At 69.2% G+C, this 57,671-nt stretch carries 52 protein-coding genes and 2 tRNA genes (2 of these 54 only partly in view); 29 read left to right on the top strand and 25 right to left on the bottom strand.

From position 1 onward, the window contains the following. The 4 genes from ACZ6CL_RS06085 to dnaB form a co-directional block, all read right to left on the bottom strand. Positions 1-216 carry the 5' end (the start) of a helix-turn-helix domain-containing protein gene (locus ACZ6CL_RS06085; protein ID WP_468933279.1) on the bottom strand. It extends 594 nt beyond the left edge of the window, so only the first 216 of its 810 coding nucleotides appear in the window; it begins with the start codon at positions 214-216; its stop codon lies off the left edge, out of view. Between the two features lie 535 nt (positions 217-751). Beyond that, the gene (locus ACZ6CL_RS06080) at positions 752-1,165 is read right to left on the bottom strand and encodes a hypothetical protein (RefSeq protein ID WP_468931733.1); all 414 of its coding nucleotides are present in this window, start codon (positions 1,163-1,165) and stop codon (positions 752-754) included. A gap of 38 nt (positions 1,166-1,203) precedes the next feature. Beyond that, the gene (locus ACZ6CL_RS06075) at positions 1,204-1,506 is read right to left on the bottom strand and encodes a hypothetical protein (protein WP_468933276.1); all 303 of its coding nucleotides are present in this window, start codon (positions 1,504-1,506) and stop codon (positions 1,204-1,206) included. Positions 1,507-1,712: 206 nt separating this feature from the next. After that, positions 1,713-3,206 (bottom strand): replicative DNA helicase, encoded by a 1,494-nt coding sequence (gene dnaB / locus ACZ6CL_RS06070; protein ID WP_468931730.1) that lies wholly within the window; start codon positions 3,204-3,206, stop codon positions 1,713-1,715. 460 nt (positions 3,207-3,666) lie between these two features. On the opposite strand from dnaB, the gene ACZ6CL_RS06065 reads away from it, so the two are divergent. Beyond that, positions 3,667-5,007 (top strand): MATE family efflux transporter, encoded by a 1,341-nt coding sequence (locus ACZ6CL_RS06065; protein WP_468931727.1) that lies wholly within the window; start codon positions 3,667-3,669, stop codon positions 5,005-5,007. A 136-nt stretch (positions 5,008-5,143) separates the two neighbouring features. Here the strand turns inward: ACZ6CL_RS06065 and rplI are convergent, their stop codons facing one another. The 4 genes from rplI to rpsF form a co-directional block, all read right to left on the bottom strand. Further along, complete coding sequence (rplI, locus tag ACZ6CL_RS06060; RefSeq protein ID WP_385443333.1) at positions 5,144-5,590, bottom strand: 50S ribosomal protein L9; 447 nt, start codon at positions 5,588-5,590, stop codon at positions 5,144-5,146. An 18-nt stretch (positions 5,591-5,608) separates the two neighbouring features. Then, complete coding sequence (rpsR, locus tag ACZ6CL_RS06055) at positions 5,609-5,845, bottom strand: 30S ribosomal protein S18 (RefSeq protein ID WP_003978893.1); 237 nt, start codon at positions 5,843-5,845, stop codon at positions 5,609-5,611. Positions 5,846-5,941: 96 nt separating this feature from the next. Next, the gene (locus ACZ6CL_RS06050; protein ID WP_468931724.1) at positions 5,942-6,529 is read right to left on the bottom strand and encodes a single-stranded DNA-binding protein; all 588 of its coding nucleotides are present in this window, start codon (positions 6,527-6,529) and stop codon (positions 5,942-5,944) included. A gap of 81 nt (positions 6,530-6,610) precedes the next feature. Continuing rightward, complete coding sequence (rpsF, locus tag ACZ6CL_RS06045; protein WP_009716508.1) at positions 6,611-6,901, bottom strand: 30S ribosomal protein S6; 291 nt, start codon at positions 6,899-6,901, stop codon at positions 6,611-6,613. Positions 6,902-7,130: 229 nt separating this feature from the next. Between rpsF and ACZ6CL_RS06040 the strand changes: the two genes are divergently transcribed. The 3 genes from ACZ6CL_RS06040 (at position 7,131) to ACZ6CL_RS06030 (ending at position 9,794) form a co-directional block, all read left to right on the top strand. Then, positions 7,131-7,448 carry a hypothetical protein gene (locus ACZ6CL_RS06040; protein ID WP_468931720.1) on the top strand — a complete coding sequence of 106 codons (318 nt, stop codon included), beginning with the start codon at positions 7,131-7,133 and terminating at the stop codon, positions 7,446-7,448. A gap of 117 nt (positions 7,449-7,565) precedes the next feature. Further along, positions 7,566-8,684, top strand: a complete 1,119-nt coding sequence (locus ACZ6CL_RS06035; RefSeq protein WP_468931718.1) for a lipid II:glycine glycyltransferase FemX — start codon at positions 7,566-7,568, stop codon at positions 8,682-8,684. Positions 8,685-8,762: 78 nt separating this feature from the next. Beyond that, positions 8,763-9,794 (top strand): alanine racemase, encoded by a 1,032-nt coding sequence (locus ACZ6CL_RS06030; protein WP_468931716.1) that lies wholly within the window; start codon positions 8,763-8,765, stop codon positions 9,792-9,794. Between the two features lie 34 nt (positions 9,795-9,828). Here the strand turns inward: ACZ6CL_RS06030 and ACZ6CL_RS06025 are convergent, their stop codons facing one another. Then, a complete protein-coding gene (locus ACZ6CL_RS06025) occupies positions 9,829-11,313 on the bottom strand; it encodes a glycosyltransferase family 87 protein (protein WP_468931715.1) in 1,485 nt (494 codons plus the stop codon). A gap of 206 nt (positions 11,314-11,519) precedes the next feature. Beyond that, positions 11,520-14,207, bottom strand: coding sequence for a transglycosylase domain-containing protein (locus tag ACZ6CL_RS06020; protein ID WP_468931713.1), 2,688 nt, complete (start codon positions 14,205-14,207; stop codon positions 11,520-11,522). Between the two features lie 357 nt (positions 14,208-14,564). On the opposite strand from ACZ6CL_RS06020, the gene ACZ6CL_RS06015 reads away from it, so the two are divergent. The 3 genes from ACZ6CL_RS06015 (at position 14,565) to ACZ6CL_RS06005 (ending at position 17,742) form a co-directional block, all read left to right on the top strand. Next, positions 14,565-15,161, top strand: a complete 597-nt coding sequence (locus ACZ6CL_RS06015) for a PadR family transcriptional regulator (RefSeq protein ID WP_468931711.1) — start codon at positions 14,565-14,567, stop codon at positions 15,159-15,161. Positions 15,162-15,211: 50 nt separating this feature from the next. Beyond that, on the top strand, positions 15,212-16,294 hold the full coding sequence (locus tag ACZ6CL_RS06010) for an inositol-3-phosphate synthase (RefSeq protein ID WP_468931708.1): 1,083 nt from the start codon (positions 15,212-15,214) through the stop codon (positions 16,292-16,294). 110 nt (positions 16,295-16,404) lie between these two features. Then, positions 16,405-17,742 carry an MFS transporter gene (locus ACZ6CL_RS06005; RefSeq protein ID WP_468931705.1) on the top strand — a complete coding sequence of 446 codons (1,338 nt, stop codon included), beginning with the start codon at positions 16,405-16,407 and terminating at the stop codon, positions 17,740-17,742. A 24-nt stretch (positions 17,743-17,766) separates the two neighbouring features. On the opposite strand, the gene ACZ6CL_RS06000 is transcribed toward ACZ6CL_RS06005, so the two are convergent. Continuing rightward, complete coding sequence (locus ACZ6CL_RS06000) at positions 17,767-19,251, bottom strand: CCA tRNA nucleotidyltransferase (protein ID WP_468931702.1); 1,485 nt, start codon at positions 19,249-19,251, stop codon at positions 17,767-17,769. 179 nt (positions 19,252-19,430) lie between these two features. Between ACZ6CL_RS06000 and ACZ6CL_RS05995 the strand changes: the two genes are divergently transcribed. From ACZ6CL_RS05995 to trxA, 7 genes are all read left to right on the top strand, one after another. Further along, positions 19,431-21,767, top strand: coding sequence for a DUF6049 family protein (locus ACZ6CL_RS05995; RefSeq protein ID WP_468931700.1), 2,337 nt, complete (start codon positions 19,431-19,433; stop codon positions 21,765-21,767). Between the two features lie 48 nt (positions 21,768-21,815). Beyond that, on the top strand, positions 21,816-24,179 hold the full coding sequence (gene murJ / locus ACZ6CL_RS05990; RefSeq protein ID WP_468931697.1) for a murein biosynthesis integral membrane protein MurJ: 2,364 nt from the start codon (positions 21,816-21,818) through the stop codon (positions 24,177-24,179). A 110-nt stretch (positions 24,180-24,289) separates the two neighbouring features. Further along, on the top strand, positions 24,290-26,026 hold the full coding sequence (locus ACZ6CL_RS05985; RefSeq protein WP_468931694.1) for a protein kinase family protein: 1,737 nt from the start codon (positions 24,290-24,292) through the stop codon (positions 26,024-26,026). A gap of 38 nt (positions 26,027-26,064) precedes the next feature. After that, complete coding sequence (gene sigM / locus ACZ6CL_RS05980; protein WP_468931691.1) at positions 26,065-26,754, top strand: RNA polymerase sigma factor SigM; 690 nt, start codon at positions 26,065-26,067, stop codon at positions 26,752-26,754. Continuing rightward, the gene (locus tag ACZ6CL_RS05975) at positions 26,751-27,719 is read left to right on the top strand and encodes a hypothetical protein (RefSeq protein ID WP_468931689.1); all 969 of its coding nucleotides are present in this window, start codon (positions 26,751-26,753) and stop codon (positions 27,717-27,719) included. Before sigM ends, ACZ6CL_RS05975 begins: the two co-directional genes overlap by 4 nt. A 154-nt stretch (positions 27,720-27,873) precedes the next feature. Beyond that, positions 27,874-28,827: a thioredoxin-disulfide reductase gene (gene trxB, locus ACZ6CL_RS05970; protein ID WP_468931686.1), complete on the top strand. Its 954-nt coding sequence runs from the start codon at positions 27,874-27,876 to the stop codon at positions 28,825-28,827. 41 nt (positions 28,828-28,868) lie between these two features. Beyond that, on the top strand, positions 28,869-29,198 hold the full coding sequence (gene trxA / locus ACZ6CL_RS05965) for a thioredoxin (protein ID WP_009716492.1): 330 nt from the start codon (positions 28,869-28,871) through the stop codon (positions 29,196-29,198). A 65-nt stretch (positions 29,199-29,263) separates the two neighbouring features. On the opposite strand, the gene ACZ6CL_RS05960 is transcribed toward trxA, so the two are convergent. From ACZ6CL_RS05960 to rpmH, 9 genes are all read right to left on the bottom strand, one after another. Then, complete coding sequence (locus tag ACZ6CL_RS05960) at positions 29,264-29,881, bottom strand: GNAT family N-acetyltransferase (protein WP_009716491.1); 618 nt, start codon at positions 29,879-29,881, stop codon at positions 29,264-29,266. A gap of 324 nt (positions 29,882-30,205) precedes the next feature. Further along, complete coding sequence (locus ACZ6CL_RS05955; RefSeq protein ID WP_468931683.1) at positions 30,206-31,351, bottom strand: ParB/RepB/Spo0J family partition protein; 1,146 nt, start codon at positions 31,349-31,351, stop codon at positions 30,206-30,208. Then, on the bottom strand, positions 31,348-32,442 hold the full coding sequence (locus ACZ6CL_RS05950) for a ParA family protein (RefSeq protein ID WP_468933273.1): 1,095 nt from the start codon (positions 32,440-32,442) through the stop codon (positions 31,348-31,350). The genes ACZ6CL_RS05955 and ACZ6CL_RS05950 overlap by 4 nt, the downstream gene beginning before the upstream one ends. 248 nt (positions 32,443-32,690) lie before the next feature. After that, positions 32,691-33,404, bottom strand: a complete 714-nt coding sequence (rsmG, locus tag ACZ6CL_RS05945) for a 16S rRNA (guanine(527)-N(7))-methyltransferase RsmG (RefSeq protein WP_468931681.1) — start codon at positions 33,402-33,404, stop codon at positions 32,691-32,693. A gap of 113 nt (positions 33,405-33,517) precedes the next feature. Next, positions 33,518-34,027: a Jag family protein gene (locus ACZ6CL_RS05940; RefSeq protein ID WP_468931678.1), complete on the bottom strand. Its 510-nt coding sequence runs from the start codon at positions 34,025-34,027 to the stop codon at positions 33,518-33,520. Between the two features lie 15 nt (positions 34,028-34,042). Further along, complete coding sequence (yidC, locus tag ACZ6CL_RS05935) at positions 34,043-35,182, bottom strand: membrane protein insertase YidC (protein ID WP_468931675.1); 1,140 nt, start codon at positions 35,180-35,182, stop codon at positions 34,043-34,045. A 3-nt stretch (positions 35,183-35,185) separates the two neighbouring features. Further along, positions 35,186-35,503 (bottom strand): membrane protein insertion efficiency factor YidD, encoded by a 318-nt coding sequence (yidD, locus tag ACZ6CL_RS05930; protein WP_468931674.1) that lies wholly within the window; start codon positions 35,501-35,503, stop codon positions 35,186-35,188. Continuing rightward, positions 35,500-35,883, bottom strand: a complete 384-nt coding sequence (gene rnpA, locus ACZ6CL_RS05925) for a ribonuclease P protein component (protein ID WP_009716484.1) — start codon at positions 35,881-35,883, stop codon at positions 35,500-35,502. The genes yidD and rnpA overlap by 4 nt, the downstream gene beginning before the upstream one ends. A gap of 24 nt (positions 35,884-35,907) precedes the next feature. Next, positions 35,908-36,045, bottom strand: coding sequence for a 50S ribosomal protein L34 (rpmH, locus tag ACZ6CL_RS05920; protein ID WP_006348049.1), 138 nt, complete (start codon positions 36,043-36,045; stop codon positions 35,908-35,910). 433 nt (positions 36,046-36,478) lie between these two features. Between rpmH and dnaA the strand changes: the two genes are divergently transcribed. The 11 genes from dnaA (at position 36,479) to ACZ6CL_RS05865 (ending at position 51,078) form a co-directional block, all read left to right on the top strand. Next, positions 36,479-38,431: a chromosomal replication initiator protein DnaA gene (dnaA, locus tag ACZ6CL_RS05915; protein WP_468931670.1), complete on the top strand. Its 1,953-nt coding sequence runs from the start codon at positions 36,479-36,481 to the stop codon at positions 38,429-38,431. 861 nt (positions 38,432-39,292) lie between these two features. Beyond that, positions 39,293-40,423 carry a DNA polymerase III subunit beta gene (gene dnaN / locus ACZ6CL_RS05910; protein WP_398295763.1) on the top strand — a complete coding sequence of 377 codons (1,131 nt, stop codon included), beginning with the start codon at positions 39,293-39,295 and terminating at the stop codon, positions 40,421-40,423. Positions 40,424-40,535: 112 nt separating this feature from the next. Next, positions 40,536-41,414 carry a phosphogluconate dehydrogenase (NAD(+)-dependent, decarboxylating) gene (gnd, locus tag ACZ6CL_RS05905; RefSeq protein ID WP_468931668.1) on the top strand — a complete coding sequence of 293 codons (879 nt, stop codon included), beginning with the start codon at positions 40,536-40,538 and terminating at the stop codon, positions 41,412-41,414. A 50-nt stretch (positions 41,415-41,464) separates the two neighbouring features. Then, on the top strand, positions 41,465-42,628 hold the full coding sequence (gene recF / locus ACZ6CL_RS05900) for a DNA replication/repair protein RecF (protein ID WP_468931666.1): 1,164 nt from the start codon (positions 41,465-41,467) through the stop codon (positions 42,626-42,628). Then, a complete protein-coding gene (locus tag ACZ6CL_RS05895; protein WP_468931664.1) occupies positions 42,625-43,149 on the top strand; it encodes a DciA family protein in 525 nt (174 codons plus the stop codon). The genes recF and ACZ6CL_RS05895 overlap by 4 nt, the downstream gene beginning before the upstream one ends. A 376-nt stretch (positions 43,150-43,525) precedes the next feature. Next, the gene (gene gyrB / locus ACZ6CL_RS05890) at positions 43,526-45,556 is read left to right on the top strand and encodes a DNA topoisomerase (ATP-hydrolyzing) subunit B (protein WP_468931662.1); all 2,031 of its coding nucleotides are present in this window, start codon (positions 43,526-43,528) and stop codon (positions 45,554-45,556) included. 44 nt (positions 45,557-45,600) lie between these two features. Beyond that, on the top strand, positions 45,601-48,213 hold the full coding sequence (gene gyrA, locus ACZ6CL_RS05885; RefSeq protein WP_468931660.1) for a DNA gyrase subunit A: 2,613 nt from the start codon (positions 45,601-45,603) through the stop codon (positions 48,211-48,213). A 3-nt stretch (positions 48,214-48,216) separates the two neighbouring features. After that, positions 48,217-49,077 carry a DUF3566 domain-containing protein gene (locus ACZ6CL_RS05880; RefSeq protein WP_468931657.1) on the top strand — a complete coding sequence of 287 codons (861 nt, stop codon included), beginning with the start codon at positions 48,217-48,219 and terminating at the stop codon, positions 49,075-49,077. 71 nt (positions 49,078-49,148) lie between these two features. After that, positions 49,149-49,222: transfer RNA gene (locus ACZ6CL_RS05875), tRNA-Ile, on the top strand. Positions 49,223-49,400: 178 nt separating this feature from the next. Further along, complete coding sequence (locus tag ACZ6CL_RS05870; protein WP_003958712.1) at positions 49,401-49,535, top strand: DLW-39 family protein; 135 nt, start codon at positions 49,401-49,403, stop codon at positions 49,533-49,535. 139 nt (positions 49,536-49,674) lie between these two features. Next, positions 49,675-51,078: a hypothetical protein gene (locus ACZ6CL_RS05865; RefSeq protein WP_468931655.1), complete on the top strand. Its 1,404-nt coding sequence runs from the start codon at positions 49,675-49,677 to the stop codon at positions 51,076-51,078. 1 nt (position 51,079) lies between these two features. Here ACZ6CL_RS05865 and ACZ6CL_RS05860 read toward each other — a convergent pair whose 3' ends face one another. Both ACZ6CL_RS05860 and ACZ6CL_RS05855 read right to left on the bottom strand, forming a co-directional pair. After that, positions 51,080-52,690 (bottom strand): serine/threonine-protein kinase, encoded by a 1,611-nt coding sequence (locus ACZ6CL_RS05860; RefSeq protein ID WP_468931653.1) that lies wholly within the window; start codon positions 52,688-52,690, stop codon positions 51,080-51,082. 48 nt (positions 52,691-52,738) lie between these two features. Beyond that, the gene (locus ACZ6CL_RS05855; protein WP_468931651.1) at positions 52,739-53,284 is read right to left on the bottom strand and encodes a DNA-binding protein; all 546 of its coding nucleotides are present in this window, start codon (positions 53,282-53,284) and stop codon (positions 52,739-52,741) included. Positions 53,285-53,402: 118 nt separating this feature from the next. Here ACZ6CL_RS05855 and ACZ6CL_RS05850 point away from each other — a divergent pair. Continuing rightward, a tRNA-Ala gene (locus ACZ6CL_RS05850) sits at positions 53,403-53,475 on the top strand. A gap of 76 nt (positions 53,476-53,551) precedes the next feature. On the opposite strand, the gene ACZ6CL_RS05845 is transcribed toward ACZ6CL_RS05850, so the two are convergent. Beyond that, entirely contained in the window at positions 53,552-53,878 is a 327-nt protein-coding gene (locus tag ACZ6CL_RS05845; protein ID WP_468931648.1) for a winged helix-turn-helix domain-containing protein, read from the bottom strand. Then, entirely contained in the window at positions 53,865-54,386 is a 522-nt protein-coding gene (locus ACZ6CL_RS05840) for a hypothetical protein (protein WP_468931645.1), read from the bottom strand. The genes ACZ6CL_RS05845 and ACZ6CL_RS05840 overlap by 14 nt, the downstream gene beginning before the upstream one ends. Before the next feature lie 226 nt (positions 54,387-54,612). Between ACZ6CL_RS05840 and ACZ6CL_RS05835 the strand changes: the two genes are divergently transcribed. After that, on the top strand, positions 54,613-55,767 hold the full coding sequence (locus tag ACZ6CL_RS05835; RefSeq protein ID WP_468931644.1) for a response regulator: 1,155 nt from the start codon (positions 54,613-54,615) through the stop codon (positions 55,765-55,767). A gap of 111 nt (positions 55,768-55,878) precedes the next feature. On the opposite strand, the gene ACZ6CL_RS05830 is transcribed toward ACZ6CL_RS05835, so the two are convergent. Next, positions 55,879-56,604 carry a DUF5324 family protein gene (locus ACZ6CL_RS05830; protein ID WP_468931641.1) on the bottom strand — a complete coding sequence of 242 codons (726 nt, stop codon included), beginning with the start codon at positions 56,602-56,604 and terminating at the stop codon, positions 55,879-55,881. A gap of 284 nt (positions 56,605-56,888) precedes the next feature. Here ACZ6CL_RS05830 and ACZ6CL_RS05825 point away from each other — a divergent pair, with 284 nt between their 5' ends. Continuing rightward, positions 56,889-57,422 (top strand): peptidylprolyl isomerase, encoded by a 534-nt coding sequence (locus ACZ6CL_RS05825; RefSeq protein ID WP_468931639.1) that lies wholly within the window; start codon positions 56,889-56,891, stop codon positions 57,420-57,422. Between the two features lie 94 nt (positions 57,423-57,516). Beyond that, positions 57,517-57,671, top strand: the 5' end (the start) of a protein-coding gene (locus tag ACZ6CL_RS05820) for a rhomboid family intramembrane serine protease (protein ID WP_468931637.1). The gene runs 724 nt beyond the window's last position; the window shows 155 of its 879 coding nt (coding positions 1-155); the start codon lies at positions 57,517-57,519; its stop codon lies beyond the right edge, outside the window.

Raw genomic sequence — 57,671 nt, 5'->3', positions numbered from 1 at the left:
AAGGTCTGCTGGGGGCTCCCAGGTCAGCGGTTCGTCGATGCCCAATCCCCGTAGGTAGTCCTCGCCGTACTCGTCGGGAGCTCCCAGCAGGGCGGCGGTGATCCGGAAGGGAACCACCGCGACGCCTCCCGCCTCCTCGGCGGTCGTGATCCGGAACGACGTTGGCGCCTGCCGGAGATCATTTCCGGTGATGCGCTGATAGAGGTAGCGGCGCACAGACAGCAACCGCGCTTCCTGTCCCGGGTGGACACCGGTCTGTGTGCAAATCGAAACCCAGTCATCAGCGGGCAAGAGGCCTTCACCCGTCAGCCCGCGTCGACGTTGGTAGTCGATGGGGACAGGCTGGGTGTCCAGGTAGTCGGCGATCTCGCAGAGAGCGGTGAGGACTCCGTCGTGGCCCTGTTGGGCAAGCTCGGCGAGCGTGTACCTGTAGGTTCTCGCGGTTCATGTCGGATGCCGCCGTCGTGACCTGCGCGTTCTCCCTGCGTCTCACGCCATGTCGGACGCTGGCGTCTCAACTCCGTGTCGTGCTCTCGACGGTCCGCTGCGTTCGGCGCGAACCGTCGAGCCTCTGACCTGGGCTGTCTCACGGTCGATGTCGTATCCGACATCCATCCGACATCGACCGTGAGAATCCGACACGAAATCTGAGAACCTACACAACTGTAGGGTCTCGCGGCTCGTGTCATAGAGGACAGCTCTGACCAGCGGGTCTCTGGACTGTCTCAGCCCATGTCCGCGTGCCCGTGTCTCAGTTCCGTGGCATTTCCTTGTGGACGCCTTCTGCAACCATCCGCTCTGCCCACTCCCGCTGGGTCATGGCTTGCCCAATGCGGCTGACGACGTCCTTCTTGAATGCCGCGTCCAGAGTCTCCGGGATCTTGTCGAAGGTGTCGGGAAGGATGTCGAGCAGACCCCAGATCTGTTCGCCGGTGCTGACGGTCAGCAGCAGCTGGCACCTCCACTGTGGCGATACCTCCGGACGGTGGCGAAGCCGGTGCACGAGTGTCGGGAACAGGTAGTGCGTCGCTTCCGCAGAGAGGTGCTCTTGGAGCCAGTCGACCGGGAGCCGCTGGCTGAAGCGGCATGTGGCGGCCTCCCGTTCCAGGTCCAAGAGCTGAGTGGTGTCGACGGCTCGGACGGTGCGGGGAAGAGTCGGTGCCATGTCGAGATGATGCCAAAAGGCCCCCGAGGGCCGAGAGGTCAGCTGGGCCGGGATGCGATCTGCCGACGGGCAGTACCCCAGACTTCCTCGAACTCCTCGGAAGTCAATTGCTCGGGGTGGTGGCCTTCCCATTCTGAGACGGGCAGCTCGGCTGTGATCCCGAACCTGTTGTCGTACTGATCGAGGCGGCCTGCGTCGTGGGCCTGCTGCCATTCGTCGAGGGAGGCGGCTGCGATCGGTATCAGCTCGGGCCCTTGGAGTTCGACCTGCCGAGTCACCCATCCTTCGGCGTCGATCTCGAAGTAGAACCAGACGTCTTCCTCGTCCCAGTAGCAGCGCATCCACGTCGTCACCAGGCCATGATGCCGGGCCAGCCCACGAGCTACGCTGCCAGGAAGCCGATTTGGCATAGTCCGCCTTACGCTGGGATCAATACAACGAGTGAACGGCCTGACCAGCCACTCTCAGAATCGTGTCCGATCTGCCACCGAGTGGCCATCGACTGTGAGATTAGGACACGGATCTTGAGACCCTACAACAACCGGGATCAGGTCTGAGCCATGTCCACGAAGCGGGAGTAGTGGCCCTGGAAGGCGACGGTGATGGTGGCCGTCGGGCCGTTACGGTGCTTGGCCACGATCAGGTCGGCCTCCCCCGCGCGCGGGGACTCCTTCTCGTACGCGTCCTCGCGGTGCAGCAGGATGACCATGTCGGCGTCCTGCTCGATGGAGCCACTTTCCCGCAGGTCCGAGACCATCGGCTTCTTGTCGGTGCGCTGCTCGGGACCACGGTTCAGCTGGGACAGCGCGATCACCGGGACCTCCAGCTCCTTGGCCAGCAGCTTCAGGTTTCGCGACATGTCCGAGACCTCCTGCTGACGGCTCTCGGGGCGCCGGGCACCGCCGGACTGCATCAGCTGGAGGTAGTCGATGACGACCAGCTGCAGGTCGCTGCGCTGCTTGAGCCGACGGCACTTGGCGCGGATCTCCATCATCGACAGGTTCGGGGAGTCGTCGATGAACAGCGGGGCCTGGGACACGTCCGGCATCCGCCGGGCGAGCCGGGTCCAGTCCTCGTCGGTCATGCTGCCGGAGCGCATGTGGTGCAGCGCCACCCGGGCCTCGGCGGACAGCAGACGCATCGCGATCTCGTTGCGCCCCATCTCCAGGGAGAAGATGACGCTCGGCATGTTGTTCTTGATCGAACAGGCCCGGGCGAAGTCGAGGGCGAGGGTGGACTTACCCATGGCGGGCCGGGCGGCGATGACGATCATCTGGCCGGGGTGGAGGCCGTTCGTCAGCGAGTCCAGGTCGGTGAAGCCCGTCGGCACCCCGGACATCTGTCCGCTGCGCGAACCGATCGCCTCGATCTCGTCGAGCGCGCCCTCCATGATGTCGCCGAGCGGCAGATAGTCCTCGCTGGTCCGCTGCTCGGTGACGGCGTAGATCTCCGCCTGGGCATTGTTGACGATCTCGTCGACGTCCCCGTCCGCCGCGTATCCCATCTGGGTGATGCGGGTACCGGCCTCGACCAGGCGGCGCAGCACGGCGCGCTCGTGGACGATCTCCGCGTAGTACTCGGCGTTGGCCGCGGTGGGGACCGACTGGACCAGGGTGTGGAGATACGAGGCGCCGCCGACCTTGGCGATCTCACCGCGCTTGGTCAGCTCGGCCGCGATCGTGATCGGGTCGGCGGGCTCGCCCTTCGCGTAGAGGTCCAGGATCGCCTGGTAGACCGTCTCGTGGGCGGGGCGGTAGAAGTCGTGGCCCTGGAGGACCTCCACCACGTCGGCGATGGCGTCCTTGGAGAGCAGCATGCCGCCGAGCACGGACTGCTCGGCGTCGAGGTCCTGGGGCGGGACCCGCTCGAAGCCGGACCCCTCCCACGAGCCGCCGCCGTCGCGGCCGCGGTCATGCTGGTCGTCACGGCCCCGGCCGCCCTCGCCGCGGCCTCCGCCCTCGCCCTTGCGGAAGCGGGGGGAGGGGAAGTCGGGCGGGCCGGAGTCCGCCCATGGGTCGTCCATGGGCTCGGGCACGCTCACCCCGCCACCTCCTCCCGTCCGCGGTACGGATCACTCCGCGACGCCTTCAGTCTTACGGCACGGCTACGACACACAGGGCGCCCGGCTTCCGCTCACGACGCGTCGAGTTCTGGTGGATTCGAGGCCGGAACAGATGGCGGGCGCCGGATAACGGTAGGCCTGTCGGGGCCACCGGCCAACTCGGTTATCCACAGGCCATGTGGATGATGCGATCCATCCTGTGGAGAAGTCGCGTGAACCTGTGCACGGGCCGGGGGACAGCGCTGTGGACAAACACACAATCACCCCAGCGCCACCGCCTTGACCTGCACTTTCTCTATCCAGGGGCTGTGCAGAAGAAAAACTTCCACACCCGATGCAAGATCACGACAAACGGCGCAGAGGAGAGTGTCGCGAGCGCCGTCATGTAAGGACTACGGATGCCTTGTGTCTCTTACCTGTGGAAGATTAGATTGCCTCCATGACACAGGCCCCCGCGAGCGCGCGGAGCACCGTCCGCCGGCATGACCGCGAGATCGTCGCCCTCGCCGTACCCGCCTTCGGCGCACTCGTGGCGGAACCCCTCTTCGTCATGGTCGACAGCGCCATCGTCGGCCATCTCGGCACCCCGCAGCTCGCCGGTCTGGGGATCGCCGCCGCCCTCCTGACCACCGCGGTCAACATCTTCGTCTTCCTCGCCTACGCCACCACCGCCGCCGTGGCCCGCCGGGTCGGCGCCGGTGACCTCCCCGGCGCGATCCGGCAGGGCATGGACGGCATCTGGCTGGCCCTGCTGCTCGGCGCCGCCGTCATCGCCGCCGCCTTCCCCACCGCGCCCGGCCTCGTCGACCTCTTCGGCGCCTCCGACACCGCCGCCCCGTACGCCATCACCTATCTGCGCGTCAGCACCCTCGGCATCCCCGCGATGCTCGTGGTGCTCGCCGCCACCGGGGTGCTCCGCGGCCTCCAGGACACCCGCACCCCGCTCTACGTGGCCATCGGCGGCTTCACGGCCAACGCCGCGCTCAACGCGGGCCTCGTCTACGGTGCCGGGCTCGGCATCGCGGGCTCCGCCTGGGGCACGGTGCTCGCCCAGTGGGCCATGGCCGCCGTCTACCTCGTGGTGGTCGTCCGGGGAGCCCGGCGCCACGGCACCTCGCTGCGGCCCGACGCCGCCGGGATCCGGGCCTGCGCCCACGCCGGGGCCCCGCTGCTGGTCCGTACCCTCTCGCTGCGCGCCGTGATGCTGATCGCGACGGCGGTGGCGGCCCGCCTCGGGGACACCGAGGTCGCCGCCCACCAGATCGTGCTGACCCTGTGGAGCCTGCTGGCGTTCGCGCTGGACGCCATCGCCATCGCGGGTCAGGCCATCATCGGGCGCTATCTGGGCGCGGGTGACGCCGAGGGAGCGCGCGCCGCCTGCCGCCGCATGGTGCAGTGGGGCATCGCCGCGGGCATCGTGCTCGGGCTGCTGGTGATCGCCTCCCGCCCGCTATTCATCCCTCTGTTCACCACGGACGCCGCGGTCAGGGACGCCCTGCTGCCCGCGCTGCTGGTGACCGCCCTCGTGCAGCCCGTCTCGGGCGTGGTCTACGTCCTCGACGGGGTGCTGATGGGCGCGGGCGACGGCCCGTATCTCGCCGGGGCCATGATCGTCACGCTCGCCGCCTTCACCCCCGTCGCACTGCTCGTCCCCGCGTGGGGCGGGGGGCTGACCGCACTGTGGTGGACCATGGCGCTGATGATGTCGGTCCGGCTGGCGACCCTCTGGCTACGGGCCCGCTCCGGGCGCTGGATCGTCACCGGCGCGACCCGGGCCTGAACCGCACGGCGGCGCTTTGGGGACGCGTCCGCGCGGCGGGGGCGGGTCCGCACGGCGGTGACGCGGCCGCACAGCGCGAAGGGCCGCACCCCCGTGGAGTGCGGCCCTCACATGCTCAGCTCAGCCGAGCACTGCGTCAGGCGGCGACGACCTCGACGCCGACCTTCGCGGCGACCTCGGCGTGCAGCCGGACCGACACCTGGTGCGCGCCCAGGGTCTTGATCGGCTGCTGCACCTCGATACGGCGCTTGTCGACGTCCGGGCCACCCGCGTCCTTGATCGCCGAGGCGATGTCGGCCGGGGTGACGGAGCCGAACAGCCGGCCGGCCTCGCCGGCGCGGGTCTTCAGCTGCACCTTGACGCCCTCGAGCCGCGCCTTGACCTCGTTGGCCTGCTCGATCGTGGCGATCTCGCGGATGCGACGACCGCGGCGGATCTGCTCGACGTCCTTCTCGCCACCCTTGGTCCAGCGGAGCGCGAGGCCACGCGGAACCAGGTAGTTACGGGCGTACCCGTCACGGACGTCCACGACGTCACCGGCAGCACCGAGGCCGGAGACCTCGTGGGTGAGGATGATCTTCATGACTCGGTCACCCTTCCCTTATCGCGCGGTGGACGTGTAGGGCAGCAGCGCCATCTCACGACTGTTCTTCACGGCCGTGGCAACATCGCGCTGGTGCTGAGTGCAGTTGCCGGTGACCCGGCGGGCACGGATCTTGCCGCGGTCGGAAATGAACTTCCGCAGCAGGTTCGTGTCCTTGTAGTCGACGTAGGAGATCTTCTCCTTGCAGAACACGCAAACCTTCTTCTTAGGCTTGCGAGCAGGCGGCTTCGCCATTGTCTCTCTCCAGTGTGATCAAGAAGTTTGTGCTGGTCGCCCAGACCAGGCCGGGCGATGTTTCACGTGAAACCGCGTGAAACACCGCGTCCGGGCCTAGAAGGGCGGCTCTTCCGAGTAGCCGCCGCCGCTGCCGGAGCCTCCGCCCCAGCCGCCGCCACCGCCGCCCTGGCCGCCACCGGCCGGTGCGCCGGTCGCCCACGGGTCGTCGGCCGGAGCGCCGCCGCCCTGCTGCTGACCGCCGCCGGGGCCACCGCCCCAGCCGCCGCCACCGCCGCCCTGGCCGCCACCGCCGCCGTAGCCACCCTGGCCACCGCGCCCGGTGGTCTTGGTGACCTTGGCCGTGGCGTTGCGCAGGCTGGCACCGACCTCGTCGACATCCAGCTCGTAGACCGTGCGCTTGATCCCCTCACGGTCCTCATACGACCGCTGCTTCAGCCGGCCCTGCACGATGACGCGCATACCGCGCTGAAGCGACTCGGCCACGTTCTCCGCGGCCTGCCGCCACACCGAACACGTGAGGAAGAGGCTCTCGCCGTCCTTCCACTCGTTGGTCTGACGGTCGAACGTACGAGGAGTGGACGCGACACGGAACTTCGCGACCGCCGCACCGGAGGGGGTGAAGCGCAGCTCGGGGTCGTCGACGAGATTGCCGACGACCGTGATGACGGTCTCGCCTGCCATTGGGGAACCTCTCGGCGGGTACTGCTGGGCTGCTTGCTACTCGTTGCGATACGGCCCGGTGACCGCTGATCGCTTACGCGGTCAGTGGGTCTCGGGACGGAGGACCTTGGTCCGGAGGACCGACTCGTTCAGGTTCAGCTGGCGGTCGAGCTCCTTGACGACCGCGGGCTCGGCCTGCAGGTCGATGACCGAGTAGATGCCCTCGGGCTTCTTGTTGATCTCGTAAGAGAGACGACGACGCCCCCAGGTGTCGACCTTCTCGACCTTGCCGTTGCCCTCGCGGATAACGGAAAGGAAGTTCTCGATCAGCGGGGAGACAGCACGCTCCTCGAGATCGGGGTCGAGGATGACCATCACCTCGTAGTGACGCATGTGGAACCCACCTCCTTTGGACTCAGCGGCCACGGTCGTTCCGTGGCAGGAGGGTCGTGATGCGTTGTGCCATGGCGTCTGTGCAGACACCACCGCAGACCGTACACAGTACCCGCCTCCCGCCTCCCGCTTGAAATCCGGGCGTCTTGGCCCGCAATCTGTACACATCGGGTGTGAGCGGCGTTACAGTTCGCCGCCCTGCCTATATGTGCCTACCTGGAGGTGCCCCATGGCACAGGCAGCACGACCGCAGCACGGACTGCTCTCCTTCCTGGACACCGATGGCAAGTCCCATCCCGTCGAGAACGCCATCGCCGTGGCGACGCTGATGATCGGTGTGATCTCCTTCGTCACGGCCCACTTCCCCGGACTCCACCTGGTCAGCTCGTGGACCGGACTGATCGGCATGCTCGGCGGGGCCTGGGGTCAGCTGATCTCCGCGACCACCGCGGAGCGCTTCCTGCTGATCATCGGACTCGGCGCGTCGGCCGTCGGCTTCTACCTCGGCATGGCGCACGGCGGGCTCTTCGGCGGGCTGCTGGGCTGACTCCCTGAGGGCCGGTTGGCGCCAGGCCCAAACGGGGCGCGTCCCTGTCGCAGTAGGCTTCGGCGCGAGAGCCGGAGCCCCGACCCTGGGGACACACCTGCCGAGGAGCGCCCCGCAATGAGCCTGACCCTGAGGACGATCAGCCGAGAGCAGCATCTGGCGTACATCCAGAGCCTGCCCGCGGCAAGCCACATGCAGGTCCCGGCATGGGCTGACGTCAAATCGGAATGGCGCTCGGAGAACCTCGGCTGGTTCGACGCCACCGGCCAGCTGGTCGGCGCCGGCCTCGTCCTCTACCGCCAACTGCCCAAGATCAAGCGGTATCTCGCTTACCTCCCCGAGGGCCCGGTCATCAACTGGTACGCGCCCAACCTGGAGGAGTGGCTGCGCCCGATGCTCGCGCATCTCAAGCAGCAGGGCGCGTTCTCCGTGAAGATGGGCCCGCCGGTCATCATCCGCCGCTGGGACTCCGCCGCGATCAAGTCCGGTATCCAGAGCCCGGATGTGAAGCGGCTGCGCGATGTCGAGGCCACCCACATCGAGCCCCGGGCCTTCGAGGTCTCCGACCGGCTGCGGCGGATGGGCTGGCAGCAGGGCGAGGACGGCGGCGCGGGCTTCGGCGACGTCCAGCCGCGGTACGTCTTCCAGGTGCCGCTGGAGAACCGCTCCCTGGAGGACGTACACAAGAGCTTCAACCAGCTGTGGCGCCGCAACATCAAGAAGGCCGACAAGGCGGGCGTCGAGGTCGTCCAGGGCGGCTACGAGCACCTGGGAGAGTGGCAGCGGCTCTACGAGATCACCGCGGAGCGCGACCACTTCCGGCCCCGCCCGCTCAGCTACTTCCAGCGCATGTGGACGGCCCTCAACACCGAGGACCCCAACCGCATGCGGCTGTACTTCGCCATGCACGAGGGCGAGGCGGTGGCCGCCGCCACGATGCTGGTCGTCGGTGGCCACGTCTGGTACTCCTACGGCGCCTCCGCCAACCACAAGCGCGAGGTCCGGCCCTCGAACGCGATGCAGTGGCGGATGCTCCGTGACGCGTACGCGCTCGGCGCGACCGTCTACGACCTGCGCGGAATCTCCGACTCCCTCGACGAGACCGACCATCTCTTCGGCCTGATCCAGTTCAAGGTCGGCACCGGTGGGCAGGCTGCCGAATACCTCGGCGAGTGGGACTTCCCCCTCAACAAGCTGCTCCACAAGGCGCTCGACATCTACATGTCCCGCCGCTGACCCTGATTTCCTGATCCCCCGCACACGCTGCATATCTCGAATACACCGCGGCAACGAGAAAGGTTCCGGGACCGGCCAATGGCGCTCACCCTCTACGTCGACACCGCGCGCTGGCGGGCGCACCAGCAGATGGTGATCCAGCAGTTCCCGGGGATAGTCCCGGTCTGCAAGGGCAACGGCTACGGCTTCGGCCATGAACGGCTGGCCGAGGAGGCCGCCCGCATCGGCGCCGATGTCCTCGCCGTCGGGACCACCTACGAGGCCGCCCGGATGAAGGACTTCTTCAGCGGCGATCTGCTGGTCCTCACCCCCTTCCGCCGCGGGGAGGAACCGGTGCCGCTGCCGGACCGGGTGATCCGGTCGGTCTCGTCCGTCGACGGCGTCTACGGCCTGGTCAACGCGCGCGTCGTGATCGAGGTCATGAGCAGCATGAAGCGGCACGGCGTCACCGAGGAGGACCTGCCCAAGCTGCACGCCGCGATAGAGAACGTGCGGCTGGAGGGCTTCGCCATCCACCTCCCCCTCGACCGGACCGACGGCATCGACGCGGTCGAAGAGGTCATCGGGTGGATGGACCGGCTGCGCGCGGCGCGGCTGCCGCTGCACACCATGTTCGTCAGCCACCTCAAGGCGGACGAACTGGCGCGGCTGCAGCAGCAGTTCCCGCAGACCCGGTTCCGTGCCCGCATCGGCACCCGGCTGTGGCTGGGCGACCACGAGTCGACGGAGTACCGGGGCTCGGTGCTCGACGTCACCCGGGTCGCCAAGGGCGAACGCTTCGGCTACCGCCAGCAGAAGGCCGCCTCCGACGGTTTCCTGGTGGTCGTCGCGGGCGGCACGTCCCACGGCGTCGGCCTGGAGGCGCCCAAGGCGCTGCACGGGGTGATGCCCCGGGCCAAGGGCGTCGCCCGGGCGGGCCTGGCGACCGTCAACCGCAACCTCTCGCCCTTCGTCTGGGCGGGCAAGCAGCGGTGGTTCGCCGAACCGCCGCACATGCAGGTGTGCATCCTGTTCGTGCCGGGCGACGTCACGGCGCCGCAGGTGGGGGATGAGCTGGTGGCGCATCTGCGCCACACCACGACGCAGTTCGACCGCCTGCTCGACCGCTGAGCCCCGTCGCCGGGGTGGGCTCCCGCGGGGGAGCTCACTTCCGGTCGGCGCCCCAGTCCGTGAGCGCCGCGCCCTCGTACTGCGCCGTGCGCCGCGTCTCGCCCAGGACGAACACGTCCGGCGCCTGGTCGAGTACGCCGCCCGACGGGTCGTCCGAACCGTCCCGGCGCACCGGGTCCCGGTCCGGCACCAGCGCGTCCCGCACGATCAGCGCGCACAGGAAGAGCGTTCCCGCGAAGTGCAGCGCGGTCGCCAGCTGGTAGCCCTCGGTCGGCAGTCCCCGATGCTGATCGCCGCTGTTGGTGTACGCGAGGTACATCCAGACCCCGAGGAAATACATCACCTCGCACGCCTGCCACACCAGGAAGTCCCGCCAGCGCGGCCGCGCCAGCACCGCGAGCGGGATCAGCCACAGCACGTACTGCGGTGAGTAGACCTTGTTGGTGAGCACGAAGGCCGCGATGATCAGGAACGCGAGCTGGGCGAAGCGCGGCCGGCGCGGGGCGCACAGGGCGAGGGCCGCTACTCCGGCGCAGGCCAGCACCATGAGGATCATGGCGTAGGTGTTGACGTCGTCCATGGGGTTGCCGGTGCGCTGCGAGATGATCAGCCAGAGCGACCCGAAGTCGACCGGGCGTTCCTCACTGAACGTGTAGAACTGCTTCCAGCCCTCGCGGATGTGCAGCCCGCCCTGCGTAGTGATCATCACGGGCACGTTCACCACCAGCCAGGCGGCCGCCGTACCGCCCGTCGCCGCCCAGAAGGCACGCCATCGGCCCGCGCGCAGGCACAGCACCAGCAGCGGGCCGAGCAGCAGCACGGGATAGAGCTTCGCGGCCGTCGCGAGGCCGAGCAGCACACCGGCGGCCAGCGGGCGGCTGCGGGACCACATGAGCATGGCGGCGGCGGTGAGGGCGACCGCGAGAAGGTCCCAGTTGATCGTGGCGGTGAGCGCGAACGCGGGGGCCAGGGCGACGAGCAGCGCGTCCCAGGGCCGGCGGCGGTGCGTACGGGACACACAGACCGCGATGACCGCGGTGCAGGCCATGAGCATGGCCGCGTTGGCCAGCCAGTAGACCTGTTCGCGGGTCTGGAGGCTGCCGCTGTGCGGGGTGAGCCAGGAGGCGACCTCCATCAGGAGGCCGGTGAGGACCGGGTACTCCAGATACTCCATCCCGCCGGAGACCCTGTCCGGTATCCGGTTGAAGTACGGGACGAGGTCGTTGGCGAAGCCGCGGCCGTTGTAGAGGTGCGGTATGTCGGAGTAGCAGGCGTGGGTGTACTGGGCTGTCGCGCCGTAGAACCAGCCGCCGTTGTAGCAGGGCAGCTTCTGCACCATGCCCAGGGCGAACATCCCGATGGCGACGAGCGCGATGATCCGCACCGGGGTCCACCAGCTCGTGCCCAGCAGGGCCCGGCGCCCGGCCGGGCCGCCGATCAGCTCGCTGCCCGCCGCGGCCACCGAATCCTCCGTGGTCGGCCGTACGGGCTGGGCCTGTGGGTCCTCGCGCACGCTCATGGGGCCCATCCTGCCGTACGAGCCGGGAGCGAGGGGTGAGGACCGCCTCAGCGGCCCGCTGAGCGCCTCGGAGAGCCCTGACCCACCCGGGGACGCCCGCACGTCCGTAAGGCGCGCAGAGAGCCGCGGAGGCCCCCGAACGGCGGCGGCCGCGCCGGAGCGGGATGCTCCGGCGCGGCCGCCGATCAGTGTGCGAGAGGTCGGGACTACTGGTCCTTGCGGGAACCGGACGGTCCGCCGAAGATCCCGCCGCCCGGTGGCTCCGTGGTCGGCGAGGGCGATGTTCCGCCCGGACCGCCGCCCGGGCCCGCGTTGTCGCCGCCCGCGTTCTCACTGCCCTGGTTGTCGCCGCCGGCGTTGTCCTGGCAGTCGAAGTCCAGCGGATCACACGACTGTGTGGGGCTGGGGCTGCCGGAGGGCGTCTGCGACGGCGTCTGCGACGGCGTCTGCGACGGGGTCTGGGACGGCGTCTGGGTCGGCTTCTGGGTCGTCGGCGTCGGGCTCGCGTTCTCGCCGTAGACCTTGTCACCGATCGGCCCGGCCGCGGGGAAGTCCTTCGCCGGCTGGCCCGCCATCGCCTGGCGCATGTAGTCGGACCAGATCTCGGCGGGGTACGACGCACCGTGGATGGTCTCCTGACCGCCCACCCCGCGCATGGAGCGGAAGACCTGCCGCTTGGCCCGGTCGTCCACCCGCCACATGCCGATCGACGTGGACAGCTGCGGGGTGTAACCGGCGAACCAGGCCGACTTGTTCTGGTCGGTGGTTCCGGTCTTGCCCGCCGCCGGGCGGCCGATCTTCGCCGAGGTGCCGGTGCCACGCTGGATGACGTTCTTCAGCACGTCGGTGACGTTGTTCGCCACGTTCGCGTCGAAGGCCTGCTTGAGCTTGGCGTCTTCATCGTGGTTGTAGACCTCGCCGTCCTTGTCCTCGACCCGCTCGACCGAGTACGGGTCGGCCTGCTGGCCGCTGGCCGCGAAGGTCGCGTACGCCCCGGCGAGCCGGATCGCACTGGGGGCGGAGGTGCCGAGGGAGAACGTCGGGGTGATCGTGGCCAGCTGCTCCTTGCTGAGGCCCGCGTCCAAGGCCGCGTCCCGCACCTTGTCGGTGCCGACGTCCATGCCCAGCTGGATGAAGGGCGTGTTCACCGAGTACTGCATGGCGGTGCGCAGGCTGATCTTGCCCTTGTCCTCGTCACCGTCGTTCCTCTGGTGCCACTCCTGGTTGTTCCTGTCCGTCCAGACGGAGCCGTCGTAATCGCGCAGGGTCAGCTTGTTGTCACCGTCGTAGACACTCGCCGGAGAGACCTTGGTGCGTTCCGCGTCCGGTTGGTCACGCGGCCCGTTGCGGTCCCGGACACCGTCCCTCATCGCCGCGGCCAGTACGAAGGGCTTGAAGGTCGAGCCCACCTGGACACCGGTGTAGTCCGCGTTGTTGCGATAGTGCTCCAGCGCGTCGTTGCCACCGTAGATGGCCTTGATCTTGCCCGTCTTGGGCTCCACCGAGGCACCGCCGAACTGCACGTACTTATCCTGCTCGCGCTGTTTCGGCTTGATGTTCTCCTTCGTCACCTTGGAGACCGCGCCCTTCAGTTGCGCGATCTTCTTTCGGTCGAAGGTGGTGTGGATCTGATAGCCGCCCTTGTCCAGCTTCGTCTTGGAGATGTTGGTGTTGGCGACGACGTAGTTGTCGGCGAGGTCGGTGAGATAGCCGATCTGGCCCTGCTTGTTCGTCGCCACCTTCGGGCTCTTGGTGTCCGGAAAGCCCTTGTTGAGCCAGTACTGGGCCTTGTCCTTGGGCAGCCGGCCCACCTGGACCTCACGCTTGAGGATCCACGACCAGCGGTCCGTGGCCCGCTTGGTGTTGGCCTTCGCGCTCGCGGTCGGGCCGTAGCCACCGTTCGGGTCGTACAGGTTGGGCCCGTTGAGCGTCGCGGCGAGGAAAGCGCTCTGGCTCGGGTTGAGCTTCTCGCAGTCCTTGTCGAAGTACGCGCGGGCGGCCGCCTGACAGCCGTAGGCGCCACGGCCGTAATACGCCGTGTTGAGGTACCCGGCAAGGATGTAGTCCTTGCTCTCGACCGTGCCGACCTTGACGGAGATGAACAGCTCCTTGAGCTTTCGCGTCACCGTCTGCGACTGGTCGAGGTACGTGTTCTTCACGAACTGCTGGGTGATGGTCGACCCACTCTGGGTGTCACCGCCCCGCGCCATGTTGACGACGGCGCGCGCGATACCCATCGGGTCGACACCCGAGTCCTGGTAGAAGCTGGCGTTCTCGGCGGAGATCACCGCGTTCTGCATGGACTCGGGGATCTTGTTGAGCGGCACGATCTGGCGGTTGAGGTCGCCGCCGCCCGAGACCACCATCTGCTTGCCGTCGGCCCAGTAGTAGACGTTCTTCTGGGTCTGCGACGCGGCCTGCGCGGTGGGAACGTCGACGATCATCCACCCGATACCCACGGCGCTGAGGAGCACCGCGAAGAAGAAGATGAAGGTCCCCGTGACGAGCCTCCAGGACGGGACCCAGCGGCGGGCGCCCGACCTGCCCGCGCGCGGGTAGTCGATGTACCGCTTCTTGCCGGACGGCCCGTCGCCGCCCGCACCGTGCCCGTGGCCACCGCCGGTGCCCCGCCGACCGCCACCGCGCCCACCGCGGCCGGCACCGCCGGCGCCTGGGTCTCTTCTCCGGCCTCCTCCGCCGCCGCGTTGCGCGGCGCGGCGGGCCTCGGCCCTGCCGCCGTGGGAAGGCTCTTCCCCGTGCGAAGCCGAGCCCGACTCGGCGGCGGCGTTGTGCGGTGGTGCTGCGCGACGGCCGGACGACTGCTGTCCGGCACGCCGGGCCGCTGCTCGGCCGCCGCCTTGGGGCTGCGGCGGCTTGCGACGGTGCTCGCTCATGGAACGACTACTCCTCGGGCAGGCGCTATCGCCTGAAAGCGGCAGGTGGCTTCCGGTCCCCCCGATGTGCGATCCGGCCACACCTGGCAACCGGACGCACTGCCTCCAGGACGAGGACGCAGGACAGCGTCACACGGTTCCCTTTGGTCTGCATGGCGAACAGAGTACGCACGGCCAAATCTTGTCTCCTCGGCGCCTTCACTCCATAACGCTCCGGTTGAGTCCCACGAACCGGTGATGTGACGCCGTTCACCGTGGTCCCTCTTGTCCCACCGGGATCCCGGATCTATCGTCTGGATGTATCGAGTCGATACATCAGCTCGGCATAGTGGCCCCAGGAGACGGGAGAGGCGGGCGATGAGCAGACGCTCCGGCATCCTCGAGTTCGCCGTCCTCGGCCTGCTCCGCGAGTCCCCGATGCACGGATATGAGCTGCGAAAGCGCCTCAACACCTCGCTCGGGGTGTTTCGCGCGTTCAGTTACGGCAGTCTCTATCCCTGTCTCAAGACGCTGGTCGCCAACGGCTGGTTGATCGAGGAGCCCGGGAACGCCTCCGAGGAGGCCGTCGCGGCCACGCTCGCCGGACGCCGGGCGAAGATCGTCTACCGGCTGACGGCGGAGGGTAAGGAGCGGTTCGAGGAGCTGCTCTCCCACACCGGTCCGGACGCATGGGATGACGAGCACTTCGGCGTCCGCTTCGCCTTCTTCGGACAGACGTCGCGAGACGTACGGATGCGCGTGCTCGAAGGGCGGCGCAGCCGCCTGGAGGAGCGCCTGGCGAAGATGCGGGCCTCCCTGGCCCGCACCCGCGAGCGGCTGGACGACTACACCCTCGAACTCCAGCGGCACGGTATGGAGTCGGTGGAGCGCGAGGTCCGCTGGCTGAACGAGCTGATCGAGAGCGAGCGGGCCGGGCGCGACCAGCGCGACGAGCCCGATGACACCGCCAAGTGAGGCCCCGCACTCCGCGGGGCTTCGTCACGTACACACAGGGAGCAACCGGAATGGGTTCGGTTCGTGTAGCCATCGTCGGTGTGGGTAACTGTGCCGCGTCGCTGGTGCAGGGCGTCGAGTACTACAAGGACGCCGACCCGGACACCCGCGTGCCGGGTCTGATGCATGTGCAGTTCGGCGACTACCACGTCCGTGACGTGGAGTTCGTCGCCGCCTTCGACGTGGACGCGAAGAAGGTCGGGCTCGACCTCTCGGACGCCATCGGCGCCAGCGAGAACAACACCGTCAAGATTTGCGACGTGCCGTCGACCGGCGTCACGGTCCAGCGCGGCCACACGCACGACGGTCTCGGCAAGTACTACCGGCAGACCATCGACGAGTCCGACGAGACCCCGGTCGACGTGGTCCAGGTCCTCAAGGACAAGCAGATCGACGTTCTGGTCTGCTACCTGCCCGTGGGCTCGGAGGACGCCGCCAAGTTCTACGCCCAGTGCGCCATCGACGCCAAGGTCGCCTTCGTCAACGCGCTCCCGGTCTTCATCGCCGGTACCAAGGAGTGGGCGGACAAGTTCACCGAGGCGGGCGTGCCGATCGTCGGTGACGACATCAAGTCGCAGGTCGGCGCCACGATCACGCACCGGGTACTGGCGAAGCTGTTCGAGGACCGGGGCGTCATCCTGGACCGCACCATGCAGCTGAACGTCGGCGGCAACATGGACTTCAAGAACATGCTCGAGCGCGAGCGCCTGGAGTCCAAGAAGATCTCCAAGACGCAGGCCGTCACCTCGCAGATCCCGGACCGCGACCTGGGCGCCGACAACGTCCACATCGGCCCGTCGGACTACGTGGCCTGGCTGGACGACCGCAAGTGGGCGTACGTCCGCCTCGAGGGCCGGGCGTTCGGCGATGTCCCGCTGAACCTGGAGTACAAGCTCGAGGTGTGGGACTCCCCGAACTCCGCGGGCGTCATCATCGACGCGCTGCGCGCCGCGAAGATCGCCAAGGACCGCGGCATCGGCGGCCCGATCCTCTCCGCCTCCTCGTACTTCATGAAGTCGCCGCCGGTGCAGTACTTCGACAACGAGGCCCGGGAGAACGTGGAGAAGTTCATCAAGGGTGAGGTCGAGCGCTGAGCCAGGGCATTGAGCCAGGACGGTGCGCCGTGAGGCGCTGATCTCCGCCGCTTGATCACGGGCCTCCGGGAATCCCCCCGGAGGCCCGTGCGGTGTGTGAAGGTGGCGTCATGCCCGTTGTGCGTGATCTCCGCGTGCTGCTGCAACTGCGCGACTTCCGCCATCTGCTGGCCGTCCGCCTGCTGTCCCAGGCGGCCGATGGTGTTTACCAGGTCGCACTCGCCACCTATGTGGTCTTCTCGCCGGAGAAGGAGACGTCCGCCGCGGCCATCGCCTCCGCCATGGCCGTCCTGCTGCTCCCCTACTCCCTCCTCGGCCCCTTCGCCGGTGTGCTGCTGGACCGCTGGCGCCGCCGTCAGGTCCTGCTCCACGGCAATCTGCTGCGCTCCGGGCTGGCCGCCGGAACCGCGGTCCTGGTCCTCGCCCAGGTACCGGAGTGGCTCTTCTACGTTTCCGCCCTGTCGGTGACGGCGGTCAACCGCTTCGTCCTGGCCGGTCTGGCCGCCTCGCTGCCACGGGTGGTGGACAGCCGGGAGCGTCTGGTCATGGCCAACTCCCTCTCACCGACCGCGGGCACGCTCGCCGCCACCGCGGGCGGTGGCGTGGCGTTCGTGATCCGGCTCTCCGGCCCGGGCGGATCCTCTTCGGACGCCCTGGTCGTCCTGCTGGGCGCCGCGCTCTACCTCCTCGCCGGGCTCTCGGCGCTCCGCATGCCCTCCGGCCTGCTGGGTCCAGATCCGGCGGCCCTGCAACCGCACCTCGGGGCCGCTCTGGTGAGCACCACCCGCGGACTGGTGGCCGGGGTGCGCCATCTCCTGCACCGCAGGGATCCCACCCTCGCCCTGACCGCGATGACGCTGATGCGCTTCTGCTACGGCGCCCTCACCGTCACCGCGCTGATGCTCTGCCGGTACGCATGGGCCGACACCGAGTCGGGCGGGCTGGCACTCCTCGGCATCGCGGTCGGCGTCTCGGGCGCGGGCTTCTTCGCCGCGGCGGTGATCACCCCCTGGGCGGTGAGCCGACTGTCCTCGCTCGACACCTCCCGGCCGGACGGCCAGCTGCACTGGGTGATGGTGTGCGCGGCGATCGCCGCCGTCCTGGAGCCAGGCCTGGGGCTCCCCTTCGAACCGGCCCCGATGCTGATCGCCGCCTTCGTGCTCGGCCTCATCACCCAGGGCGCGAAGATCGCCACCGACACCGTCGTCCAGTCCGCGATCGCCGACGACTTCCGCGGGCGGATCTTCTCCCTCTACGACGTGCTCTTCAACGTCGCCTTCGTGGGAGCCGCGGGAGTGGCCGCCCTGATGCTGCCGCCGGATGGAGCATCGGCCGCTCTGGTGACCGGGGTGGCATTGCTCTACGCGGCGACCGCCGCCCTGCTCATGTTTCACGTGAAACGCCGTCCCGGGGCACGCACAGGGGTCGATGTTTCACGTGAAACGTGACGCGCCAAAGGCGCGGCGTCAGCCCTAGGACTGAGCCGCCCACCACTCCCTGAGCGCCGCGACGGCGGCGTCCCGGTCCATGGGGCCGTGCTCCAGCCTCAGCTCCAGTAGATGCTTGTACGCCTTGCCGACCTGGGGCCCCGGAGCGATACCGAGCACCTTCATGATCTCGTTGCCGTCCAGGTCCGGGCGGATCGCGTCCAGCTCCTCCTGGTCCTGGAGCCTGGCGATCCGCTCCTCCAACCCGTCGTACGCCCGCGAAAGCGCCATGGCCTTGCGCTTGTTGCGCGTCGTGCAGTCCGAGCGGGTCAGCTTGTGCAGCCGGTCCAGCAGCGGCCCCGCGTCGCGCACATAGCGCCGCACGGCCGAATCGGTCCATTCGCCCGTGCCGTAACCGTGGAAGCGCAGATGCAGCTCGACCAGCCGGGAGACATCCTTCACCAGCTCATTGGAGTACTTGAGCTTCGTCATCCGCGACTTGGTCATCTTGGCGCCCACCACCTCGTGGTGGTGGAACGAGACCCGACCGTCCTTCTCGAAGCGACGGGTCTTCGGCTTCCCGATGTCGTGCAGCAGCGCGGCCAGCCGCAGCACCAGATCGGGCCCGCCCTCCTCCAGATCCATGGCCTGGTCCAGCACGGTCAGCGAGTGCTCGTACACATCCTTGTGCCGGTGATGCTCATCACGCTCCAGCCGCAGGGCGGGGATCTCCGGCAGTACGCAGTCGGCGAGCCCGGTCTCGACCAGCAGCCGCAGCCCCTTCCGGGGGTGGGCGCCCAGGAGCAGCTTGTTCAGCTCGTCCCGCACCCGCTCCGCCGAGACGATGTCGATCCGTCCGGCCATCGCCTTCATCGCGGCGACCACCTCGGGCACCACCTCGAAGTCGAGCTGGGAGGCGAACCGCGCCGCGCGCATCATCCGCAGCGGATCGTCGGAGAAGGAGTCCTGCGGGGTGCCAGGGGTCCGCAGCACCCGTGCGGCGAGATCCTCGAGCCCGTTGTGCGGGTCGATGAACTCCTTCTGCGGAAGCGCCACCGCCATCGCGTTGACCGTGAAGTCGCGGCGGACCAGATCTTCCTCGATGGATTCGCCGTAGGACACCTCGGGCTTCCGCGACGTCCGGTCATAGGCTTCCGAACGATACGTCGTGATTTCGATCTGGAAGTTCTGATGTGTCCCGTTGTCGCCCGGTCCTTCCTTCTGGCACCCGACCGTGCCGAAGGCGATGCCCACCTCCCACACGGCGTCCGCCCAGGGCCGGACGATCTTCAGCACGTCGTCGGGGCGGGCGTCCGTCGTGAAGTCCAGATCGTTACCGAGGCGGCCGAGCAGCGCGTCCCGTACCGAGCCGCCGACCAGGGCCAGGCTGAACCCGGCCTCCTGAAAGCGTCGGGCAAGATCGTCGGCGACGGGAGAGACCCGCAGGAGTTCGGCCACGGCACGGCGCTGCACCTGGTTGAGCTCATTGGTGGACTGCGGGGATCGGCTGTCATTGTTGGCATTCGGCACAACAGAACAGGGTACGTGGCCGCGCGCCCCGGGGCTTCCACGACGGTCGTCGGTTCCATCACGGTGACGATCTTGTGGAGCTGTCCACAGCACTTCGCCACAGCGGGCATCGTTACCATGCGTGGACGCACATTGCGACGACCACTGACGATCACAGACGACAAGGGACGGGCGAGCGCGTGGCCGATGCGGCAGACCTCCGGGAGACGACGTCCTCTCGCGCCCGCCGATGGCTACGGCGGGCCGGGGCGCTGCTCGCAGCGGCGCCCGTACTCGCAGGCGTACTGCAGGCCCCGGCGGCCCCCGCGGCCCAGGCGGCGGGCAAACCCACCGGCTCGCGCTCGGTGGACGTGGACATCACCTCGCTGACACCCACCGCACCAGCCAAGAGCGACACGCTCACCGTCAGCGGCACCGTCACCAACGACAGCGGTTCGACGGTCTCCGGCTCCCATGTCGGCCTCCGCGTCGGCCCCACGCTGGAGGGCCGCAACGCGATCGACAGCGCCTCCCGGCGGACCGGCTACCAGCAGGGCGCCGACGGCACCGAGATCGGCGGCAAATACACCGAGAAGATCGGCAAGCTGGGAGCGGGGGCCAGCCGGGACTTCACGCTCTCCATACCGGTGAACGAGCTGCACCTCGGGGAGGACGGCGTCTATCAGCTCGGTGTCTCCCTCACCGGCCAGACCCAGAGCCGCCCCTGGCAGCAGGTGCTGGGCATCAAGCGCACCTTCCTGCCCTGGCAGTCGGGTGCTCCCTCCAAGAAGACTCAGCTCACCTATCTGTGGCCGCTGATCTCCACGCCCCATGTGACCTCGCGCACCGACGCGGACGAGGACCGGACACCGATCTTCCGTGACGACCGTCTCAAGGCGGAGCTGGCCCCCGGCGGCCGGCTCCAGCAGATGGTCAGCCTGGGGAAGAACCTCCCCATCACCTGGGTGATCGACCCCGATCTGCTCGCCACGGTCGACGCGATGACGCGGGAGTACGAGGTCCAGAACCGGCACGGGGACGGGACCACGGCGGGCCGCGGCCAAGCGGTCGCCAAGCGGTGGCTCAACGACCTGCAGAAGGCCGTGGAGGGCCAGCAGGTGGTCGCGCTGCCGTTCTCCGACCCCGACATCGCGTCGCTCGCCCACCACGGCACGCGGGTCCCCGGCGCCCTGAGCCACCTCCGGGACGCCACCGAGCTGGCCTCGACGACCGTACAGACGATCCTCGGGGTGAAGCCGCGCACCGACTTCGCCTGGCCCGCCAACGGCGCGGTGGACTCCTCGATCGTCGACGTCGCCACCTCCGCGGGCGCCCACAACGTCATCGCCCGGAGCGACAGTCTCCGGGAGACCGGCAACCTCTCGTACACCCCCACCGCGGCCCGGCAGATCGGCGGCGGCAACACGGCGGTGGTCGCGGACGCCCGGCTGTCCACCGCCTTCACCGGCGACATGTCCAAGGCGGACAACTCCACGCTCGCCATCCAGCGGTTCCTCGCCCAGAGCCAGATGATCAACCTGCAGGCGCCGGACCGGCAGCGCAGCGTCGTCGTGGCTCCGCAGCGCATCCCCACCACCAGCCAGGCGCAGGCGATGGCGGCGGCCCTGGACGGCCTGTCCGGGCAGTGGACCCAGCCGCTGGGCCTGGGACAGGCCGCGAAGGCCAAGCCCGACCCGAACGCCACCCAGCGCGTGCCCAGCACCCGCGCGTACCCCGCTTCGCTCCGCCGCCAGGAGCTGCCGACCCAGGCGTTCACGGACATCAACGAGACCCAGGACACACTCAGCAAGTTCGAGCCGATCCTCACCGCCAAGTACCGGGTGGTCACCCCCTTCGGCAACGCGATCCGGCGGGAGATGTCCACCTCGTGGCGGGGCAACGCACTGGGCGCCACCCACTTCCGCGACGGCGTCAAGCGCTACCTGAACGGGCTGACCAAGAAGGTGCGCCTGATCCCGAAGACGGACATGACGCTGTCCGGGCGGAGCGCGACCATCCCGGTGACCGTGCAGAACAACCTGGTGCAGGGCGTCCGGCTGCGGCTGGTCCTCCGCTCCCAGCAGGGAAACCGGCTGGCGGTCAGCGAACCCCAGGTGGTCAACGTCGAGGGCGGGCACAGCCAGTCCGTGAAGTTCGGGACGACGGCCAACGCGAACGGTCCGGTGTGGGTGACGGCCCAGCTGGTCACGCCGGACGGGCAGCCCTACGGCGACAAGATGCCGTTCGAGGTGAATGTCACCGAGATCACATCGACCGTCATCCTCGTGATCGCGGGCGGTGTGCTGCTGCTGGTCCTCGCCGGAATCCGGATCTACCTCCAGCGCAAGCGGGCGGCCACCACGAACAGCGGCGATGAGGACACCGAGGCCACGGCGGAGGACGAGGCGACGGACGCGGAGACCGACGGAAGCGACCCCGCCTCCGCCCTCGTGCCCGAGCAGCCGAGTGACCCGGCGCCGGACACCGGTTCGCAAAGCGCCGGGGCATCCGGCGCGGGTGAGAAAGTGGACCATTGAGCAACTCCGGGGCCGGCCGGCCGCAGCGGACGATGAGGTGGGGTAGCGATGAACGCGCCGTATGACGGTGAGCGGCGGATGCCGCCGCCTTCCCCCCACGCGCCCCAGGACCCTCATGGACAGGAACCGCACGAGAGCGATCCGTACCTGGGCAACTCCCACCAGGCGCCCGCGAGCGACCCGCGCCAGGACTACGGGCAGTACTACATGCAGGACCCGTACGCGGACGACCCGTACGCGACCGGCAGCTTCACGCCGTACCCCTATCCGGCGCAGGACGCGTACGGCCATGACCCGCTGACGGATCCGCTGTACGACCGGTCCGGCCCCCAGCAGAGCGGCTACCAGCAGCAGACGCCGTACCAGCAGCAGTCCGCCGCGCCGCAGGGCGCCGACCCGCAGGTGTGGCCGGTGGCACCCGGCTCCCAGGAGCCGTACCAGCAGCAGTACACGGCCGAGCCCGCCGCCACGGGCTACAGCGAGGGTGGCTACGGGGCGGGGGAGCAGCAGCAGCCGCAGCAGGACGCCTTCGCACACCTCTACCGCGACCAGCAGCAGCCCTACGACCCGCGGAGCCCCCAGGGGTACCCACAGGGCGCCGCCCAGGGCTACCCACCCGTGCCCCCGCCGGGCCAGCCGCCGGTGCCCGGGCCCGCGCGGCACGAGTCCGTACCCCCGTCGGCCAGCGCTCCGACGATGGCCGCTCCGGTGGTGAGCCCGCCCGGCCCCCCCGAGAGCGACGAGAAGGCCGAGGCCGCCCCGAAGCGCTCCGGCGGCCGTGCGGCCAGCCTGCTCCAGTCCAGTGCCCTCATGGCGGCCGGCACCCTGGTCTCCCGGCTGACCGGCTTCGTCCGGCAGATGGTGATCGTCGCGGGCCTCGGTGCCGCCTCCCTGGGCCAGGCGTACGCGGTCGCGTACCAGCTGCCCGCGATGATCTACTTCCTCACCGTCGGCGGCGGCCTGAACTCCGTCTTCGTCCCGCAGCTCGTGCGCGCGATGAAGGAGGACAAGGACGGCGGCATCGCCTACGCCAACCGTCTGCTCACCCTCACGATGGTCGCCCTCGGCGGCCTGGTCGCCCTGTCCATGTTCGCGGCCCCGGCTCTGATCCGGATGCTCTCGGCGGACATCGCGGGCGACCCGGCGGCCAACGAGGTCGCGGTCGCCTTCGCCCGCTACTGCCTGCCCACCATCTTCTTCATGGGTGTGCACGTCGTGGTCGGCCAGATCCTCAACGCCCGCGGCAAGTTCGGCGCGATGATGTGGACCCCGGTCCTCAACAACATCGTCGTCATCGCCACCTTCGGCCTCTTCATCTGGGTCTTCGGCACCTTCAGCACCTCCCAGATGGGCGTCACCACCATCACCGACGAGGGCATGCGGCTGCTCGGCATCGGCACCCTGCTCGGCCTCACCGTCCAGGCCCTGGCGATGTTCCCCTACCTCCGGGCCTCCGGTTTCCGCTTCCGTCCCCGCTTCGACTGGCGGGGCCACGGCCTCGGCAAGGCCGCCAGGCTCGCCAAGTGGACCGTGCTCTTCGTGCTCGCCAACCAGGCCGGCAACATCGTGGTGACCCAGCTCGCCACCGCGGCCGGTTCCGACGCCGACAACATGGACGCCCCCGGGGCCAGCTACGTCGGCTACACCAGCGCCCAGCTCATCTGGAACATGCCGCAGGCCATCATCACCGTCTCGGTGATGGCCGCCCTGCTGCCCCGGCTCTCCCGGTCGGCCCACGACGGCGACCCCGGGGCGGTCCGCGACGACCTTTCCCAGGGCCTGCGCACCTCCGCCGTCGCCATCGTCCCGCTGGCCTTCGGCTTCGTGGCGCTCGGCATCCCCCTGTGCACCCTGCTCTTCGGCACCTCGGGCACCGCGACGGCCCAGAACATGGGATACATCCTGATGGCGTTCGGCCTCGGGCTCATCCCGTTCTCGGTGCAGTACGTCGTCCTGCGCGGCTTCTACGCCTACGAGGACACCCGCACCCCCTTCTACAACACGGTGATCGTCGCCGCCGTCAACGCCGCCGCCTCCGCGCTCTGCTACTTCCTCCTCCCGACCCGATGGATCGTGGCCGGTATGGCCGCCTCCTACGGCCTGGCGTACGCCGCCGGTGTGGGCGTGGCCTGGAAGCGACTGGGCAACCGGCTGGGCGGCGACCTCGACGGCCGCCGTGTCGTGCGCACCTACACCCGCCTGGTGGGCGCCAGCATCCCCGCCGCTCTGCTGAGCGGTGCGGCGGCTTATGCCATCACTCAGGCCCTGGGATCCGGCATGTCCGGTTCCGTAGCCGCATTGGCGGGCGGAGGTCTCGTTCTTATCGCGGTCTTCTACATTGCTGCGAAACGGATGCGCATTGATGAGCTGACGGCCATGGTCGGTATGGTGCGCGGACGACTCGGACGCTGATCATTGAGCACAACCATCGTCCGTCATCGTGTGTCGTGCATAGCGGCGGACTGTGGGCACAATTGTCTTGGCTCGGAGTAGGCGCAATGGATGGGGAGGCAGGAACGACGGTGGCGGAACGGAGCACGGCTGCCGTCGACGTGGCCGACAGCGACGGCGAGGAGTCGCTGACCGCCGAGGCGGGAAAGGCCACGGCCGACGGGGCGGGGACGCATCAGAAGGCCGGTCAGGAAACAGAGGCCGCGGGCAACCGGGATAAAGGTGCCGCGGCCGACGTAAATCCCCCCGAGCTGCACAGCGGCCACAAGTTGGCCAGACGCTATCGTTTGGAGGAGTGCGTCACCCGACTGGACGGATTCAGCAGTTGGCGTGCGGTGGACGAGAAACTGCGCCGGGCTGTCGGCGTTCACGTCCTTCCCGCCGACCATCCGCGGGCCCGTCCGGTGCTGGCCGCCGCCCGCTCGGCGGCGCTGTTGGGTGACCCTCGCTTCGTCCAGGTACTCGACGCCGTCGAGGAGAACGACCTCGTCTACGTCGTCCACGAATGGCTACCCGACGCCACCGAGCTGACTACTGTGCTCGCCTCGGCGCCGCTCGAGCCACACGACGCCTATCAACTCGTCAGCCAGGTCTCCCAGGCCATGGCCGCCGCCCACCGCGAAGGCCTGGCCCATCTGCGGCTGAACCCCGGCTCCGTGCTCCGCACGGAATCGGGCCAGTACCGCATCCGCGGCCTCGCCGTCATGGCCGCGCTGCGCGGCATCAGCTCCGAACACCCGCAGCGCACCGACACCGAGTCGATCGGCGCGCTGCTGTACGCCGCGCTCACCCAGCGCTGGCCGTACGACAAGGACGCCCACGGCCTCTCCGGGCTGCCCAAGGGCGTCGGCCTGATCGCCCCCGACCAGGTCCGCGCGGGAGTCCACCGAGGACTGTCCGAGCTGGCGATGCGTGCGCTGGTCAACGACGGCGCCACCGCCTCCCGTCAGGACCAGCCCTGCACGACTCCTGAGGAGCTTTCCAAGGCGGTCGCGGCCATGCCGCGCATCCGGCCGCCCGAGCCCGTCTTCACGCCCTCCCCGGCGTACCAGCGCACCACGTACCAGCAGGGCTACGGCCAGCCGCCCGCCCACGGCGGCGCGTCGCGCGCGGCGGGCCCCGCCGCGGTCCCCATGGCTCCGCCGCCCCCGCTGCAGAGCCGTACCGGCAAGGCCCTCAAGTGGACCGTCTCGGCCCTGCTGATCGCGGCCCTGGGCCTCGGCAGCTGGCAACTCGCGGACACCCTTCTGAAGGAAGAGAACAAGCCGGACCCCGGTAAGTCCACCAGCCAGAAGGACGACGACAAGCCCGGCCAGGTTGCCAGCAAGCCGATCTCGATCCAGAACGCCAACGAGTTCGCCCCCGACGGCACTGCGCAGAGCGCCGACGAGGTGAAGCTCACCTACGACGGGAAAGCGTCGACCGCTTGGCGCACCAACAGCTTCATCGACGGCCCTCAGCTTGCCCCGAGCGTCAAGCAGGGGGTCGGGATCATCTACGACCTCGGCTCGGAGCAGAAGATCAGTGGCGCCTCGCTCTCGCTTCGCTTCGGAGGCCCCTACACGGAAGTCTCGCTGTACGGGACGGATTCCCTCACACCGTCCGTGTCGCCAGGGGACCCCGTCAGCTCGTTCACGAAGCTTGCCTCGCGCCGGACGTCGTCCACCACGTCCGATCTGAAGGTCAAGGGCGCCAAGAAGAGCCGCTACGTGCTCGTCTGGGTGACCGCGATGCCGAGCGCACCTGGTGACGCGTACAGCGACCCTGGTCACAAGCAGGCCATCACTGAAGTGAAGTTCACCGGCTGACCCGAGGACAGCCGGCCGACCGGGGAGGGGGCTCAACGTTGGACGACGCCACCATCGGCGGAGCAAGCGACGGCGAGCTCCTTGCTCAGCACGTGGCCGGCGATCCGCATGCCTTCGGTGAAATCGTGCGACGCCACCGCGACAGACTCTGGGCGGTGGCGCTGCGCACCCTCAGCGATCGGGAGGAGGCCGCCGACGCGGTCCAGGACGCGCTCGTCTCCGCCTACCGCGCCGCGCACACCTTCCGGGGCCAGTCCGCGGTGACGACCTGGCTCCACCGCATCACGGTCAACGCGTGTCTGGACCGGGCCCGCAAGGCCGCCTCTCGACGCACCTCCCCCGTCGACGACACCGAGCGGCTCGAGCAGCTTCTGGAACCCCACGAGTCGGCTGCGGCGCCCGCCGAGCGCAGCGATCTCCATCGCGAGCTGCTGGGGGCGCTGCGCACCCTCCCGCCCGAGCAGCGTGCCGCCCTCGTCCTGGTCGATATGCAGGGCTATCCCGTGGCGGAGGCCGCGAAGGTCCTCGATGTCCCCACCGGCACCGTGAAAAGCCGCTGTGCGCGGGGACGCGCCCGGCTGCTGCCACTGCTGTCGCATCTCCACCCCAATGGAAGGGGTAGCGTCCCCTCCGGCGGGGGAAGGAACCGGTCGCAGGGGACATCCGTCCCACCAGCGGCAGGACCGACTGACACAGATGCCGTGAAGGGCGGAGGTGGGCGAGCGTGACATCCTCGACGGACACGGACGAGCACCCGGAAGTCGCGGAGATCTCCGCACTCACCGAGGGACTGCTCTCTCCGTCCCGCACCGTCGATGTGCGCACTCACCTCGCCACCTGCGGGCTGTGTGCCGATGCACAGACGTCCCTGGACGAAATCCGCTCGACGCTGGGCACCCTCCCGGGGCCGGTGCGGATGCCCGATGACATCGCGGGCCGGATCGACGCCGCGCTCGCCGCCGAGGCCCTCCTCGACGCGACAGCTCCCGGCGACCGCGTTTCGGTTTCACGTGAAACCGAGGCAGCCGCGTCCACCGAGCACGTTTCACGTGAAACCGACCCCTCGGTCGACCTCACAGGCCCTGTGACGGAGGGGAAGCCCTCCCCGGCCGTGGACCGCCCCGCAGGGCGCCCGCGTGCCGCCACCGGACCGGGACGCAAGACCACGCCCCGCACGGCCGCAGGGGCCCGTGGGGGCCGCGCCCGACGCTGGCCCAAGGTGCTGCTCGGAAGCGCGTGCGCCGCCGCCGTCATCGGCGTCGGCACCCTCTTCTTCCCGGGTGGCTCGGATCACGACAACGGTGGCCCCGGCACCACGGCCCACGCGGACCCCAGCTCCACGGCGAAGGCCGGCCTGTCCGCGGGGGCCCTCAAGGGCCGCGTGCAGGAGATGCTCGCCGAGCGGAAGACCACCCCGTCGCGTGGAGTCACCACCCAGAACACTCCGGATATGCCGCTGCGTGCGAACGACCCGGTGGTTCCGTCCTGCGTCCAGCGCGGGACGGGCCGGTCCGAGCCAGTTCTCGCCGCACAGCAGGACACCTACGACGGCAAGACGGCCTACATCGTCGTCCTGCCGCACCGCTCCGACAGCTCGCTCGTCGAAGCCTTCGTGATCGACGCCTCCTGCGTCTCCGCCTCTCACCCCAGCCCCGGGAAGCTTCTGGTGACCCGTACGTATCCGCGAGGCTGAGGCACAGCCCACAACCACGGCCCGCCTGGCAGCACACGGGAATGCGGGACCCGTAGGATCCGTTGGGTGGGATGGCAGCGCTTCTCCGGAACCCCGGGGAGTGCGCCGTCGTCCAGTCAGCAGTCGGCAGTCGGCAGAGACAAGGAAGACATCCGTGAGCGACGTCCGCAACGTGATCATCATCGGTTCCGGGCCCGCGGGCTATACGGCCGCGCTCTACACCGCCCGTGCTTCCTTGAAGCCGCTGGTCTTCGAGGGATCCGTGACCGCCGGTGGTGCCCTGATGAACACCACCGACGTGGAGAACTTCCCCGGCTTCCGTGAGGGCATCATGGGCCCTGACCTGATGGACAACATGCGGGGGCAGGCCGAGCGCTTCGGCGCCGAGCTGATCCCGGACGATGTGGTCGCGGTCGACCTCAGCGAGGACATCAAGACCGTCACCGACTCCGCCGGGACGGTACACCGCGCGAAGACCATCATCGTCAGCACCGGCTCCCAGCACCGCAAGCTGGGGCTGGCCCGTGAGGACGAGCTTTCGGGCCGTGGCGTCTCCTGGTGTGCCACCTGTGACGGGTTCTTCTTCAAGGACCAGGACATCGCCGTCATCGGCGGCGGTGACACCGCGATGGAGGAGGCGACCTTCCTGTCGCGGTTCGCCAAGTCCGTCACCGTGGTCCACCGCCGGGACACGCTGCGGGCCAGCAAGGCGATGCAGGAGCGTGCCTTCGCCGACCCGAAGATCTCGTTCATCTGGGACAGCGAGGTCACGGAGATCCACGGCGACGGCAAGCTCTCCAGCCTGACCCTGCGCGACATCAAGAAGGACGAGACCTCGGAGCTGCCGGTCACGGGTCTGTTCATCGCGATCGGCCATGACCCGCGGACCGAGCTGTTCAAGGGCCAGCTGCACCTGGACGACGAGGGCTACCTGAAGGTCGAGTCGCCCTCCACCCGCACGAACCTGCCGGGTGTCTTCGCCGCGGGTGACGTCGTGGACCACACCTACCGTCAGGCGATCACCGCCGCCGGCACCGGCTGTGCGGCCGCCCTGGACGCCGAGCGCTTCCTGGCCTCCCTGGGCGACAGCGAAGACGCCACCGTCTGAACCCGCTTCCTTCCCTGCACCAACGATTAAGGAGATTAGCCATGGCCGGTGCCACGGTCACCGTGACAGACGCCGACTTCGAGGAGACCGTCCTCAAGAGCGACAAGCCGGTACTCGTCGACTTCTGGGCCGCGTGGTGCGGTCCGTGCCGTCAGATCGCCCCCTCCCTGGAGGCCATCGCCGCCGAGCACGCCGACAAGATCGTCATCGCGAAGCTCAACATTGACGAGAACCCGGCCACTGCCGCCAAGTACGGCGTGATGTCCATTCCGACGCTCAACGTCTACCAGGGCGGCGAGGTCGCCAAGACCATCGTCGGCGCCAAGCCGAAGGCCGCGATCGAGCGCGACCTGGCCGACTTCATCGGCTGAGCTTCACCCACACCGACGAAGGGGCTGCCCGAGAGGGCAGCCCCTTCGTGTTTCACGTGGAACTCTCAGAGGGGACGGAGCGCCGGCTCCTTCTGGACCGCACCGAGCAGCCGGTCCAGCGCCAGCTCGACGTCCTCCTTCCAGGAGATCGTCGTCCTCAGCTCAAGTCTCAGCCGGGGATACCGCGGATGCGGCCGCACGGTCTTGAAGCCCACCGCGAGAAGGTGATCGGCTGGCAGCACACACGCCGGTTCCTTCCAGGTGGCGTCCCCGAACGCCTCGATCGCCTTGAAGCCCCGACGGATCAGATCCTTCGCGACGGTCTGCACCATCACCCGGCCCAGCCCCTGCCCCTGGTATCCCGGCATGAGCCAGGCGGTCATCAGCTGCACGGCATCCGCCGCGACCGGACTCGTCGGAAAGGCCGTGGACCGCGGCACATACGCGGGCGGCGCGTAGAGCACGAAGCCCACCGGCACCTCATCGACGTAGACCACACGGCCGCAGGATCCCCACTCCAGCAGAACGGCCGAGATCCAGGCTTCCTTCTCCAGCTCCGGACGTCCGGCCCTTACCGCAGCCTCGCCGCTGACCGGGTCGAGCTCCCAGAAGACACACGCGCGACAGCGCTTGGGGATGTCCGGGAGGTTGTCCAGCGTGAGCGGTACAAGCCGACGCCCCATGAAGCCAGTCCCTCACTTCCGTGGCCAGCCGCGGCACGGGCGGCTGACAGCGCACTACGCTCCCTGATCAGACTACCGACGAAACCGCCGACAGCGCCCAGGCCCAACCCTGTGGCCACCAGTCCGGTGCGGCTCACCGATCGCATGGCTCTGCCCTCCGCATGAGGTGCCTCCCCATGGATCCGCCCTACCTGATCGCATCGTATCCGTGCGGAGATTGCACCGATACCGCCCTTGGGCAAAGAGCGGGTCGTGTTCCGATGCCTTCGGAACACGACCCGCCCCCTAAGTGCTTTCCCACGGCCGGACCGCAGGATCAGCGCCTCATTCGTCGTCGTCCGCCGCCTCGTCCTCGGCGGACAGCGGCTGCTCCAGCACCGGTCCCTCGCCCGGTGCCAGGGTGCCGAGAATCCGCTCCAGATCGTCTATCGAGGCGAACTCGACGACGATCTTTCCCTTCTTCTGACCGAGATCGACCTTCACCCGCGTCTCGAACCGGTCCGACAGCCGGGACGCCAGATCCGTCAGCGCGGGGGACACCCGGGCCCCGGCCCGCGGTCCCTTCGACTTGGGAGCACCGTCCGACCGCGACCCCATGAGGGTGACGATCTCCTCGACCGCCCGCACCGACAGCCCCTCGGCAACGATGCGATGCGCCAGCCGGTCCTGTTCCTCCGAGTCCTCCACCGAGAGCAGGGCCCGGGCATGGCCCGCGGAGAGCACGCCCGCCGCGACCCTGCGCTGGACGGAGGGAGAGAGCTTCAACAGCCGCAGCGTATTGGAGACCTGCGGACGCGAACGCCCGATCCGGTCCGCCAGCTCGTCATGCGTGCAGTTGAAGTCCTTCAGCAACTGGTCGTACGCCGCCGCCTCTTCGAGCGGATTGAGCTGTGCCCGATGCAGGTTCTCCAGCAGCGCGTCGAGCAGAAGCTTCTCGTCATCGGTGGCCCGGACGATCGCGGGAATCTTCTCCAGCCCCGCCTCACGGCAGGCCCGCCAGCGCCGCTCACCCATGATGAGCTCATAGCGCTCCGGCGCCAGCTGCCGCACCACGACCGGCTGGAGGAGGCCGACCTCCTGGATCGAGGTGACCAGCTCGGCCAGGGCGTCCTCGTCGAAGACCTCGCGCGGCTGGCGGGGGTTCGGCGTGATGAAGTCGAGCGGCAACTCGGCGAAGTGCGCTCCGGCCACCTCGTCCACCGGGGCCGGAGGCGCGGCCTCGGGCTCCTTCTCCGGTGGGGCGGGCGGCTCGGTTTCACGTGGAACGCTCTGGGTGGCCAGACCGGCCACCTTGGCCGCCGCCACCCCGCGCTCCTGGGTGAGCACCGGGACCGCGGTCGGTGAGGTGCTGGCCCCTGAGGTCGTGGCCGTCCCCCCGCCCGTCGCGGGCCCGGCGTTGTCGGCCCCCTTCGGCGCGGGAGGGATCAAAGCACCGAGCCCACGGCCCAGTCCTCTGCGTCGCTCACTCACTGAATCCCCTCCTGCTGCATGCTGTGCTGGTCGTGCTGGCTGATCTCGGGCATGGGCAAGGCATGAGCGTGCTGAGGGTCGTACTGCACGTTCACCCCGCGAAGCGCGATTTCCCGGGCCGCCTCGAGATAGGAGAGCGCACCGCTCGATCCCGGGTCGTAGGTGAGGACCGTCTGCCCATAGCTGGGGGCCTCGGAGATGCGCACCGATCTCGGGATGCTCGTCCGGAGCACCTCGCCGCCGAAGTGGCTGCGGACCTCGTCCGCCACCTGGGAGGCCAGCCGAGTCCGGCCGTCGTACATCGTGAGCAGGATCGTCGAGACATGGAGCTTGGGGTTGAGATGACCCCGCACCAGATCGACGTTCCGCAGGAGCTGCCCGAGCCCCTCCAGAGCGTAGTACTCACACTGGATCGGGATCAGCACTTCCGCCCCGGCGACCAGCGCATTGACCGTCAGCAGCCCGAGGGAGGGCGGACAGTCGATGAGGATGTAGTCCAGTGGCTGTTCGTAGGCCTGGATGGCTCGCTCCAGCCGGCTCTCTCTCGCCACCAGGGAGACCAGCTCGATCTCGGCACCAGCGAGGTCGATCGTGGCCGGGGCGCAGAACAGCCCCTCCACGTCCGGCACCGGCTGCACCACATCGGACAGCGGCTTGCTGTCGACCAGGACGTCGTAGATCGAGGGGACTTCGGCGTGGTGGTCGATCCCCAGCGCCGTCGAGGCATTGCCCTGCGGGTCGAGGTCGATCACAAGGACTCGTCCGCCGTGCAGGGCGAGAGACGCCGCCAGATTGACGGTGGTCGTGGTCTTCCCGACCCCGCCCTTCTGGTTGGCGACCACCATCACCCGGGTCTGCTCCGGCCTGGGCAGTCCCTCACCAGCCCGGCCAAGCGCTTCCACCGCCAGTTGAGCGGCACGGCCAATTGGGGTGTCGTCCATCGGGGGCGGAGTTTCACGTGAAACGTCCTCCCCCGCCGATTCGGTACGGGGGCCGGGGACCGGATCGGTCATCGGCCCCGCGATGTTGGCGTCGGACCGCAAGGATTCACTCTCCTCGACATCAGGCTCGCGATGCACAGAGCCTGCCATGCTTTGGGGGTTGTGAACCAGCGAGGCCCGTTCTCCTGTGGATGAATCCACGTCTTTACGGGGGCGGCGGTCGCGGGGCAGAGCCGCCGCACGACCGCGACTGATGATTCCATGCAGCAGGGAGCGACGTTTCACGTGAAACACGATGCACGGGCAGGCCCGTTGTTCCGTCGCGACACTCCGGTATGCGTAGTTTAGGCAGCTTGTATGGAGCACCCCGCCGCGCCGGTCGGCCTACGTCAGAGGACTCAGGGGCGGCGGCGCGGCGCCTTCCGTGCCGCCTTGGCACGCTTCGCGGCGAACCTCACACCTCCGGGGCTCTCCCCGACCTCGACCCGCACCACGGTGGACAGCGGATCCACAACGCCCTCGCCGACATGCAGCACCGAGGTATCCACCACACCGAGCTTGCTCAGCGCCGCGCGGGCATGCTTCAGCTCCTCCTCGGCCGTGTCACCCTTCAGCAGCAGCATCTCCCCGTACGGCCGCAGCAGCGGAACCCCCCAGCCGGCCAGCCGGTCCAGCGGGGCCACCGCCCGGGCCGTGACCACATGCACCGGAGGAAGCTTCCCCAGGACCTCCTCGGCGCGGCCCCGCACGACCGTGACATGCTCCAGGCCCAGCAGCTCCACCACTTCCCGAAGGAAGTTCGTACGGCGCAGCAGCGGCTCCAGCAGAGTGATCCGCAGATCCGGGCGGGTCAGGGCGAGCGGAATGCCGGGGAGGCCGGCGCCCGAGCCCACATCACACACGGTGACGCCCTCGGGCACCACCTCGGAGAGCACGGCGCAGTTCAGCAGATGCCGCTCCCACAGCCGCGGCACCTCGCGCGGGCCGATCAGCCCGCGGGTCACGCCCACATCGGCCAGCAGCTCGCCATACCGAACAGCCTCTGGGAAGCACTCACCGAATACATCCCGAGCCTCCTCGGGCGCCGGGGGGAACTCCGCTGCTTCCGTCACGGGGACCGTCCTTCCGTACCGAGCACTGTCTGAACGATGCTGATGTAAGGCTGACAAGATTCGGCCCCGTCTGCGCGCAGACGGGGCCGGGGAGACCATGAGGCCGGGCCTGGTCAGGCCGGGAGTACGACCACACAGCGCTGGGGCTCCTCGCCCTCGGACTCGCTGTGCAGTCCGGCGGCGGCCACCGCGTCATGCACCACCTTGCGCTCGAACGGCGTCATCGCCTTGAGCTTCACCGGCTCGCCGGAACCCTTCGCGTCCTCCGCGGCCTTGGTGCCCAGCTCGGTCAGCTCGGCGCGCTTCCGGGCCCGGTATCCGGCGATGTCGAGCATCAGCCGGCTGCGGTCACCGGTCTCCCGGTGCACCGCGAGCCGGGTCAGCTCCTGAAGGGCCTCCAGCACCTCGCCGTCACGGCCGACCAGCTTCTGCAGGTCACGGCTGGTCGATTCGCTGATGATCGACACCGCTGCGCGGTCGGCCTCGACGTCCATGTCGATGTCACCGTCGAGGTCCGCGATGTCCAGCAGACCTTCGAGGTAGTCGGCCGCGATCTCCCCTTCCTGTTCGAGGCGGGACAGGGTGTCGACACCCTCGGCGGCGGGGGTGGTGCCTTCCGTCACGGATGGACTCCTTCGTTACTTCTTGGACGGGTGCTTGGGACGCTGCTGGCCCTTGCGCTGCCCGGACTTCGTGTTCCGGGAGCCGGAGGCCGAGCCGCCGGCCGGCTTGCCGCCCTGCGAGCCCTTCTTCTCCGCCGCGCTCTGCTGCGTCTGCTCCTGGTCGGACTTGGACACCTTCGCCGTGGAACCCGACTGCGCCGTCGCCTTGCTGTGGCCGTGGCCGGCCGCGGTGGTGCGCTGCGACTTGGTCTGCCGCTTGGGCTGCTGGCGGTTGGCACGGGCCGTCTCGGCGGCCTCCTTGGCGGCGACGTCGGCCGGCTCCTCCTTCAGCTTGCCCTTGGCCCGCAGCCGCTCCTGGCGCGCCTCGAAAGCGACGCTGCCCGGGGTCGGGTTACGGCGGATGACGAACATCTGCTGGCCGAGGGTCCAGACGTTGGTGGTCAGCCAGTAGACGAGGACACCGACGGGGAAGTTGATGCCGAAGACGGCGAACATGATCGGGAAGACGTACATCAGCATCTTCTGCTGCTGCATGAACGGCGTCTTCACCGTCAGGTCGACGTTCTTGGTCATCAGCTGGCGCTGGGTGAAGAACTGCGACGCCGACATCAGCACGATCATGGTGATCGTCACGATGCGGACGTCCGTCAGCGACGCTCCGAGGGACTCGACCTTCGAGGCGGAGTCCATGAACTTCACGGACAGGGGAGCGCCGAAGATGTGCGCGTTACGGGCGCTGTCCAGCAGCGACTGGTCGATGACGCCGACCGTCTTGTTGTTCGCGATGTGGTTGAGGACCTGGTAGAGCGCGATGAAGAACGGCGACTGCGCCAGAATCGGGAGACAGCTCGAGAGCGGGTTGGTGCCCGTCTCCTTGTAGAGCTTCATCATCTCTTCGGACTGGCGCTGCTTGTCGCTCTTGTAGCGCTCCTGGATCGCCTTCATCTTCGGCTGGAGCGCCTGCATGTTCCGCGTCGCCTTGATCTGCTTCACGAAGAGCGGGATCAGGCAGATACGGATCAGTACCACCAGCGAAACGATGGACAGACCCCACGCCCAGCCACTGTTCCGGTCAAAAATGAGGCTGTAGAACGAGTGGAACTGGACGATGATCCAGGAAACTACGTCATAAAGAGGACCGAGGATCGTGTCCACGAATCAGGCTCCTTGGGCGTTGGGCTGGGTCTCGGGCTGTGCGGCAGGCTCCACAGCGGAGTGCCCGCCGAAGCGGTTCCGCAGCCGCTGGTGCCACACCGGATGCTTCCGGGGCGGCACATGGTCGACGCCACCGGGCGACCACGGGTTGCAGCGCAGGATGCGCCACGCCGTCAGCGCCGTTCCTTTCACCGCGCCGTGCCGGTCAATGGCCGTGTAGCCATAGTGTGAGCACGACGGGTAGTACCTGCAGACCGGCCCCAGCATGGGGCTGATGGTCCACTGGTACAGCTTGATCAACCACAGCAGCGGGTACTTCATCGCGGCACCCCTCCCAGTAGCCGCTGCACTGCGGTGTCGAGGTCGCGGGCCAGCTGGTCGTGACCCGCCTCACCCGCACCGGGCAGCGCCCGTACGACCACAAGGCTACCTGCGGGAAAATGATCGAGACGGTCCCGCATGAGATGGCGCAGTCTGCGCTTCACCAGGTTGCGGACGACGGCACCGCCGACCGCCTTGCTGACGACGAAACCCGCACGCGCCGGGGGAGCACTCTCCCCAGGTGCGTGCGGGTCCGTGTTTTTGCTGGTGAGGCCGCTGCGAAAGTGCACGACGAGAAGCGGGCGACCAGCCCTGCGTCCGCGTCGTACCGCGGCAGCGAAGTCCTGGCGCCGCCTCAGCCGATGCTCGGTAGGCAGCACGTCATGGACCTTGGGTCAGGCTGCTCAGGCCGACAGGCTGGCGCGACCCTTGCTACGGCGGGACGCGAGGATCGCGCGGCCGGCACGGGTACGCATACGCAGCCGGAACCCGTGGGTCTTCGCGCGGCGACGGTTGTTCGGCTGGAAGGTGCGCTTGCTCACTCGGGGGCTCCAGAAATGAATCGGGTAGTGGCGGTACATCGCCTGGCTGTCACCGTGCGCCCACGAGTAGCTCGCAATACGCCCGAGTGCACCGCTTCACGATCACGGATCATGAAGTCCGTGACCCTTGCCCATCGGAGGCAGGCGGCAGCAGCCATCGACAACTCGACCTGGTTACGGTACGCGCGGTTACGCCATCCGGTCAAACCGACAGACGGCCCGGACCGCGCACCGCCCCGTCCGCCCGTGGGGCAGGGGAACGACCGGCGACATCACATGGCACATTTGTACACACCCTGTGGACAACGACTTGAACCCGGAACCCCGGCCTGACTACCGTGGCCGGGCTCCGATTCCTTCCCACCCGTCCCGAGAACCACCTTTCGTGGGACATGTCGGCGTCCCCCACCCAGCGAGTGAGAGAGCGTGCCCTGTGGCTGACGTACCTGCCGATCTTGCCGCAGTGTGGCCACGCGTGCTGGAACGGCTTCTGGGAGAAGGCACGGGTCAGGGAGGGCAGGGCGTCGAGGCCAAGGACGAGCACTGGATCAAACGGTGTCAGCCCCTCGCCCTCGTCGCCGACACCGCCCTGCTCGCCGTCCCCAATGAATTCGCCAAGGGCGTGCTGGAGGGCAGGCTGGCCCCGATCGTCAGCGAAACGCTGAGCCGGGAGTGCGGCCGCCCGATCCGCATCGCGATCACCGTCGACGAGTCGGCCGGCGAGCCGATCGTCCCGCAGCAGCCGCAGCGCGACAGCCGGGACAGCCGGGAGAGCCGCGACGGCCGGGACGGATACGAGAGCCGCCGGGAGGGATACGAGAACCGCGACGGTCGCGACGGGTACGAGAGTTACGAGAACCGCGACGGCTACGGCCGCCAGGCGCCCGACGAGCTGCCGACCGCCCGCCCCGCGTACCCCGGCTATCAGCAGCAGCGCCCCGAGCCCGCCGCCTGGCAGCGGCCTCATGACGACTACGGCTGGCAGCAGCCCCGGCTCGGCGGTTTCCCCGAGGCCGATCCGTACGCGTCACAGCACTCCTCGTCCGGCTACGACCAGCAGCCGTACGACCAGCAGCCGCGCGGCGACTACCGGGGGCCCGGCCCGGGCGGTCCGGGCGCTGGCCCGGGCGGCCCCGGCTCCGGTGGCCACAGCGGTCACAGCGGTCACAGCGGTCATGGGGGCCACGGCGGCCCGGGCGGCCTGCCCGAGCGTCCGCCGTACGAGCAGCAGCGCCACGATCTCCCCGACCCGCTGGAGCGCGCCCGCGGCGGACCGCCCGTCCTGCCCTCGCAGACCGGCGCCCCCGGCCCGCTCGCCGCACAGCCCGCGCCCGCGTCCGGCCCCGGTGAGCCGACCGCCCGGCTGAATCCCAAGTACCTCTTCGACACCTTCGTCATCGGTGCCTCCAACCGCTTCGCGCACGCCGCGGCGGTCGCGGTCGCCGAGGCTCCGGCCAAGGCGTACAACCCGCTCTTCATCTACGGGGAGTCGGGGCTCGGCAAGACCCATCTGCTGCACGCCATCGGGCACTACGCCCGCAGCCTCTACCCCGGCACCCGGGTGCGCTATGTGAGCTCCGAGGAGTTCACCAACGAGTTCATCAACTCCATCCGCGACGGCAAGGCGGACGCGTTCCGCAAGCGCTACCGCGACATGGACATCCTGCTGGTCGACGACATCCAGTTCCTGGCGAGCAAGGAGTCGACGCAGGAGGAGTTCTTCCACACCTTCAATACGCTCCACAACGCCAACAAGCAGATCGTGCTCTCCTCCGACCGGCCGCCCAAGCAGCTGGTCACCCTGGAGGACCGGCTCCGCAACCGCTTCGAGTGGGGCCTGATCACCGATGTGCAGCCGCCGGAGCTGGAGACGCGGATCGCGATCCTCCGTAAGAAGGCGGTGCAGGAGCAGCTGAACGCGCCGCCGGAGGTACTGGAGTTCATCGCCTCCCGGATCTCCCGCAACATCCGGGAGCTGGAGGGCGCGCTGATCCGGGTCACGGCTTTCGCGAGCCTGAACCGGCAGCCGGTGGACCTCGGCCTCACCGAGATCGTCCTCAAGGATCTGATCCCCGGCGGCGAGGACGCGGCCCCGGAGATCACCGCCACCGCGATCATGGCCGCGACCGCCGACTACTTCGGGCACACGGTGGACGACCTGTGCGGCGCCTCCCGCAGCCGGGTGCTGGTCACCGCGCGGCAGATCGCGATGTATCTGTGCCGTGAGCTGACCGATCTCTCCCTGCCCAAGATCGGCGCGCAGTTCGGCGGCCGGGACCACACGACCGTGATGCACGCGGACCGCAAGATCCGGGCGCTGATGGCCGAGCGGCGCTCCATCTACAACCAGGTCACCGAGCTGACCAACCGCATCAAGAACGGCTGAACGGGCCGCAAAGCCGGTCGGCGACGGGCACCACGCGGCCCCGTGACACACCGCAGAGACGCACAAGGGCGCTCCGGGACGGACAACTCCCGGGGCGCCCTTCGTCGTTCGCTCTCCCCGACTGTTCGATTCCATGCCCTGACAGGCGAGTTCTCCACAGATCCACGGCGAATGCGCCGTCCACACCTTGGGGACTGCTCGGTTGTCCCGAAACCGTCCACAGGCTTGGGGTGCAGGATGGGATCAGTCGAGGTCAGGCGGGTGTGGAATTGTGGCAAACCTCAGTCCACAGTCTGTGGACGAAGGGATTGCCCACAGACCGCGCTTCGAGTTGTCCACCGGCCGCCCACAGGGACAGGGGGGTTACCCACAGCTCCTCCACACGCCTGTCCACTGTTCGGCAACGAAATGGTCACCCTCACCGGACCGAGTGAAAGGCGTCACACCAAGAAGCCGGGTTGGGCTGTGGGGAAGGTGGGTAAAACTGGGGACGCCGCTGGGGAGAACCGGGCAGCGCCTGTGTATCGCGTGTGCAGAACTTTCCGGCGTCCACAGAGCGCTCGAGTTGTCCACGGGTGCCACCCACAGGGTCGGTGGACAAAAAAACGGTGCTGACCTGCGCAAAAGCAGTTTTCCACCGTTTCCACAGGCCCTACTACTACGACCACACAGTTAGAGCGAGGAAAACGCTTCGAAGTGGGGCCTGTGCACAACTTCGGGCCGGGCCGCCCGACACGTCTCGCACCGACTTGACCCCGAGCCGCGCCGACTGTCAGCGGCGTGCGTCAGACTGGTCTCCGGCACAACAGCCGACGACGAAGGCCAGCAGGGCGAGCCAGCAACAGCAGGAGGCGGTTTCCGGTGAAGATCCGGGTGGAGCGCGATGTACTCGCGGAGGCAGTGGCCTGGACAGCCCGCAGCCTCCCGGCCCGTCCGCCGGTGCCCGTCCTCGCGGGCATCCTGCTGAAGGCGGAGGAAGGCGCTCTGAGCCTCTCCGGCTTCGACTACGAGGTCTCGGCCCGCGTCTCCGTCGAAGCCGACGTGGAGGACGACGGCACGGTCCTGGTCTCCGGCCGCCTCCTCGCCGACATCTGCCGCGCTCTCCCCAATCGCCCTGTGGAGATCTCCAGCGACGGCGTGCGCGTGACCGTCGTCTGCGGCTCGTCGCGCTTCACCCTCCACACACTGCCTGTGGAGGAGTACCCGGCGCTGCCGCAGATGCCGACCGCGACCGGCACCGTCCCCGGTGAGGTCTTCGCCGCCGCCGCCGCCCAGGTCGCCATCGCGGCCGGCCGGGACGACACCCTGCCGGTGCTCACCGGTGTGCGGATCGAGATCGAGGGCGACACCGTCACGCTGGCCTCCACCGACCGCTACCGGTTCGCGGTCCGCGAGTTCCTGTGGAAGCCGGAGACGCCGGACATCTCGGCCGTCGCACTGGTCCCCGCCAAGACGCTGCTCGACACCGCCAAGTCGCTGACCAGCGGCGACACGGTCGCCCTGGCGCTGTCCGGCTCGGGCGCGGGCGAGGGGCTGATCGGCTTCGAGGGCGCCGGGCGCCGTACGACCACCCGGCTGCTCGAAGGTGACCTGCCGAAGTACCGCACGCTCTTCCCGACCGAGTTCAACTCCGTCGCGGTGATCGAGACCGCCCCCTTCGTGGAGGCCGTCAAGCGTGTGGCCCTGGTCGCCGAGCGGAACACGCCGGTGCGGCTCAGCTTCGAGCAGGGCGTGCTGATCCTGGAGGCCGGTTCCAGCGACGACGCACAGGCTGTGGAGCGCGTCGACGCCCAGCTCGACGGCGACGACATCTCCATCGCCTTCAACCCGACGTTCCTGCTCGACGGGCTCAGCGCGATCGACTCGCCGGTCGCCCAGCTGTCCTTCACCACGTCGACGAAGCCCGCCCTGCTCAGTGGCAAGCCCGCCATGGACGCCGAGGCGGACGAGGCGTACAAGTACCTGATCATGCCGGTCCGGCTGAGCGGCTGAGTGGCCGAAGACCGAGCGGATGAGCGGGTGTAGCCAACATCTGTGCGGACACTCGCGGGCGTAGGCTCGGTCCCAGGTACGAACCGCACTGACTACGGCATAAGGATCACTGATGGAGCTCGGTCTCGTCGGCCTCGGCAAGATGGGCGGCAACATGCGCGAGCGCATTCGCCGCGCAGGCCACACCGTCATCGGATACGACCGCAACCCGGACGTCGCCGATGTACACAGCCTCGGCGAGCTGGTGAGCAAGCTCAAGGGCCCGCGAGTGGTGTGGATCATGGTTCCGGCCGGTTCCGCGACCCAGACCACCATCGACGAGCTGGCGGAACTCCTGTCGCCCGGCGACATCGTCGTGGACGGCGGCAACTCCCGCTGGACGGACGACGAGAAGCACGCCGAGGAGCTGAAGGCCAAGGGCATCGGCTTTGTCGACTGCGGTGTCTCCGGCGGAGTCTGGGGCCTGGAGAACGGCTATGCGCTGATGTACGGCGGTGCGGCCGAGCACGTCGCCAAGGTCCAGCCGGTCTTCGACGCGCTCAAGCCCGAGGGCAGCGCCGGGTCCGTCCACGCGGGCAAGGTCGGCGCGGGCCACTTCGCCAAGATGGTCCACAACGGCATCGAGTACGCGATGATGCAGGCCTACGCGGAGGGCTGGGAGCTGCTGGAAGCCGTGGACTCGGTCACCGACGTCCGCGAGGTGTTCCGTTCCTGGCAGGAGGGCACCGTCATCCGCTCCTGGCTGCTGGACCTGGCCGTCCGCGCCCTGGACGACGACGAGCACCTGACCAGGCTGCGCGGATACGCCGAGGACTCGGGCGAGGGCCGCTGGACCGTGGAAGCCGCGATCGACAACGCGGTGCCGCTGCCCGCGATCACGGCGTCCCTGTTCGCCCGCTTCGCCTCGCGTCAGGACGACTCCCCGCAGATGAAGATGGTCGCCGCGCTGCGCAATCAGTTCGGCGGTCACGCGGTGGAGAACACCAAGTAAGCAGCACCTCAAGGGTGTAGTACTGCCGGGGGAGGTCGGCGCAGCCCATCATGCACGTCACGCATCTGTCGCTCGCCGACTTCCGCTCGTACGCCCGGGCCGAGGTCGCCCTGGGCCCGGGCGTCACCGCCTTCGTCGGGCCCAACGGCCAGGGCAAGACCAACCTGGTCGAGGCCGTCGGCTATCTCGCCACGCTCGGCAGCCACCGCGTCTCCTCGGACGCCCCGATGGTGCGCATGGGGGCCGAGCGGGCGGTCGTCCGGGCCGCGGTGGTCCAGGGGGACCGGCAGCAGCTGGTCGAGCTGGAGCTGAACCCCGGCAGGGCCAACCGCGCCCGCATCAACCGGTCCTCGCAGGTCAGACCGCGTGATGTGCTCGGCATCCTGCGTACGGTGCTGTTCGCGCCCGAGGACCTGGCCCTGATCAAGGGCGACCCCGGTGAGCGCCGCCGCTTCCTCGACGAGCTGATCACCGCCCGTGCGCCGCGCATGGCCGGGGTCCGCTCGGACTACGACCGGGTGCTCAAACAGCGCAACAGCCTGCTGAAGACCGCCGCGTTGGCCCGGCGGCACGGTTCGCGCGGTGGAAGCGGCGGAAGCGGCGGAAGCGGTGGTGACGCGGCGCTGTCCACCCTCGACGTCTGGGACCAGCACCTGGCCCGTACCGGCGCCGAGTTGCTCGCCCAGCGCTTCGATCTGATCAGCGTGCTGCAGCCGCTCGCCGACAAGGCGTACGAGCAACTGGCCCCGGGCGGCGGCCCGGTCCTGCTGGAGTACCGAGGCTCGGCCGGTGAGGACCTGACCGCGGCCGGCAGCCGTGAGGAGCTGTACGAGCGGCTGATGGCAGCCCTGGCCGACGCGCGCAAACAGGAGATCGAGCGCGGCGTCACGCTGGTGGGACCGCACCGGGACGACCTCGTCCTCAAGCTCGGGCGGCTCCCGGCCAAGGGGTACGCGAGCCATGGCGAGTCCTGGTCGTACGCCCTCGCGCTGCGGCTGGCCTCGTACGACCTGCTGCGCGCGGAGGGCGCCGAACCGGTGCTGGTGCTCGACGACGTCTTCGCCGAGCTGGACACCCGGCGCCGGGAGCGGCTGGCCGAGCTGGTCGCCCCCGGGGAGCAGGTGCTGGTCACGGCGGCCGTGGAGGAGGACGTCCCGGAGGTGCTGGCGGGCGTGCGCTACGCGGTGGCCGAGGGGGAGGTGCGGCGGGTATGACGGACCAGCCCCCGAAGACCCCCGAGCCCTCGGGCGTCGATCTGGCGCGGGTCGCGCTGCGCGCCGCCAAGGAGCAGGCGCGGGCCCGTGGCGCGGCCGCCCAGCAGAAGAAGCAGGCGCGTCGCGGGGGCTTGCGCTCCGGCGCGCGCGCCGATGGGCGCGATCCGCTCCCGCTGGGTGCGGCGATCAACCGGCTGATCACCGAGCGGGGCTGGGAGGCCCCGGCGGCGGTCGGCGGGGTGATGGGCCGCTGGCCCCAGATGGTCGGCCCGGAGGTCGCCCAGCACTGTGAGCCGCAGCGGTACGACGAGGACGCCCGGGTGCTGACCGTGCGCTGCGACTCCACGGCGTGGGCGACCCAGCTGCGGCTGCTCGCACCGCAGCTGGTGGCCCGGCTCAACGCCGATCTCGGGCAGGGCACGGTGCGGTTGATCAAGGTGCTGGGCCCGGGCGGACCGCCCCGGCGCTACGGTCCGCTGCGCTCCCCCGGCAGTACCGGCCCGGGTGACACCTACGGCTGACGGGCGCCCGGGGTCCCGTACGGCTCCGCCTCTGGAGCCCGTACGGAACCGCCCCCGGACCCCGTCCGGACCCGCTCTCAGAGCCTGTATGGACGCCTGAGCACAGGGTGACGGCTGAGACCCCGGTCACGGTAGCCGGTGGTTGACAGCTCGAAGCGCTGAGTGGCGGTGTGAGCCTCTTGGAGCCCGTCCCCGCATATGGGGAGTCGCCGCCGACCGGTTCAGGGCGGCACATGCGGACTCAGGCACCAGCAAGCCCCCATTCTTGTCGGCGCTACCGGTAGACTGGGCGAGTACACCGTCGCCGCTGGCGCACCGAGCGCTTGCGGACACATGTTGAACGACGCAGCCGCTCCTGCCTGCCCGGAGACGGCATGTGCTGTGCCAGAAAGGGCGCTTCGTGGCCGATTCCGGCAACCCCATCGAAAACATCACGTCCATCCCCGGCGGCGAGGCCCTGGCTCCGCCGTCGTACGACGCCAGTGCGATCACCGTCCTGGAGGGGCTGGACGCGGTCCGCAAGCGACCCGGTATGTACATCGGTTCCACCGGTGAGCGCGGCCTGCACCACCTGGTCCAGGAGGTCGTCGACAACTCCGTCGATGAGGCCATGGCCGGTCACGCGGACACCATCGACGTCACGATCCTCCCCGACGGCGGGGTTCGCGTCGTCGACAACGGCCGTGGGATCCCGGTGGGCATCGTTCCCTCGGAGGGGAAGCCGGCCGTGGAGGTCGTGCTGACCGTCCTGCACGCGGGCGGCAAGTTCGGCGGCGGCGGCTACGCGGTCTCCGGCGGTCTGCACGGCGTCGGCGTCTCCGTCGTCAACGCCCTGTCGTCGAAGGTCTCGGTCGAGGTCAAGACGGACGGATACCGCTGGACCCAGGACTACAAGACCGGTGTGCCGACCGCTCCCCTGGCCAAGAACGAGGCCACGGAGGAGACCGGCACGACCGTCACCTTCTGGGCCGACGGGGACATCTTCGAGACCACCGAGTACTCGTTCGAGACGCTGTCCCGGCGCTTCCAGGAGATGGCGTTCCTCAACAAGGGCCTGTCGATCTCGCTGATGGACGAGCGCGAGGCCCATGTGGACGAGGAGGGCAAGCCGCTCTCCGTGCGGTACCACTACGAGGGCGGCATCGTCGACTTCGTCACGTACCTCAACTCCCGCAAGGGCGAGCTGGTTCACCCCACGGTGATCGGCTTCGAGGCCGAGGACAAGGAGCGGTTGCTCTCCCTCGAGATCGCGATGCAGTGGAACACCCAGTACTCCGAGGGTGTCTACAGCTTCGCGAACACCATCCACACCCATGAGGGCGGTACGCACGAGGAGGGCTTCCGGGCAGCGCTGACGTACCTGATCAACAAGTACGCGCGCGACAAGAAGCTGCTCCGCGAGAAGGACGACAACCTCACCGGTGAGGACATCCGCGAGGGCCTGACCGCGATCATCTCGGTCAAGCTGGGCGAGCCGCAGTTCGAGGGCCAGACGAAGACGAAGCTGGGCAACACCGAGGCGAAGACCTTCGTCCAGAAGATCGTCAACGAGCATCTGACCGACTGGCTGGACCGGAACCCCAACGAGGCGGCGGACATCATCCGCAAGGGGATCCAGGCGGCGACGGCCCGGGTGGCGGCCCGCAAGGCGCGCGACCTGACCCGCCGCAAGGGGCTGCTGGAGACCGCGTCGCTGCCGGGCAAGCTGAGCGACTGCCAGTCCAACGACCCGTCGAAGTGCGAGATCTTCATCGTCGAGGGTGACTCGGCCGGTGGTTCGGCCAAGTCCGGCCGTGATCCGCAGTACCAGGCGATCCTCCCGATCCGAGGCAAGATTCTCAACGTCGAGAAGGCTCGGGTCGACAAGATCCTCCAGAACAACGAGGTCCAGGCGCTGATCTCGGCCTTCGGCACCGGTGTGCACGAGGACTTCGACATCGCCAAGCTCCGCTATCACAAGATCATCTTGATGGCGGACGCCGACGTCGACGGCCAGCACATCAACACCCTGCTGCTGACGTTCCTCTTCCGCTTCATGCGTCCTCTCGTCGAGGCCGGGCACGTCTTCCTCTCCCGCCCGCCGCTCTACAAGATCAAGTGGGGCCGGGACGACTTCGAGTACGCGTACTCGGACCGGGAGCGGGACGCCCTGATCCAGGCCGGCCGCGAGCAGGGCAAGCGCATCAAGGACGACTCGGTGCAGCGCTTCAAGGGTCTGGGCGAGATGAACGCCGAGGAGCTGCGCGTGACCACCATGGACCTCGACAGCCGGGTCCTCGGCCAGGTCACGCTGGACGACGCGGCGCAGGCCGACGACCTGTTCTCGGTCCTGATGGGCGAGGACGTCGAGGCCCGGCGTTCGTTCATCCAGCGCAACGCCAAGGATGTCCGCTTCCTCGACATCTGAGTCGGCCACCCGCAGCCGCAGACGACAGAAGGACTTGACCAGCAATGGCCGACGAGAACAACCCCACCACGCCCGACGAACTCGCCGAGGGCGCCGCCATGCGCATCGAGGCGGTCGGCCTCGAGACCGAGATGCAGCGCTCGTACCTCGACTACGCGATGAGCGTCATCGTGAGCCGTGCGCTGCCCGACGTCCGGGACGGCCTCAAGCCGGTGCACCGGCGCGTGCTGTACGCGATGTACGACGGCGGATACCGGCCCGAGAAGGGCTTCTACAAATGTGCCCGCGTCGTCGGCGACGTGATGGGCACGTACCACCCGCACGGTGACTCGTCCATCTACGACGCCCTCGTGCGGCTGGCCCAGTCGTGGTCCATGCGCATGCCGCTGGTCGACTCCAACGGCAACTTCGGCTCCCCGGGCAACGACCCCGCGGCGGCCATGCGGTACACCGAGTGCAAGATGGCGCCGCTGGCCATGGAGATGCTCCGGGACATCGACGAGGAGACCGTCGATTTCCAGGACAACTACGACGGCCGTAACCAGGAGCCGACGGTCCTGCCGGCCCGCTTCCCGAACCTGCTGGTCAACGGCTCGGCGGGCATCGCGGTGGGCATGGCCACCAACATCCCGCCGCACAATCTGCGCGAGGTCGCCGAGGGCGCCCAGTGGTTCCTGGCGAACCCGGAGGCGACCCAGGAGGAGCTGCTCGAGGCCCTGATCGACCGGATCAAGGGCCCGGACTTCCCGACCGGCGCGCTGGTCGTGGGCCGCAAGGGCATCGAGGAGGCGTACCGCACCGGGCGTGGCTCGATCACGATGCGAGCGGTCGTCGAGGTCGAGGAGATCCAGGGCCGCCAGTGCCTGGTGGTCACCGAGCTGCCGTACCAGGTCAACCCGGACAACCTGGCGCAGAAGATCGCCGACCTGGTGAAGGACGGCAGGATCGGCGGCATCGCGGACGTCCGTGACGAGACCTCGTCGCGCACCGGCCAGCGCCTGGTCATCGTGCTCAAGCGGGACTCGGTCGCCAAGGTCGTCCTCAACAACCTCTACAAGCACACCGATCTGCAGACGAACTTCGGCGCCAACATGCTGGCGCTGGTCGACGGTGTGCCGCGCACCCTGTCGCTGGACGCGTTCATCCGCAACTGGGTCACCCACCAGGTCGAGGTCATCGTCCGCCGGACCCGTTTCCGGCTGCGCAAGGCCGAGGAGCGGGCGCACATCCTGCGCGGTCTGCTCAAGGCGCTGGACGCGATCGACGACGTCATCGCGCTGATCCGGCGCAGCGACACGGCCGATACCGCGCGCGGCGGCCTGATGGAGCTGCTGGAGATCGACGAGATCCAGGCGAACGCGATCCTGGAGATGCAGCTGCGGCGGCTGGCCGCCCTGGAGCGTCAGAAGATCATCCAGGAGCACGACGAGCTGCAGGCGAAGATCAACGAGTACAACGCGATCCTCGCCTCGCCCGAGCGGCAGCGGCAGATCATCAGCGAGGAGCTGACCACGCTCGTCGAGAAGTTCGGCGACGACCGGCGCTCCAAGCTGGTCCCCTTCGACGGCGACATGTCCATCGAGGACCTGATCGCCGAGGAGGACATCGTCGTCACGATCACCCGTGGCGGCTATCTGAAGCGCACCAAGACCGAGGACTACCGCTCGCAGAAGCGCGGCGGCAAGGGCGTGCGCGGGACGAAGCTGAAGCAGGACGACATCGTCGACCACTTCTTCGTCTCGACCACCCACCACTGGCTGCTGTTCTTCACCAACAAGGGCCGGGTCTACCGGGCCAAGGCGTACGAACTCCCGGACGCGGGCCGGGAGGCGCGCGGCCAGCACGTCGCGAATCTGCTGGCGTTCCAGCCGGACGAGCAGATCGCCCGGATTCTGGCGATCCGGGACTACGAGGCGGTGCCGTACCTGGTGCTGGCCACCAAGTCGGGTCTGGTGAAGAAGACACCACTGAAGGATTACGATTCGCCGCGCTCCGGCGGTGTGATCGCCATCAACCTCCGGGAGATGGACGACGGCCGCGAGGACGAACTGATCGGCGCTGAGCTGGTCTCCGCCGAGGACGATCTGCTGCTGATCAGCAAGAAGGCGCAATCGATCAGGTTCACGGCGACCGATGATTCGCTGCGGCCGATGGGGCGCGCGACCTCGGGCGTGAAGGGCATGAGCTTCCGCGAGGACGATGAGCTGCTCTCGATGAATGTCGTCCGGCCCGGTACGTTCGTGTTCACCGCCACCGACGGTGGGTACGCGAAGCGTTCGAACGTCGACGAGTACCGCGTCCAGGGCCGCGGCGGCCTCGGAATCAAGGCCGCCAAGATCGTGGAGGACCGTGGTTCGCTGGTCGGAGCGCTGGTGGTCGAGGAGAGCGACGAGATCCTCGCCATCACGCTCGGGGGCGGTGTGATCCGTACACGGGTCAGCGAGGTCAGGGAGACGGGCCGTGACACCATGGGCGTCCAACTGATCAACCTGGGCAAGCGCGATGCCGTCGTGGGCATCGCCCGGAACGCCGAGGCCGGTCGTGAGGCTGAAGAGGTCGAGGACGTCATCGAGACCGCGATCGAGGCAGCCGAGGAGGCCGCGTCCGAGGCGGCCGGGGGCACGCCGCCCCCGGCCGATGAGACGACCGAGGAGTAAGTCGTGAGTGGAGCCACGGGCGGAGCGGGTGGCGGCACGGGAGCCGAAGGGCGTCCGGGATCGAAGCCCCCGTCCTCCGCGGGCGGCGCGTCCGCCGCGAAAGACGCCCGTGGCCCCGCCTCCGATTCCCAGGGGGGCGCCGACTCCCACGGGGGCACGGTGACGGACACCCGGAAGCTGCGTCCCGTGCCCGCTTCGGACCCCCAGTCCGAGTCGCAGTCCGAGTCGCAGTCCGAGCGGCGCACGTCGAGCCCGCTGCCCAGTGAGCGGGCCGCCCAGCCGCAGCCCGAGCGGCCGTACCACCCGCCGCAGGCCTACGCGCCGCCGCCCGGCGGCGGTGCGGCGGGCGCCGCGGGCGCGTCGGCCTCGGCCGGGCGCGGAGCCTCCACGGCGCAGCAGCCCGCCGTGCCCGGGCAGCAGCCCCATGGGGCGGCGGCCCGCCGCCAGGGGCCCGGTACCGGCGGCGGTGTGCCCGCCGGGCGCCCGGCGCCGCGTACGCGCAAGGCGCGGCTGCGGGTGGCGAAGGTCGACCCGTGGTCGGTCATGAAGGTCAGCTTCCTGCTCGCGATAGCGCTCGGGATCTGCACGGTGGTCGCCGCGTCGGTGCTGTGGATGGTCATGGACGCCATGGGCGTCTTCAGCGCGGTGGGCGGGACGATCAGCGAGGCGACCGAGGGGCAGCAGGGCGGAGGCTTCGACCTGGAGTCGTTCCTGTCGCTTCCCCGCGTCATGACGTTCACCTCGGTGATCGCCGTGATCAACGTGGTGCTGGCGACCGCTCTGACCACGCTGGGCGCGTTCATCTACAACCTGTCGGCGGGCTTCGTGGGCGGCGTGGAGCTGACGCTCGCCGAGGACGAATAGCCGGATCGGGACGGCCGCCGTTACCGATTTTGGGACTGGGCAGGTGGTGCGCTAATCTTTCGGTGCAGCGCGGGGCTATAGCTCAGACGGTTAGAGCGCTTCCCTGATAAGGAAGAGGCCACAGGTTCAAGTCCTGTTAGCCCCACCGGCGCGAACAGCCTGGACGGAGATTCTCCGTCCAGGCTGATTCATTTGGGTGCCCCGGGAGTTGATGACCGGATACCGCCCGCCGATGCCGCGCATAGGTCACCGAACGGTATCGGTCGGTGTGTATCATCGGGCGCCAGAGGTCCCCTACGTCAAGAAAGAGACGAGGTAGCGCGGTGAAGAAGCTTCTCCTGGTCGCACTGGCCGCCATCGGCGGGCTCCTCGTGTACCGCCAGATCCAGGCGGATCGCGCCGAGCAGGATCTGTGGACGGAGGCGACCGACTCCGTGCCCGCAGGTTCGGGTGTGTGACCCCCACAGTCCCGTTACGAGGGCCCCGATCGCTGCAGCGGTCGGGGCCCTCGTCTTTACTATCGCAAATGATTCGCTTGCATAAGCAAATGTGACGTGCTGGTCCACCGGTTGAGACCGGTGCGACGAGGGGGACGCGATGGAGCACCGCAGCAGGCACAGGGCAGGTTTCACCGCGGTGACGGCGCTGTGCGCCGTGGCGACGATCGCGGTGCAGATCCCGTTCGCGGCCGCCGACAGCGCCCCCGGGGCCCGGGAGTACCGGGTCCAGGGCACCCCGGTACGGGGCGCCGGGAGCGGCACGGACGCCCCCTCCCTGAGACCCGGCCGGACGTACGCGGACCGCCTGGGGCCCGGCGAGAAGCGGTTCTACGGCGTCGAGCTCGACGCGAAGTCCGCCGCCTACGTCTCGGCGGTCGCCGCGCCCCGGCCGGGCGCGGGCGTCGTCTCGTACCGCGACGGCGTCACGGTGACGCTGAAGAACCCCGAGGGCGGCATCTGTGACACCACCCCCGGGCGGATCGAGACGAAGGGGGTCGCCTATCCCCTCGCCGACTACGTCACCCGGCAGACGGGCTCCGGCTCGGTGGTCTCCTGCCGCGCGGCGGGCCGGTATCTGGTCACCGTGGAGCGCCAGGCCGGTTCCGCGGACCCCGACAGCTGGCCGCTGGAGCTGCGGCTGATGGTGGAGCCGCCGGTGAAGGGCGGCTCCACCGGCCAGGCTCCGGAAGGCAGTTGGCGCACCAAGCCGCCCCAGCCGCCGTCCGGCGGCGCCAGGCCACGGCAGGGCGGGCAGGGCTTCTCCGACGCGCCGCTGGTGTCCACAGGGGTGTGGCAGGACGAATTCGAGCCGGGGGAGACCCACTTCTACCGGGTGCCGGTCGACTGGGGACAGCAGATATCCGCCGTCGCCGAACTCCCCGCCGACGGCGCGGACAAGAGCACCCGCCTGCTCGGCCAGGCGGTGGCCATGCGCGCCTACAACCCGGCGCGGGGGCTGGCGAAGCGGGGCACCTCCCTCGCCCCGGAGGGCGAGCGGCCACAGTCCGGGGTCAGCACCGCCCCGGCGGCGTACGGGAACCGGTACGCGAAGGCCGACTACTCGGTGCGCGCCATGAGCCTCACCGGCGGGTACTACCTGGCGGTCACGCTCAATCCCCCGAATGTGGAACCCCACTTGGACCGGACGGTTCCGGTGACGCTGCGGGTACGGATCGCGGGGCAGGCGAACAGCGGCCCGGCCTACGACGGGAACGCGGTCACGGCGGGCTTCGGGCTCACGGACGCCGAGAAGCGGGAGGCCCGCAAGGCGGCCTCACCGCTCCAGCCCGACCCCATGGGCCGCCCGGGCGCCGAGCACCGCGCCACGCTCCGGACGGTGGCCTACACGAGCTTCGGGACGGGCTCGCTGCTGCTGGTCGGGCTGGGCGTCTGGATCCTCACCGCCCGGCGCCGGGCCGCGGCGGACGGTGTGCGGGAGGGGCCGGAAACGGCGGATCCGACGACCGGACAGCACCGGTACGGGCCGCCGCCCGCCTGGTAGTTCAGCCCGCGGCGACCAGTGCCCACGCCCCCACGGCGAAGCACAGCACCGCGACGATCAGGATCGCGACCGTCGTTGTGCGGGACGGCCCCCGGCGCCGCGCGGCGCGGGCGGGAACCTGGGGCCGCCGAGCGGTGTATGCACGGGTGAGGGGGTAATCACGCGGCGCCGGCAGGGGCGCGGCGGCCGGTGTGGGCGTGGGAGTGGGGGGCGTATGAAGGTGCGCGGGCTGGGGCGATGGGCCCGGCTGTCCGGGCTGTGGGCCCTGTGGCTGGTGTGCGGGCGTCTGGGGCGGCTGCGGGAGCGGCGCCGCGGTCGACGGGGTCGGCGGCTGCTGTGGGGGCTGCGGGAGCGGGGTTTGAGGGGGCGGGGTGTGAGGGTGGGGTGTCGCGGGACGCGGGGTCGGCGCCTGCTGGGGCGGCGACGGGAGAGGCGATATCCGCGGGGGCGGCGTCCGGGGCTGTTCAGGCTGGGGGCGCGGGGTCCCGGGGTGCGGCGTCCGCGGCTGCGGTGGCGGGAGGGTGAAGCTGCCGGTGTCCGACATCGACGGCTGGGCGGGCGGCTCGGCCGCGGGGAGTTCGGCGGCGGACCCGCCGGCGGGTCCGGCGTTCTGCCCGGCGGCGAGGTCAGCGGACGGGTCGGGCTCGGCGGGTCCGGCGGTCGGCGGCGAGGAGCGCGGTGCCGTCCCGCTGTCCCCGGGAGGGTCGGCCTTCGCGTGACGGCGGCCCGGCCGGGCCGGACCGTTCGGGCCGAATCCGGTCGGCAGCGGCCCGAGATGGTCGAAGACCTCGATCACCTCGTCGTCGAGACCGGCCTCGGGCAGCATCTCGACCGCAGACGCGAGCGCCTTGCGCGCACCCGTGGCCGACCGGAACCGGTCCTCCGGGTCGGGCTGCAGCAGCCCCCCTATCACCTGCCACAGTGGCTCGGGCACGCCCTCGGGAGCGTGCGGCACGCCGTGCTCGCCGAACAGCTTCACGATCGCTTCCCCGTCGGGCTTGTGCCCGCGGAGCAGATACAGCGTCACCAGGCCGACGGCGAACAGGTCGGCCGGGAAGTCCGGCTCCTCGCCCATCATCTGCTCGGGCGCGAAGTAACCGGGCGTGCCCATCACGTAGTTGGCCTCGGTGAGGCGGGGCTCACCTTTGGTGAGCGCGATGCCGAAGTCGCCCAGCCGGACATGGGGACGGCCGGTTCCGGTGGACTCCAGCAGGATGTTCGCGGGCTTGATGTCCCGGTGGACCACGCCCTCGGCGTGGACCGCGGCCAGCCCGGAGAGCAACTGGTCCAGCAGGGTGCACACGTAGCGGGGTGGCAGTGGACCGTAGTCGCCGATGAGGTGTGCGAACGAGCCGCCGGCCACCAGGTCCATGGTGAACAGCACCTTGTCGTCGTCCGCCGCCCAGCTCGCCGGAGCCAGCACATGGGGGTGGTCGATCCGCAGGGCCTGCTCCCGTACGAAGCGCAGCAGCGTATGCGCGTCGCGTTGCTGAAGCACCTTCGCCGCGACGTACCGGCGGCGGCGATGGTCCCAGACCCGCCACACGGCGCCCACGCCACCGCGCCCGATCGGGTCCACCAGTTCGTACCGGCCCGCGAAGATCTCACCCATCGCGCCGTGCCCGCCCCGTCATCGACTCGTCAGCAGTCCAACAGCCCGTCAGCTCTGGTGCGCCTCGTAGTGCGCGACCGCCTCGGCGGTGCGCCCGGCGCCGTACACACGGAGGAACTCTGCCAGCTCGGGGTGGGTGGGGGCGAGGGAATCCGCCGCATCGATGATGTCCCCGGCCGCGGCCACGGACCGCAGCAGCGACTGGATTTCACGGACCACGCGCCGCACGGTCGGGGCCCCGGTGCTGGCGGCGGTCTGGGTGGAGTTGAGGACCGACCCGCCCGCGGTCTTCTTGATCTCCTCCATGCGCTCCGCCGCCTCGGCGGCGCTCACCCGGCCGTCCGCCACCTGACTGGACAGCTCTTGGAGCGCCTGTACCCGCTGGACCACCGCCGGATTGCCGATCTTGGCGCGCTGTCCGCTCATGAGCTGGGACAGCATGGGCGCGGAGAGCCCGAGGATGGCGGCCAGTCGCGCCTGGTTGAGGCCGAGGTCATCGATGAGACGGCGAAAGAGCGCCCCCAGCGGTTCCCCGTACCAACTGCGCTGCAGCTCTCGTGCGCGCGCGGTGGCATCCTGCTGTGTTGCGTCCATCTCGCTCTCCCCTTCGCTTCGCTGCCGCGAATCTTGCGTGGCATCCTACGGAGGGCGGTACCCGCGAGCGATACCCGGTCGGGAAAGGCCGCCGGTACCAGGTATCCTGATCGGCGAAGGGGCCTTAGCTCAGTTGGTAGAGCGCCGTCTTTGCATGGCGGATGTCAGGAGTTCGACTCTCCTAGGCTCCACTCTATGAGAGCTGTCCTGACCTGCAAAAATGCAGGTCAGGACAGCTTTTTGGGTGGGTGCCGGGTCGGGCGCCGCCTAGGACTCCTGCTCCTTGTGCCGCGTCGCGGCCCGCTGGGATTCCTCGACGATGCGGTGCAGTGCCGCCACATGCCCTTCGAGCGCGTCCCGTCCGGTCTGGCTGAGAAGGACCCATGTACGGGGGCGCTTGCCCACGTAGCCCTTCTTCACCTCGACATAGCCGCGGGCTTCGAGCGTGCTCACCTGTTTGGAGAGGGCGGAGGCGGACAGGCCCACCGTCTCGCGCACCCAGCCGAACTCGGCCCAGTTCACGCCTGCCAGCAGCGACACGATCGACAGCCGGGTCGGGTCGAGCAGGGCGGCGTCGACGTCAGCGGGATCCATGGGCGACCTTGTCCAGACTGGTGCCGGCGCCGCGTACGGCGAGGGAGTTCAGGGCCTGCCGCAGGCCGCGGCCGAAGAGGATCAGGGTGCCGCCGATCACCGCGCCCAGGACCGTCCCCGTGTACGGGAACAGTCCGTCGTTCAGGAAGTACGCGCCGAGGAAGCCGATCAGCGCCACGGCGGCGATCGCCAGCTGGCCCGACACCACGAAACGCGAGGAGAGTTCGCGTTTGCGCACATGGGTGGCCCGGCCCAGCAGGGCGCCGCCGCGCGGGCTCCGCAGCATGACCGCGTACGCCACGATGAGCGCGGTGGTCACCCAGGAGACCCCGGCGCGCACGCCCTCCCCGAAGAAGTCGGGTGCCGCCAGCTCGGCGAAGAGGGCGACGCCGAACACGACGCTGACCCACCGGGATTCCTGCTCCGACGCCTGGGCTTGGCCGTGGCGCTGCTCGACGTCCTGGAGTGCGCGGGCGGCCTCGGCTGCCGAGGCCGGGTGGTGGGGCATGGGGTACCTCCTGGGCTTCGAGCATGGGGGACTCGAACATGCTTCAGTGGAACACGTTTCCTGATAGGAAACTAGTTTCCTAAGTGGAAGGAGCCAATCAAAGTGGTGTTGCCGCTCCTGGTGTTGGCCCGCGCAACACCCCCCTGATGTCCCACGCTGTTTCACAACTCGGGCAAGCCGTCCGGGAATCGTCTGATCGGCGCGAGTCGCCGCACAGGGGGACGCAATGGGTGAGCTGCATCCGCTGGGGGAGAACCTTCCCGAGGAGTGCCGGGCGTTCGCCGTGGAGCTGAGGAAGCTCTTCGACGGGCTGGGGGTCTCGGTGCGCCGGTACGCCGCGCGCAGGTTCCGGGACCCCAGTACGATCTCTCGCTATCTCAGCGGGACGAGAGTCCCGCCCTGGGAGTTCGTGCTCGACCTGCTGGCGGATCTCGCGGAGTGCCGGGGGTCCGCGGCCACCCCGGCCGCGATCGAGGTGGTGCGGGAGCTGCACCGGTCCGCGGTGCGCACCAGCGGATCCCCGGGGCACGCCCTGGAGATCCTGCAGATCCAGCTGGCCGACGCCGACCGGGACGCGCGGCGCTCCAGCGCGACGGAGGACGCGCTGGGCGAGGCGCTGCTGGGCCTCCGGCACCAGATCGCCGACCTGGAGGTGCGGCTGAGCCTGACCGAGGCGGCGTGGGCGGCGGAGCGGGCCCGCGCCGACGCCCTGGAGGTGACCTTTCCGGATCACCAGGAGCTGGTGAAGGAGCGGGACCGGCTGCGGCAGGAGGTGCGGCGGCTCACCGAGGAGCTGGAGGACGTGCGGCAGCGGGGGCGGCTGGCGGAGGACCGCTGCCAGATGCTGGAGCGGCAGCTGGCCATGGTGGAGTCCCAGCGGATGGCGGCGGTCCCGCGGCAGGACGAGGAGCCCGGCGTTCCCGTGGGGCCGGTCGTGCCGGGGCCGTGCGCGGGGCCGCGGCCCAAGATCTTGGTGGTCGACGACCAGCAGAACAACCTGCTGGCCATGGAGGCGGTGCTGGCCACCCTCGACCAGGAGCTGGTGACCGCGGCGTCCGGGCAGGAGGCACTGAAGGCGCTGCTGGACCACGACGACTTCGCGGTGATCCTGCTCGACGTGCAGATGCCCGAGATGGACGGCTACGAGACGGCCGCCCACATCAAGCGGCGCCCGCGCAACCGGGACGTGCCGATCATCTTCCTCACGGCGATGGGCGCCGACCCGGAGCACACCTCGCGCGGTTACGCGGCGGGGGCGGTGGACTACATGGCCAAGCCGATCGACCCCTGGGCGCTGCGGGCCAAGGTCTCCGTCTTCACCGAACTCTTCCTGGAGCGTCGCCGCTACAGCGAACGGGAGGCCAAGGAAGCCAAGGAGTAGCCGAGGCCGGGGAACCCGCGAACGGGCCGAGGGGCGGAGGGATCCCGCGGCCGGAATTCCGCGGTCCTCCGCCCCTCGGCCGGGTGCGACGAGGGTGCGACGGCGAGGGCGTCAGCGCTGGTCGTCGTCCTTCCCGGCCTCGGCCTCGGCCTGCTTGGCCTGCACGTCGGGGTCAAGGGTGCTCTGGTCGCTGCCGTCCACCGCGGCCAGCCGCTCGCGGTCGCCCACCTCGGTCGCCGCCGGGGGCTCGACCAGCCAGTCGGGGTTGGCCTGCCGGTCCCACCACTTCCAGGCGGCGAAGACACCGGCGCCCACCAGGCCGATGAAGGTGGCCCGCTTGGCGGCGCGGCCCATGCTGGCCCGGCGGCGGCGCTTGCGGGCGAGCTTCTCGATGTCGGCCGCGGTCACATGGGTGCGCAGCGCCGCGACGGCGGCGCCCGCCCGCGTGACCGCCTCCTCGCGCGCCGGCCCGGCGGCCGCGCGCGCTCCGGCCACCGCGTGCTCGACGCGCGGCCCGGTGTAGTCGGCGGCCTGCCGCGCGGCCTTGCGGGTGCGCTTGGCGGCGCGGACGGCGGCCGCGTCCACCTTGGGCGGCAGGGTGCCGCGGGCCTGGTTGAGCCGGGGTGCGACATGCGCGTGGTACTGGCCCCCGGCCGTGCAGCGGGCCTGGTGCGCGGCGTGGGAGACCTTCGGTGCCAGCCGTACGCGCGCCTCGTGCGCGTACTGCGTGGCAGTGTCCTTGGCCGTGCCGGCGTACGGCGCCACCGCCTCCGCGGCGTGCAGGACGCTGTCCTTCGCGGTGCCGGTCGCGGCTCGCACGCTGTCAATGCGGGTCACGGGATCCTCCTCCTCGGTGGCGTGGTGATGCTCCGGGGTGCAGAGTGCTGAGCTGCATGTGCGCAGTTTCGTGTTTCCATCCCACGAAAGATCATGCCTGTTTGTGGAGATCATGCCCGTTCGCAGCCCGCGCGGCATCGCGTGAACCGGCATCCGGGTCATAGGGAAGATTCTCCCCGAAAACGCGCGGAATGGCGCGCCGCGTGTGCCTTCGGCGGCTACTCGTCGCGCTCGGGTCCGTGCGAGGATCAGGGCAAGGAAGCGAAAACGATGGAAGGTAGATCGTGGCCGAGCAGCTGTACGCCACCCTCAAGACCAACAACGGCGACATCGTGGTCCGGCTGCTGCCGAACCACGCGCCCAAGACCGTGAAGAACTTCGTGGAGCTCGCGGAGGGCACGCGCGAGTGGACCCACCCCGCCACCGGCAAGAAGGCCGCGGAGAAGCTCTACGACGGCACCGTCTTCCACCGCGTGATCAGCGGTTTCATGATCCAGGGCGGTGACCCGCTGGGCAACGGCACCGGCGGCCCCGGATACGAGTTCGGTGACGAGTTCCACCCGGACCTGTCCTTCAACAAGCCGTACCTGCTGGCCATGGCCAACGCCGGCCCGGGCACCAACGGCTCGCAGTTCTTCATCACGCTCGCCCCGACCACCTGGCTGACCGGCAAGCACACCATCTTCGGCGAGGTCGTCGACGAGGGCAGCAAGAAGGTCGTCGACACCATCGGGGGTGCCGCGACCAACCCGCGCACCGACCGCCCGCTCCAGGACGTCGTGATCGAGTCCGTCGTCGTGGAGACCCGGGAGGGCTGAACCCCGCACGGGAACTCCGCGCCCCGCTTGTCCGTGTGAACAAGCGGGGCGGGGGAACGCGCGCAAGTCCGCGGACAGGGGGCGAAGGGACACCATGGAGGACCAGGCGGTCTGCTGTTACCGGCACCCGCAGCGGGAGACCGGCATCAGCTGTACCCGCTGTGAGCGCCCGATCTGTCCGGAGTGCATGATCAGCGCCTCGGTCGGGTTCCACTGCCCTGAGTGCGTGCGCGGTGGTGCGTCCGCCCC

The sequence above is a fragment of the Streptomyces sp. NPDC041200 genome, from assembly GCF_055591805.1.
This window is presented reverse-complemented; position numbering and strand designations above follow the sequence as displayed.

Bases quoted from the DNA above. Each gene is read 5' to 3' on its own strand.
- ACZ6CL_RS06025 (WP_468931715.1), bottom strand. From the start codon at position 11,313: ATGAGCGTGCGCGAGGACCCACAGGCCCAGCCCGTACGGCCGACCACG.
- ACZ6CL_RS06075 (WP_468933276.1), bottom strand. From the start codon at position 1,506: ATGCGCTGCTACTGGGACGAGGAAGACGTCTGGTTCTACTTCGAGATC.
- ACZ6CL_RS05840 (WP_468931645.1), bottom strand. From the start codon at position 54,386: ATGCCCCACCACCCGGCCTCGGCAGCCGAGGCCGCCCGCGCACTCCAG.
- ACZ6CL_RS06050 (WP_468931724.1), bottom strand. From the start codon at position 6,529: ATGGCAGGCGAGACCGTCATCACGGTCGTCGGCAATCTCGTCGACGAC.
- ACZ6CL_RS06030 (WP_468931716.1), top strand. From the start codon at position 8,763: ATGGCGCTCACCCTCTACGTCGACACCGCGCGCTGGCGGGCGCACCAG.
- ACZ6CL_RS05895 (WP_468931664.1), top strand. From the start codon at position 42,625: ATGACGGACCAGCCCCCGAAGACCCCCGAGCCCTCGGGCGTCGATCTG.
- ACZ6CL_RS05865 (WP_468931655.1), top strand. From the start codon at position 49,675: ATGGAGCACCGCAGCAGGCACAGGGCAGGTTTCACCGCGGTGACGGCG.
- ACZ6CL_RS05855 (WP_468931651.1), bottom strand. From the start codon at position 53,284: ATGGACGCAACACAGCAGGATGCCACCGCGCGCGCACGAGAGCTGCAG.
- ACZ6CL_RS05960 (WP_009716491.1), bottom strand. From the start codon at position 29,881: ATGGGGCGTCGGCTTGTACCGCTCACGCTGGACAACCTCCCGGACATC.
- recF (WP_468931666.1), top strand. From the start codon at position 41,465: ATGCACGTCACGCATCTGTCGCTCGCCGACTTCCGCTCGTACGCCCGG.
- trxA (WP_009716492.1), top strand. From the start codon at position 28,869: ATGGCCGGTGCCACGGTCACCGTGACAGACGCCGACTTCGAGGAGACC.
- murJ (WP_468931697.1), top strand. From the start codon at position 21,816: ATGAACGCGCCGTATGACGGTGAGCGGCGGATGCCGCCGCCTTCCCCC.
- ACZ6CL_RS05845 (WP_468931648.1), bottom strand. From the start codon at position 53,878: ATGGATCCCGCTGACGTCGACGCCGCCCTGCTCGACCCGACCCGGCTG.
- rplI (WP_385443333.1), bottom strand. From the start codon at position 5,590: ATGAAGATCATCCTCACCCACGAGGTCTCCGGCCTCGGTGCTGCCGGT.
- ACZ6CL_RS06010 (WP_468931708.1), top strand. From the start codon at position 15,212: ATGGGTTCGGTTCGTGTAGCCATCGTCGGTGTGGGTAACTGTGCCGCG.
- gnd (WP_468931668.1), top strand. From the start codon at position 40,536: ATGGAGCTCGGTCTCGTCGGCCTCGGCAAGATGGGCGGCAACATGCGC.
- rpsR (WP_003978893.1), bottom strand. From the start codon at position 5,845: ATGGCGAAGCCGCCTGCTCGCAAGCCTAAGAAGAAGGTTTGCGTGTTC.
- ACZ6CL_RS06005 (WP_468931705.1), top strand. From the start codon at position 16,405: ATGCCCGTTGTGCGTGATCTCCGCGTGCTGCTGCAACTGCGCGACTTC.
- gyrA (WP_468931660.1), top strand. From the start codon at position 45,601: ATGGCCGACGAGAACAACCCCACCACGCCCGACGAACTCGCCGAGGGC.
- ACZ6CL_RS05860 (WP_468931653.1), bottom strand. From the start codon at position 52,690: ATGGGTGAGATCTTCGCGGGCCGGTACGAACTGGTGGACCCGATCGGG.
- ACZ6CL_RS06035 (WP_468931718.1), top strand. From the start codon at position 7,566: ATGAGCCTGACCCTGAGGACGATCAGCCGAGAGCAGCATCTGGCGTAC.
- rpsF (WP_009716508.1), bottom strand. From the start codon at position 6,901: ATGCGTCACTACGAGGTGATGGTCATCCTCGACCCCGATCTCGAGGAG.
- ACZ6CL_RS06065 (WP_468931727.1), top strand. From the start codon at position 3,667: ATGACACAGGCCCCCGCGAGCGCGCGGAGCACCGTCCGCCGGCATGAC.
- ACZ6CL_RS06080 (WP_468931733.1), bottom strand. From the start codon at position 1,165: ATGGCACCGACTCTTCCCCGCACCGTCCGAGCCGTCGACACCACTCAG.
- ACZ6CL_RS06020 (WP_468931713.1), bottom strand. From the start codon at position 14,207: ATGAGCGAGCACCGTCGCAAGCCGCCGCAGCCCCAAGGCGGCGGCCGA.
- ACZ6CL_RS06015 (WP_468931711.1), top strand. From the start codon at position 14,565: ATGAGCAGACGCTCCGGCATCCTCGAGTTCGCCGTCCTCGGCCTGCTC.
- ACZ6CL_RS05950 (WP_468933273.1), bottom strand. From the start codon at position 32,442: ATGGCAGGCTCTGTGCATCGCGAGCCTGATGTCGAGGAGAGTGAATCC.
- ACZ6CL_RS06040 (WP_468931720.1), top strand. From the start codon at position 7,131: ATGGCACAGGCAGCACGACCGCAGCACGGACTGCTCTCCTTCCTGGAC.
- ACZ6CL_RS05835 (WP_468931644.1), top strand. From the start codon at position 54,613: ATGGGTGAGCTGCATCCGCTGGGGGAGAACCTTCCCGAGGAGTGCCGG.
- yidD (WP_468931674.1), bottom strand. From the start codon at position 35,503: ATGAAGTACCCGCTGCTGTGGTTGATCAAGCTGTACCAGTGGACCATC.